The organism is Pseudomonadota bacterium, from assembly GCA_008501635.1.
GTDB lineage: Bacteria > Pseudomonadota > Gammaproteobacteria > QQUJ01 > QQUJ01 > QQUJ01.
This window is the reverse complement of record QQUJ01000018.1, coordinates 260,976-318,646: the sequence shown is the minus strand read 5'-3', so window position 1 is coordinate 318,646 and position 57,671 is coordinate 260,976. Positions and strand designations below refer to the sequence as shown.

Annotated in this window: 56 protein-coding genes (2 of these 56 cut by a window edge); 24 read left to right on the top strand and 32 right to left on the bottom strand. The window is 57.8% G+C overall.

The genetic code is table 11. From position 1 onward, the window contains the following. The 9 genes from DWQ09_11525 to DWQ09_11485 form a co-directional block, all read right to left on the bottom strand. Positions 1-506: the beginning of a peptide chain release factor 3 gene (locus tag DWQ09_11525; protein KAA3627784.1), read on the bottom strand. The gene continues 1,075 nt to the left of window position 1, outside the view; 506 of the gene's 1,581 nt are visible here — the first part of the coding sequence; it begins with the start codon at positions 504-506; its stop codon lies off the left edge, out of view. A 165-nt stretch (positions 507-671) separates the two neighbouring features. Then, complete coding sequence (rimI, locus tag DWQ09_11520; protein ID KAA3628017.1) at positions 672-1,094, bottom strand: ribosomal-protein-alanine N-acetyltransferase; 423 nt, start codon at positions 1,092-1,094, stop codon at positions 672-674. Positions 1,095-1,132: 38 nt separating this feature from the next. Beyond that, positions 1,133-1,876: a uracil-DNA glycosylase gene (locus tag DWQ09_11515; GenBank protein ID KAA3627783.1), complete on the bottom strand. Its 744-nt coding sequence runs from the start codon at positions 1,874-1,876 to the stop codon at positions 1,133-1,135. A 51-nt stretch (positions 1,877-1,927) separates the two neighbouring features. Further along, entirely contained in the window at positions 1,928-3,475 is a 1,548-nt protein-coding gene (locus DWQ09_11510) for a 2-isopropylmalate synthase (protein KAA3627782.1), read from the bottom strand. Positions 3,476-3,742: 267 nt separating this feature from the next. Further along, a complete protein-coding gene (gene pssA, locus DWQ09_11505) occupies positions 3,743-4,582 on the bottom strand; it encodes a CDP-diacylglycerol--serine O-phosphatidyltransferase (GenBank protein KAA3627781.1) in 840 nt (279 codons plus the stop codon). Between the two features lie 72 nt (positions 4,583-4,654). Next, positions 4,655-5,335 carry a phosphatidylserine decarboxylase gene (locus DWQ09_11500; GenBank protein ID KAA3627780.1) on the bottom strand — a complete coding sequence of 227 codons (681 nt, stop codon included), beginning with the start codon at positions 5,333-5,335 and terminating at the stop codon, positions 4,655-4,657. Positions 5,336-5,453: 118 nt separating this feature from the next. Then, positions 5,454-6,476 carry a ketol-acid reductoisomerase gene (locus tag DWQ09_11495; protein ID KAA3627779.1) on the bottom strand — a complete coding sequence of 341 codons (1,023 nt, stop codon included), beginning with the start codon at positions 6,474-6,476 and terminating at the stop codon, positions 5,454-5,456. A gap of 51 nt (positions 6,477-6,527) precedes the next feature. Further along, complete coding sequence (locus DWQ09_11490) at positions 6,528-7,019, bottom strand: acetolactate synthase small subunit (protein ID KAA3627778.1); 492 nt, start codon at positions 7,017-7,019, stop codon at positions 6,528-6,530. A gap of 3 nt (positions 7,020-7,022) precedes the next feature. Beyond that, entirely contained in the window at positions 7,023-8,723 is a 1,701-nt protein-coding gene (locus tag DWQ09_11485) for an acetolactate synthase 3 large subunit (GenBank protein ID KAA3627777.1), read from the bottom strand. A 286-nt stretch (positions 8,724-9,009) separates the two neighbouring features. Between DWQ09_11485 and DWQ09_11480 the strand changes: the two genes are divergently transcribed. Together DWQ09_11480 and DWQ09_11475 are read left to right on the top strand one after the other, a co-directional pair. Beyond that, positions 9,010-9,468 carry a DUF4124 domain-containing protein gene (locus DWQ09_11480; GenBank protein KAA3627776.1) on the top strand — a complete coding sequence of 153 codons (459 nt, stop codon included), beginning with the start codon at positions 9,010-9,012 and terminating at the stop codon, positions 9,466-9,468. Positions 9,469-9,642: 174 nt separating this feature from the next. After that, complete coding sequence (locus tag DWQ09_11475) at positions 9,643-11,361, top strand: proline--tRNA ligase (GenBank protein ID KAA3627775.1); 1,719 nt, start codon at positions 9,643-9,645, stop codon at positions 11,359-11,361. Between the two features lie 81 nt (positions 11,362-11,442). Here DWQ09_11475 and DWQ09_11470 read toward each other — a convergent pair whose 3' ends face one another. Then, a complete protein-coding gene (locus tag DWQ09_11470; GenBank protein ID KAA3628016.1) occupies positions 11,443-13,230 on the bottom strand; it encodes a type II/IV secretion system protein in 1,788 nt (595 codons plus the stop codon). A gap of 19 nt (positions 13,231-13,249) precedes the next feature. Next, the gene (locus tag DWQ09_11465) at positions 13,250-13,537 is read right to left on the bottom strand and encodes an acylphosphatase (protein KAA3627774.1); all 288 of its coding nucleotides are present in this window, start codon (positions 13,535-13,537) and stop codon (positions 13,250-13,252) included. Positions 13,538-13,758: 221 nt separating this feature from the next. Here DWQ09_11465 and DWQ09_11460 point away from each other — a divergent pair, with 221 nt between their 5' ends. Further along, positions 13,759-15,381, top strand: coding sequence for a hypothetical protein (locus DWQ09_11460; GenBank protein ID KAA3627773.1), 1,623 nt, complete (start codon positions 13,759-13,761; stop codon positions 15,379-15,381). Between the two features lie 100 nt (positions 15,382-15,481). Here DWQ09_11460 and DWQ09_11455 read toward each other — a convergent pair whose 3' ends face one another. After that, the gene (locus tag DWQ09_11455; protein ID KAA3628015.1) at positions 15,482-15,751 is read right to left on the bottom strand and encodes a LysM peptidoglycan-binding domain-containing protein; all 270 of its coding nucleotides are present in this window, start codon (positions 15,749-15,751) and stop codon (positions 15,482-15,484) included. Positions 15,752-16,495: 744 nt separating this feature from the next. Beyond that, positions 16,496-16,819 carry a DUF4398 domain-containing protein gene (locus DWQ09_11450; protein ID KAA3627772.1) on the bottom strand — a complete coding sequence of 108 codons (324 nt, stop codon included), beginning with the start codon at positions 16,817-16,819 and terminating at the stop codon, positions 16,496-16,498. Between the two features lie 107 nt (positions 16,820-16,926). On the opposite strand from DWQ09_11450, the gene arsC reads away from it, so the two are divergent. From arsC to hda, 3 genes are read left to right on the top strand one after another with little or no spacing between them, the layout of a single operon-like run. After that, positions 16,927-17,274 carry an arsenate reductase (glutaredoxin) gene (gene arsC / locus DWQ09_11445; GenBank protein ID KAA3627771.1) on the top strand — a complete coding sequence of 116 codons (348 nt, stop codon included), beginning with the start codon at positions 16,927-16,929 and terminating at the stop codon, positions 17,272-17,274. Positions 17,275-17,278: 4 nt separating this feature from the next. After that, a complete protein-coding gene (locus tag DWQ09_11440; GenBank protein KAA3627770.1) occupies positions 17,279-17,890 on the top strand; it encodes an NAD(P)H:quinone oxidoreductase in 612 nt (203 codons plus the stop codon). Positions 17,891-17,908: 18 nt separating this feature from the next. Next, entirely contained in the window at positions 17,909-18,604 is a 696-nt protein-coding gene (hda, locus tag DWQ09_11435; protein ID KAA3627769.1) for a DnaA regulatory inactivator Hda, read from the top strand. Here the strand turns inward: hda and DWQ09_11430 are convergent, their stop codons facing one another. Both DWQ09_11430 and DWQ09_11425 read right to left on the bottom strand, forming a co-directional pair. Further along, positions 18,605-19,168, bottom strand: coding sequence for a CDP-alcohol phosphatidyltransferase family protein (locus DWQ09_11430; protein ID KAA3628014.1), 564 nt, complete (start codon positions 19,166-19,168; stop codon positions 18,605-18,607). After that, positions 19,168-20,265, bottom strand: a complete 1,098-nt coding sequence (locus tag DWQ09_11425) for a DUF2066 domain-containing protein (GenBank protein KAA3627768.1) — start codon at positions 20,263-20,265, stop codon at positions 19,168-19,170. The genes DWQ09_11430 and DWQ09_11425 overlap by 1 nt, the downstream gene beginning before the upstream one ends. Before the next feature lie 295 nt (positions 20,266-20,560). Between DWQ09_11425 and DWQ09_11420 the strand changes: the two genes are divergently transcribed. From DWQ09_11420 to DWQ09_11410, 3 genes are read left to right on the top strand one after another with little or no spacing between them, the layout of a single operon-like run. Continuing rightward, the gene (locus DWQ09_11420; GenBank protein ID KAA3627767.1) at positions 20,561-21,634 is read left to right on the top strand and encodes a phosphoribosylformylglycinamidine cyclo-ligase; all 1,074 of its coding nucleotides are present in this window, start codon (positions 20,561-20,563) and stop codon (positions 21,632-21,634) included. After that, positions 21,631-22,287 (top strand): phosphoribosylglycinamide formyltransferase, encoded by a 657-nt coding sequence (locus DWQ09_11415; GenBank protein KAA3627766.1) that lies wholly within the window; start codon positions 21,631-21,633, stop codon positions 22,285-22,287. The genes DWQ09_11420 and DWQ09_11415 overlap by 4 nt, the downstream gene beginning before the upstream one ends. Next, positions 22,235-23,056 carry a DUF3108 domain-containing protein gene (locus DWQ09_11410; GenBank protein ID KAA3627765.1) on the top strand — a complete coding sequence of 274 codons (822 nt, stop codon included), beginning with the start codon at positions 22,235-22,237 and terminating at the stop codon, positions 23,054-23,056. The genes DWQ09_11415 and DWQ09_11410 overlap by 53 nt, the downstream gene beginning before the upstream one ends. Before the next feature lie 33 nt (positions 23,057-23,089). On the opposite strand, the gene DWQ09_11405 is transcribed toward DWQ09_11410, so the two are convergent. Together DWQ09_11405 and nifJ are read right to left on the bottom strand one after the other, a co-directional pair. After that, positions 23,090-24,100 (bottom strand): dihydroorotate dehydrogenase-like protein, encoded by a 1,011-nt coding sequence (locus DWQ09_11405; protein ID KAA3627764.1) that lies wholly within the window; start codon positions 24,098-24,100, stop codon positions 23,090-23,092. 112 nt (positions 24,101-24,212) lie between these two features. Continuing rightward, positions 24,213-27,806, bottom strand: a complete 3,594-nt coding sequence (nifJ, locus tag DWQ09_11400) for a pyruvate:ferredoxin (flavodoxin) oxidoreductase (GenBank protein KAA3627763.1) — start codon at positions 27,804-27,806, stop codon at positions 24,213-24,215. Positions 27,807-28,376: 570 nt separating this feature from the next. Between nifJ and phaR the strand changes: the two genes are divergently transcribed. The 4 genes from phaR to phbB all read left to right on the top strand — a co-directional run bounded on the left by phaR (position 28,377) and on the right by phbB (position 31,726). Beyond that, the gene (gene phaR / locus DWQ09_11395; protein ID KAA3628013.1) at positions 28,377-28,883 is read left to right on the top strand and encodes a polyhydroxyalkanoate synthesis repressor PhaR; all 507 of its coding nucleotides are present in this window, start codon (positions 28,377-28,379) and stop codon (positions 28,881-28,883) included. A 223-nt stretch (positions 28,884-29,106) separates the two neighbouring features. Next, entirely contained in the window at positions 29,107-29,544 is a 438-nt protein-coding gene (locus DWQ09_11390) for a phasin family protein (GenBank protein ID KAA3627762.1), read from the top strand. 213 nt (positions 29,545-29,757) lie between these two features. After that, positions 29,758-30,936: an acetyl-CoA C-acetyltransferase gene (locus DWQ09_11385; GenBank protein KAA3627761.1), complete on the top strand. Its 1,179-nt coding sequence runs from the start codon at positions 29,758-29,760 to the stop codon at positions 30,934-30,936. 46 nt (positions 30,937-30,982) lie between these two features. Continuing rightward, the gene (gene phbB / locus DWQ09_11380; GenBank protein ID KAA3627760.1) at positions 30,983-31,726 is read left to right on the top strand and encodes an acetoacetyl-CoA reductase; all 744 of its coding nucleotides are present in this window, start codon (positions 30,983-30,985) and stop codon (positions 31,724-31,726) included. Positions 31,727-31,784: 58 nt separating this feature from the next. Here the strand turns inward: phbB and DWQ09_11375 are convergent, their stop codons facing one another. From DWQ09_11375 to DWQ09_11335, 9 genes are all read right to left on the bottom strand, one after another. Continuing rightward, positions 31,785-32,747 (bottom strand): diguanylate cyclase, encoded by a 963-nt coding sequence (locus DWQ09_11375; GenBank protein ID KAA3627759.1) that lies wholly within the window; start codon positions 32,745-32,747, stop codon positions 31,785-31,787. Between the two features lie 6 nt (positions 32,748-32,753). Further along, on the bottom strand, positions 32,754-33,752 hold the full coding sequence (locus DWQ09_11370; protein ID KAA3627758.1) for a response regulator: 999 nt from the start codon (positions 33,750-33,752) through the stop codon (positions 32,754-32,756). A 122-nt stretch (positions 33,753-33,874) separates the two neighbouring features. After that, on the bottom strand, positions 33,875-34,054 hold the full coding sequence (locus DWQ09_11365) for a hypothetical protein (protein ID KAA3627757.1): 180 nt from the start codon (positions 34,052-34,054) through the stop codon (positions 33,875-33,877). Positions 34,055-34,131: 77 nt separating this feature from the next. After that, positions 34,132-34,752, bottom strand: coding sequence for a phenylacetic acid degradation protein PaaY (locus DWQ09_11360; protein KAA3627756.1), 621 nt, complete (start codon positions 34,750-34,752; stop codon positions 34,132-34,134). 6 nt (positions 34,753-34,758) lie between these two features. Continuing rightward, the gene (gene phaC, locus DWQ09_11355; protein KAA3627755.1) at positions 34,759-35,829 is read right to left on the bottom strand and encodes a class III poly(R)-hydroxyalkanoic acid synthase subunit PhaC; all 1,071 of its coding nucleotides are present in this window, start codon (positions 35,827-35,829) and stop codon (positions 34,759-34,761) included. Continuing rightward, a complete protein-coding gene (locus DWQ09_11350) occupies positions 35,826-36,857 on the bottom strand; it encodes a hypothetical protein (GenBank protein ID KAA3627754.1) in 1,032 nt (343 codons plus the stop codon). Before DWQ09_11350 ends, phaC begins: the two co-directional genes overlap by 4 nt. 81 nt (positions 36,858-36,938) lie before the next feature. After that, the gene (locus tag DWQ09_11345) at positions 36,939-37,505 is read right to left on the bottom strand and encodes a dCTP deaminase (GenBank protein ID KAA3627753.1); all 567 of its coding nucleotides are present in this window, start codon (positions 37,503-37,505) and stop codon (positions 36,939-36,941) included. 16 nt (positions 37,506-37,521) lie between these two features. Further along, positions 37,522-38,616: an iron-sulfur cluster carrier protein ApbC gene (locus DWQ09_11340; GenBank protein ID KAA3627752.1), complete on the bottom strand. Its 1,095-nt coding sequence runs from the start codon at positions 38,614-38,616 to the stop codon at positions 37,522-37,524. Positions 38,617-38,678: 62 nt separating this feature from the next. Beyond that, positions 38,679-39,203, bottom strand: a complete 525-nt coding sequence (locus tag DWQ09_11335) for a hypothetical protein (protein ID KAA3627751.1) — start codon at positions 39,201-39,203, stop codon at positions 38,679-38,681. A gap of 226 nt (positions 39,204-39,429) precedes the next feature. Between DWQ09_11335 and DWQ09_11330 the strand changes: the two genes are divergently transcribed. The 9 genes from DWQ09_11330 (at position 39,430) to DWQ09_11290 (ending at position 48,036) form a co-directional block, all read left to right on the top strand. Further along, positions 39,430-41,445 (top strand): methionine--tRNA ligase, encoded by a 2,016-nt coding sequence (locus tag DWQ09_11330; GenBank protein KAA3627750.1) that lies wholly within the window; start codon positions 39,430-39,432, stop codon positions 41,443-41,445. Between the two features lie 325 nt (positions 41,446-41,770). Then, positions 41,771-42,352 (top strand): electron transport complex subunit RsxA, encoded by a 582-nt coding sequence (locus DWQ09_11325; GenBank protein ID KAA3627749.1) that lies wholly within the window; start codon positions 41,771-41,773, stop codon positions 42,350-42,352. 2 nt (positions 42,353-42,354) lie between these two features. Further along, the gene (locus DWQ09_11320; GenBank protein ID KAA3627748.1) at positions 42,355-42,900 is read left to right on the top strand and encodes an electron transport complex subunit RsxB; all 546 of its coding nucleotides are present in this window, start codon (positions 42,355-42,357) and stop codon (positions 42,898-42,900) included. Beyond that, a complete protein-coding gene (locus DWQ09_11315) occupies positions 42,858-44,537 on the top strand; it encodes an electron transport complex subunit RsxC (protein ID KAA3627747.1) in 1,680 nt (559 codons plus the stop codon). Before DWQ09_11320 ends, DWQ09_11315 begins: the two co-directional genes overlap by 43 nt. Next, a complete protein-coding gene (locus tag DWQ09_11310) occupies positions 44,538-45,578 on the top strand; it encodes an electron transport complex subunit RsxD (GenBank protein ID KAA3627746.1) in 1,041 nt (346 codons plus the stop codon). A gap of 11 nt (positions 45,579-45,589) precedes the next feature. Then, a complete protein-coding gene (locus DWQ09_11305; GenBank protein KAA3628012.1) occupies positions 45,590-46,216 on the top strand; it encodes an electron transport complex subunit RsxG in 627 nt (208 codons plus the stop codon). Then, positions 46,209-46,901, top strand: coding sequence for an electron transport complex subunit E (locus DWQ09_11300; protein ID KAA3627745.1), 693 nt, complete (start codon positions 46,209-46,211; stop codon positions 46,899-46,901). The genes DWQ09_11305 and DWQ09_11300 overlap by 8 nt, the downstream gene beginning before the upstream one ends. Before the next feature lie 53 nt (positions 46,902-46,954). After that, positions 46,955-47,587 (top strand): endonuclease III, encoded by a 633-nt coding sequence (nth, locus tag DWQ09_11295; protein ID KAA3627744.1) that lies wholly within the window; start codon positions 46,955-46,957, stop codon positions 47,585-47,587. 14 nt (positions 47,588-47,601) lie between these two features. Beyond that, positions 47,602-48,036, top strand: coding sequence for a DUF1841 family protein (locus DWQ09_11290; GenBank protein KAA3628011.1), 435 nt, complete (start codon positions 47,602-47,604; stop codon positions 48,034-48,036). A 2-nt stretch (positions 48,037-48,038) separates the two neighbouring features. Here the strand turns inward: DWQ09_11290 and gloA are convergent, their stop codons facing one another. Continuing rightward, positions 48,039-48,425, bottom strand: coding sequence for a lactoylglutathione lyase (gene gloA, locus DWQ09_11285; GenBank protein ID KAA3627743.1), 387 nt, complete (start codon positions 48,423-48,425; stop codon positions 48,039-48,041). 509 nt (positions 48,426-48,934) lie between these two features. On the opposite strand from gloA, the gene DWQ09_11280 reads away from it, so the two are divergent. Together DWQ09_11280 and DWQ09_11275 are read left to right on the top strand one after the other, a co-directional pair. Beyond that, positions 48,935-49,327 (top strand): hypothetical protein, encoded by a 393-nt coding sequence (locus tag DWQ09_11280; GenBank protein KAA3627742.1) that lies wholly within the window; start codon positions 48,935-48,937, stop codon positions 49,325-49,327. A 103-nt stretch (positions 49,328-49,430) separates the two neighbouring features. Beyond that, entirely contained in the window at positions 49,431-50,042 is a 612-nt protein-coding gene (locus DWQ09_11275) for a lytic transglycosylase domain-containing protein (GenBank protein KAA3627741.1), read from the top strand. A 7-nt stretch (positions 50,043-50,049) separates the two neighbouring features. Here DWQ09_11275 and DWQ09_11270 read toward each other — a convergent pair whose 3' ends face one another. The 5 genes from DWQ09_11270 to DWQ09_11250 all read right to left on the bottom strand — a co-directional run. Then, the gene (locus tag DWQ09_11270) at positions 50,050-50,778 is read right to left on the bottom strand and encodes a transcriptional regulator FNR (protein KAA3627740.1); all 729 of its coding nucleotides are present in this window, start codon (positions 50,776-50,778) and stop codon (positions 50,050-50,052) included. Between the two features lie 235 nt (positions 50,779-51,013). Then, complete coding sequence (locus DWQ09_11265; GenBank protein KAA3627739.1) at positions 51,014-52,231, bottom strand: argininosuccinate synthase; 1,218 nt, start codon at positions 52,229-52,231, stop codon at positions 51,014-51,016. 142 nt (positions 52,232-52,373) lie between these two features. Then, the gene (locus tag DWQ09_11260; GenBank protein KAA3627738.1) at positions 52,374-53,201 is read right to left on the bottom strand and encodes an OmpA family protein; all 828 of its coding nucleotides are present in this window, start codon (positions 53,199-53,201) and stop codon (positions 52,374-52,376) included. Positions 53,202-53,368: 167 nt separating this feature from the next. Then, positions 53,369-54,160: an alpha/beta fold hydrolase gene (locus tag DWQ09_11255; protein ID KAA3627737.1), complete on the bottom strand. Its 792-nt coding sequence runs from the start codon at positions 54,158-54,160 to the stop codon at positions 53,369-53,371. 55 nt (positions 54,161-54,215) lie between these two features. Next, positions 54,216-57,671 carry the 3' portion of an NAD-glutamate dehydrogenase gene (locus DWQ09_11250; GenBank protein KAA3627736.1) on the bottom strand. 1,386 nt of this gene lie beyond the right edge of the window, so the window shows 3,456 of its 4,842 coding nt (coding positions 1,387-4,842); its start codon lies beyond the right edge, outside the window — the gene reads right to left on this strand; it ends in the stop codon at positions 54,216-54,218.

Here is a 57,671-nt window from a genome sequence, read left to right as displayed (position 1 = left end):
CAGGTCACCGGGGCACACTGGATATTCAGCACCGACTCAATCTCATCGAGCAGTTCCACCGGCTCACGCCCCTCCCGATCCAGCTTGTTGATGAAGGTAATGATGGGCGTGTCGCGCAGCCGACACACATCCATAAGTTTGATGGTGCGGTCCTCCACGCCTTTGGCGCTGTCAATGACCATCAGCGCCGAATCGACTGCGGTCAGCGTGCGGTAAGTGTCCTCAGAAAAATCTTCGTGGCCAGGCGTATCGAGGAGATTCACCACCCGGTCTCGGTAGTTGAACTGCATCACCGAAGTTGTCACCGAGATACCGCGCTGCTTCTCGAGCTCCATCCAGTCAGACGTCGCATGGCGTGCTGCTTTACGCCCTTTAACGGTACCGGCGAGCTGAATAGCGCCGCCAAAAAGCAGCAGCTTTTCGGTGAGCGTTGTTTTGCCGGCATCCGGGTGCGAGATAATGGCAAAAGTACGCCGGCGCTGGGCCTGGCGGGCAATTTCCGACATCTGAATTATGACTCGGTGACGGCTGTTCGGCGCACTGGGCCGAAACCCGTTGAGAGAATGACTCCAAACGCCCAGGCAGTCGCAATGACCACAATAAGGCGTGCCTTGAAAAGCGGCGAAGTATAGCAGATCAATCTTTGAGAATAGACAGACTATCCACGATGACTAAAGATCCAGCGCCATGATAATGGCATCCTCGCGCCCGCCATGGGTCGGGTAGTAGCGCTTGCGCACTCCGACTTCATTGAAGCCCATGCCCAAATAGAGGTTAATTGCCACCCGATTGGAGGGTCGCACCTCGAGGAACACTGCTTCGGAGCTTGTCTGCCGGGCACGCGCCAGAACATGGGTGAGCACCTTGCGACCAATCCCGCGCCCCTGCACTTCGGGGCGTACGCAGAGATTCAGGATGTGGCACTCACCCGCCACTACCGACACGATCCCGTAGGCATCGATCACGCCGCACTGTTCGAAAACCGTGCAGCCGTAACCGACCCGCAGGCAGTCCCGAAAGATGCCTTCCGTCCAGGGGTGCGTGTAGGCATCGCGCTCGATCGCCATCACCGCAGCGATGTCTTGTTCAGTCATCGGACGGGATTCGAGGGCGTAGGGTTTGGGGATCGCGCTCATGGCGTTTCAGCAACCCCGGATTGTTGGGCTGAGCGTTCACGCAGCACCTGTCTTGCAAAGCAGAGGTCTGCCCAGGCTTTGGGTTTGTCCGCGGGTGAACGCAAGAGATAGGCGGGATGATAGGTCACTATCAGGGGAGTGGCCCCTCCGGGCAATTGATGCACAGTTCCACGCAATCGGGACAGGCTGAGTTGAGTTCCCAACAGGTGTTGGGCTGCAACGCGCCCGACCGCTAACAGTACACCGGGCTGCACGAGCTCGATTTGGCGCTGCAAGTAAGGTTGGCAGTGGGCCACCTCATCCAGGTGCGGGTTCCGATTGTTGGGAGGACGGCACTTCAGCACGTTGGCGATAAATACCTCACTGCGCGCCAGACCCAGCGCTAACAGCATGCGATTCAGCAACTGCCCTGCCCGGCCAACGAACGGTTCGCCCTGCCGATCCTCATCGGCACCCGGCGCTTCGCCCACGATCATCCACTGTGCCTGCCGGTTACCCACTCCGAAAACGGCCTGGGAGCGCGTACGGTGCAGATCGCACGAGGTGCAACGCTCAACCCGTTCGCGCAGCGTCTCCCAATCGAGTGTCCCGATGCTGTCTCCTGGCCGCCCGGAATCCTCGTGTTCGATTCGGACAGCTGCAACATCAGGGCCTCGCGGCGCATGTTCGGCAGCACGCCGTACCCAGCAATCGATTCCCATTGCCTGAAGGTAGCGATACTGCAAAGGGCTAGTGCTCATATCACCAGTTTCCACCCCCTGTCATGTCTCGGCAAGCCCCGCCACACACCTCTACACATCACCCATCTGCGGATTGGCTTTCACCTCACCTTGCGTGATGCGGTTGAGCGCGTGGATGTATGACTTTGCCGACGCCACCACGATATCGGTATCCGCCCCCTGACCATTGACCACACGACCTTTGCAACTGAGCCGCACCGTCACTTCACCCTGCGAGTCGGTACCACTGGTAATCGCATTGACGGAATAGAGCAGCAGCTCGCTGCCGCTCGCGACCATTGACTCGATCGCCTTGAACGAGGCATCCACCGGCCCACTGCCCTCGGCCGTACCGCGCTGCTCCTCTCCATCAACCGAGATTGCGACCTCAGCCAGCGGTGTTTCGCCGGTTTCGGAACAGACTTTCAAATAGAGCAGCTTGAAACGTTCCTGCTCCGCCTCGAGGCTGGTCTCGGAGGCCAAAGCCTGCAGATCCTCGTCGTAGATCTCCTGCTTCTTGTCGGCGAGATCCTTGAAGCGGGCAAAGGTCGCGTTCAACTCTTCTTCCGATTCGAAATCCACACCCAACTCTTTCAATCGCGTACGGAAGGCATTGCGGCCCGAATGCTTACCCATGACCATGCGGTTGGTGCTCCAACCGACATCCTCGGCCCGCATAATCTCGTAGGTTTCGCGTTTTTTCAGCACGCCGTCCTGGTGTATTCCCGACTCGTGAGCAAACGCGTTAGCACCGACGATCGCCTTGTTGGGCTGCACCGGAAATCCGGTGATTCCGGAGACCAGGCGCGAACAGGTGACGATCTGCGTGGTATCCAGATCCACATCGCAAGTGAAGATATCCTGTCGCGTGCGGACCGCCATGACGATCTCCTCCAACGCGGCATTACCAGCACGCTCCCCCAAACCGTTGATGGTGCACTCCACCTGACGGGCGCCCTCCATGACGGCCGCGAGCGAATTTGCCACAGCCAGCCCCAAGTCATTGTGGCAATGCACGGACCACACCGCCTTATCGGCATTCGGCACGCGACTCATCAGATCGGCGATCAAGGCGCCAAAATAGGGGGGAAGGTTGTAGCCCACCGTATCCGGTATATTCACCGTCCTGGCGCCGGCATCGATCACCGCTTCCAGGATCCGGCACAGAAAATCGGGCTCCGAGCGTCCAGCGTCCTCGGGGGAGAACTCCACGTTGTCGGTATAGTGGCGTGCACGCTTGACGGCCTGAACCGCCTGTTCCACCACCTGATCTGGCTCCATGCGCAACTTCTCCTTCATATGGATCGGAGAAGTGGCGATAAAGGTGTGAATGCGCGCCGAATTGGCTTCCTTTAACGCTTCACCAGCCCGCTCAATATCCGCCCCTGTTGCTCGCGCCAAGCCGCAAACGGTGCTCTCCTTTACCGCACGCGCCACGGCCTGCACAGCCTCGAAGTCACCCGGACTGGCGATAGGAAAACCTGCCTCGATCACATCGACGCGCATCCTCTCCAGCGCCTTGGCAATGCGCACCTTCTCGTCACGATTCATCGACGCGCCGGGGCTTTGTTCGCCATCGCGAAGTGTCGTATCAAAAATTATCAACTTGTCCTTGCTCATATCCTGTTCCAATTCTGACATCGCAACCGCGATGGGCCACACGGCCAATGAACCACCCCTGCCGGGAAGGCAGGTGCAAACGATTAGCGAATTGAAAGAGAGGTTTAGTGGCTGCCGGCTACGGCAGCAGCAGTCGCAGGTCAAGTAGAGAGGCAAGCACCAACACCGAGCCGCCCGCAGGTACGGCTGCATGTTGCGAAATCGGCATTGTGTTTGTAAGTGACATAGTGCGTATCAAGCGTTGAGTGCCTTCCGACTATAACCCTACTATTCCTCTTTGCCAACCCCGGACACCTTCGTAATCTTCTCCCCTGACGCCGCTTTCTCAGCCTCCTTCGAATCGGCCACCGCAGGAGACTTATCAACGTGATAGCGCTCCTCACGACGACGGCGAAGCTGCACCAAGGTCAACACCGGCCCGGAAATGGCATACACCAGCGCGACGCTGAACAACACCTCGGGCGGCTGCATGAATATCACCGCGAACACCAGAATAATAACCACTGCGGCTACGAAAGGGACTTTGCCCTTGAGGTCGAGTTCCTTGAAGCTGTGGTAGCGGATATTGCTGACCATCAACAAACCAATCAGGATGGCGAGGACCAACACCCCGATGCCGATATCATGCCCCACGATCTCATATTCAGCGCCGACCCACACCAACCCCGCAAGCACAGCCGCAGCGGCGGGGCTCGCCAGTCCCTGAAAATAGCGCTTGTCGACAATGCCGACCTGGGTGTTGAAGCGGGCGAGACGTAGTGCGGTACACGCCGCATAGATGAAAGCTGCCAACCAACCCGGTTTGCCCAATCCCGAGAGCGCCCACTGATAAACCACCAGCGACGGCGCCAAACCAAAGGAAACAAGGTCTGCCAGGCTGTCGTACTGAACTCCGAACTCGCTCTGGGTATTGGTCAGTCGTGCCACCCGCCCGTCCAAGCCATCCATGATCATGGCGACAAAAATGGCAATGGCTGCAGGCTCAAAATGGCCCTTCATCGCGGCAACAATGGCGTAAAAGCCGGCGAACAAGCCCGCCGTCGTAAAGAGGTTGGGCAGTAGATAGATACCGCGGCTGCGTTTGGGTTTTTCCACCTGCTCCGGCATAGATGCGCTCAAGATCCAACCCCTCGTCTGCTCACGTCAGTCCGCCCGGAAATGTGTAATAGAACACCGGTGTTAGTTGGTTTGCGGCGAGGCCACATTCAGCTTTTCGTGGACCAAGTTGCCAAGTACCGATTCTCCTCCGCTAACCCGCTGACCCGCCTGCACAGCGATCTTCGATGTAACCGGCAATAACAGATCGACACGTGAGCCGAATCGGATAAAACCACAGCGTTGCCCTTGACCGATCCGGTCACCGGTGTTGGGGTAGAACCGCGGATGCCGAAAGGGTAGTCCTCCCGGTATCAACAATACAATGTCATCCTTCTCGTCGCTCTGAATCCAGATACCGTAATCATCGAATTCGTCGTTATTATCGCCGTCTTCACAGCGATTTGCGATCAGCTTGTCCTGCCAACGCTGCATCACCTTACCCTCGATCGGCGCACGCACGCTGTAGGTACCTGTACCAAACATGCAAAGTCGAATCCGCACAGCATTCCGATCAAGGCAGGGGTCGCGAATTTCGTCGACAGCTTCAACCCGCCCGTCCACCGGGCTCAGAACCCCTAGAGGCAGAGCTGGACGCGTGCGCGGGGGATCACGAAACAGATACAAGGCCATCACCGTCAGGGCCCAAAGCGGTAGTGCCACTAACCCGTCCACGTACCAGCCAAGCAGTCCGGCGATGACCACCAATCCACCGATCAATGGCCACCCTTCCTGCGCGATCATTCTTTGCCGTGGACCCTCCATGCCACTAGACAATGTAGCTTAAATAAGACGGGGTGAGCTGTGAAAGCTCACCCCGTGCCTGGTACGCCATGTCCATCTTTTCGCCAGTCACCCAACCCGTAATCGGGGCTGAACGACGTCAGTTGACGGTTTTGTCGACGATCTTGCCCGCCTTGATCCAGGGCATCATATCGCGCAACCGACCGCCCACTTCCTCGATCTGGTGTTCCATACCGATGCGGCGCTTGGCCTTGAGAGTTGCCGCACCCGCCTGATTCTCCAGAATGAACTCGCGGGCAAACTCACCGGTCTGTATCTCGGTGAGAATCCTGCGCATCTCGTTTTTTGTCTGCTCGGTAATGATGCGTGGACCGCGCGTCAGATCGCCGTACTCCGCCGTATTGGAGATGGAGTAGCGCATGTTGGCGATACCGCCCTCATACATCAAATCGACAATGAGCTTCAATTCATGCAGGCACTCGAAGTAGGCCATTTCCGGGGCATAGCCGGCCTCGACCAGGGTCTCGAATCCTGCCTGAACCAGTGCCGTCGCACCGCCGCAGAGCACAGCCTGTTCACCGAACAGATCGGTTTCGGTCTCTTCGCGAAAATTGGTTTCGATGACACCGGAACGACCGCCGCCATTCGCGCTCGCGTAAGAAAGCGCAATCTCCTTGGCCTGACCACTGGCGTTTTGCGCAACGGCGATCAGGCTCGGCACACCGCCGCCCTGCTTGTAGGTCGAACGCACCAGGTGTCCGGGACCTTTGGGAGCAACCATGATCACATCCAGATCGGCACGCGGCTCGATCTGGCCAAAGTGGATATTGAAGCCATGGGCGAACGCCAATGCCGCTCCCTGCTTGATATTCGGAGCGATATCTTCACGGTAAAGCCGCGCCTGGTGCTCATCGGGAACCAATACCATCACCACATCTGCTTCGGCGACGGCTTGCGCCACCGGTTTTACGGTGAGCCCGGCCTTCTCGGCCTTCGCCGCCGATGCGGACCCGGCACGCAAACCGACCGTTACCTGAACACCGGAGTCCTGCAGGTTGTTCGCATGGGCATGGCCTTGCGAACCGTAGCCAAGAATGGCCACTTTCTTTGATTGGATGATGGACAGATCAGCGTCCTTATCGTAGTAAACCTTCATCGCCATTGGTTGCTTTCCTCGGTTTGGCTGTGAACTGAAATCAGCGCCGCTACGCCACTAGGCATGCAGGCTCTTCTCACCCCGCGCGATTCCCATCACGCCGGAGCGGACCACTTCCAGGATCAACTCTTCCTGAAGACCGTTGAGAAAGGCATCCAATTTATCTCCGGCGCCGGTAAGTTCAACAGTGTACGTGGTGTCCGTTACATCGATGATGCGTCCGCGAAAAATATCGGAACGCCGCTTGAGTTCATCACGCATCTCGCCGTCGGCATGCAGCTTCACCAGCATCATTTCGCGTTCCATATGCACACCTTCGGTGAGGTCGGTGAGCTTGACCACGTCGATCAGCTTGTTCAACTGCTTGGTGATCTGCTCGATGATCGCATCGTCGCCACGCGTAACCAGGGTCATGCGCGATAGCGAGGCATCCTCGGTGGGCGCCACCGACAACGATTCGATATTGTATCCCCGTGCCGAGAACAGGCCCGCGACGCGGGACAGGGCACCAGATTCGTTTTCCAGAAGTATCGAGATGATATGCCGCATGATCTACACCAGAATCATTTCGTTAAGGCCTGCACCCGCCGGAATCATCGGGTAGACGTTCTCTTTCTGGTCGGTGATGAAATCCAGAAATACCGCCCGATCTTTTATCTTCATCGCCTCTTTCAAGGCCGGTTCAACATCGCCAGGTTTCTCAACCAGAATGCCGGCATGCCCATAGGCTTCCGCCAGCTTCACGAAATCCGGCAGGGCATCCATATACGACATGGCATAGCGTCCCTGGTAGAAGAACTCTTGCCACTGGCGCACCATGCCAAGATAGCGGTTATTCAGATTGACGATTTTGACCGGCAGACTGTACTGGCGCAGGGTCGACAGTTCCTGGATACACATCTGGATACTGCCTTCGCCCGTTATGCAGACCACGGTTTCCTTGGGATGTGCAAGCTGGACACCCATTGCCGCCGGCAAACCGAAACCCATGGTGCCGAGACCGCCGGAGTTGATCCAGCGGTTGGGTTCCTTGAACTTGTAGAACTGTGCGGCGAACATCTGGTGCTGCCCGACATCGGAGCAAACGAAGGCATCTCCCTTGGTTACCTTATAGAGTGTCTCGACCACAAACTGCGGCTTGATCGCGTCGCTGCCACGATCGAACTTCAAACAATCCTTTGACCGCCACTCCTCGATCTGCTCCCACCACTTTTTGATCGCCTTGGGATCGGGGCGCCGTTCGGTCTCTTTGATCATCTTGATCATCTGGCGCAGCACATTCTCCACCTCACCGACGATGGGCACCTGCACCTTTACGTTCTTGGAAATCGACGATGGGTCTACGTCGACGTGGATGATCTTTGCTTCGGGGCAGAATTTCTTGACGTTGCCGGTCACGCGGTCGTCAAATCGTGCACCCACCGCGATCAGCACATCGCAGTGGTGCATGCTCATATTCGCTTCGTAGGTACCGTGCATGCCCAGCATGCCCAGGAACTGCTTATCGTTGCCGGGGTAGCCGCCAAGACCCATCAGCGTATTGGTGACGGGGTAACTCAGCAGCCGGGCCAATTCGGTCAACGCCTTGGTGCCATTGCCCAACACCACACCGCCGCCCGTGTAGAATATCGGACGCTTGGCACCGAGCATCAAATCCACCGCCTTTTTTATCTGTCCCGAATGCCCCTTCACCACCGGGTTGTAGGAGCGCATCGTAATCTTCTTAGGGTAGTGGTAAGGGATTTTGATGTTGGGGTCGGTCACATCCTTGGGGATATCGACCACTACCGGGCCAGGGCGGCCCGTGCTGGCGATATAAAACGCCTTTTTGATGGTTTCCGCCAGATTCTTTACGTCCTTCACCAGGAAATTGTGCTTCACGCACGGGCGTGTGATGCCAACCGTATCCACCTCCTGGAAGGCATCATTGCCGATCAAACTCGTCGGCACCTGACCGGTAAACACGACCAGGGGAACCGAATCCATGTAGGCCGTGGCAATACCCGTCACGGCATTGGTCGCGCCCGGCCCAGAGGTAACCAACGCGACGCCGGCCCTGTTGGTCGAACGGGCATACCCGTCGGCCGCGTGCACCGCGCCCTGCTCGTGACGCACCAGAATGTGTTTGACATCTTCCTGGGCGTACAAGGCATCGTACAGATGCAGCACCGCTCCACCAGGATAGCCAAAGATATGCTCCACTCCTTCGTCTTTCAGGCACTGGACGAAGATATCGGCACCACTCAGTTCCACGAGAGTCAACTCCTCTACCGGGATTCCGGACGGTGGCCGGGTACCACCGCAAAAGAGACGCAGATCGGCTCATGTGCCCGGCGAGCCGGGGCAACCCCCACGCCCCACTGCCTCGCGCGATCTGTGAGATAAAGGAGTTACTTATATTGGCATCGCTGCAGCGCGTCAAGGCTGAAAGCCTTTATTTATCAACCGCTGACGCCATTCTGCGATCACGATCCTTCCCCCTCGAGCATCAATGCCGCTATAGTGCCAACAGCCGATAGGACGCAGCGGGGGAGGCATTATGCGTGTGGCAATAGGGGTACTACTGGCAGCCGGGATCGCCATTTCCACTGTGGCGCAGGCTGCGATTTACCGTTGGGTCGACGACCAGGGGGTCGTGCACTACACCGAGACACCGCCCCCGGCCAGCAACAAAGACCGCGGCAGCCGTATTCGCACGCTTAGTGCGCCTACCGGGGGTACCGAACAGGGTCGCCAGCGTTCGGAGGCGATCCAGAATCGGCTCAAAACCATTGAAGATCAGCGCAAGAAAAGTACTGAAGAACAGACCAGACTCGACGCTGAGACGGAGCGTCGAGAAACCGTATGCAAAGCGGCCCGACAGAACCTGGCCAACCTTGAGATCCGCACCAACCGCCGAGTCCGTGACAGCGAGGGCAATATTACGGTGATGACCGAAGAGGAGCGCAATGAAAAGATGGAGGAGGCTCGCGCGCAGATCGAGAAGAACTGCAACTGATCCGCAACACACGATTTTCGCTGCCCTGTTCCGCCCTCGGGCACAAATGCCGGCGTCGCCCAAGGTCTCTTTTCGTTCCTCGCCCACTCGCCACGGATGACCCCGCTAACGGCATGCCGTTACAATCCCTCACTTTGTTCATTCAGACAGCACCGCAAGGAAAGAGCAACGTTCATGCGAGTCTCCCAGTACCCACTCAATACCGTTAAAGAAACCCCCGCCGACGCTGAGATCGTCAGCCACAAACTGATGCTGCGTGCCGGCATGATCCGCAAGCTCGCCGCTGGCATCTACACCTGGCTTCCCCTGGGGTTGCGCGTGCTGCGCAAGGTAGAAACCATCGTCCGCGAAGAGATGGACCAAGCAGGGGCACTGGAGCTCTCCATGCCGGCTGTGCAGCCCTCCGAGCTGTGGGAAGAATCGGGCCGCTGGCAACAATATGGGCCCGAGCTTTTACGCATTCGCGATCGTCATAATCGCGACTTCTGCTTCGGCCCCACGCACGAAGAGGTCATCACCGATCTGGTGCGGCGGGAAATCAGCAGTTACAAGCAACTTCCTCTCAACTACTACCAGATCCAGACCAAGTTTCGCGACGAAATCCGACCCCGTTTCGGCGTGATGCGCGCCCGTGAATTCCTGATGAAGGACGCCTACTCCTTCCATCTCGACCAAGCCTCGCTGGAGGCGACCTATCGGGTGATGCACCAGGCCTACTCCAACATCTTCAACCGTTGCGGCCTGAGCTACCGGCCGGTGAGCGCCGATTCTGGTTCCATCGGTGGCGCTGTTTCCCACGAATTCATGGTACTGGCGGATTCCGGCGAAGATGCCATCGCATTCTCCGACAACAGCGATTACGCGGCGAATGTCGAGTTGGCCGAGGCTATCGCACCCCACGCGGAACGAGCGGCACCCTCGGAAACCATGCAACTGGTCGACACGCCAAACGCCAAAACCATTCAGCAGCTCGTGGAGCAATTCAGGATACCGATCGAGAAGACGGTCAAAACCCTGATCGTCGCGGCTGCGGAAGAGAGTGATCCACCGTTGGTGGCGCTCATGGTACGTGGCGATCACGAGCTGAACACAATCAAAGCGGAGAAACTATCCCAGGTGGCGATCCCTCTGCGTTTCGCTGACGAGCAGGAGATACGCGAAGCCATTGGCGCCGGACCCGGTTCCCTGGGCCCGGTAAACCTTCCTCTGCCGCTGATTGTTGACCGCGCGGTGGCGGTAATGAGCGACTTCGGCGCGGGTGCCAATATCGATGATAAACACCATTTCGGCATTAACTGGGAACGCGATGTCCCGCTACCCGAGGTGGCGGACCTGCGCAACGTGGTGGCCGGAGATCCGAGCGCTGACGGCAAAGGCCGGCTCTCCATCGCCCGCGGCATCGAGGTGGGTCATATCTTTCAGCTGGGCACCAAGTACAGCTCGGCGCTGGGGGCCACAGTGCTCGATGAAGAGGGACGTGACAGGACGCTCCTGATGGGTTGCTACGGTATTGGCGTAAGCCGGGTGGTCGCCGCAGCCATTGAGCAAAATCACGATGACAAAGGAATCTGCTGGCCAGCGCCTATTGCACCGTTTCAGGTCGCGCTGCTGCCGATGAACATGCACAAATCCGGGCGCCTGATGGCGGCGACCGACGCCCTCTATCAACGTCTACAGGAGGCCGGATTCGAAGTCCTCTTCGACGATCGCAAAGTGCGCCCCGGGTTTATGTTTGCCGACATGGAGTTGATTGGCATTCCCCACCGTGTAGTGCTGGGTGAGCGTGGATTGGATAATGGCCTTGTCGAATACAAGGGACGCCAGGACGATACCAGCACGGATGTGGCACTGGACGGCATCATCGACTTCATTCGCGAGCGATTGAACGCATGACAGGAATCGCCAGTGTTGCGTCGCGACCAGACAATGCTGGATGACCACCTTCGCGGGGCGCAATCAGGTCAACCTGCAGCCTCAGTCGTTCTCCGCGGGGGCCGCAACCTTGAATACCTCCTCAAGCGTCGTCAGCCCTTCGGCGACCTTCAGCGCACCGGCGATCCGTAACTCCCGCAGACCCTCCGTCAACGCCTGCTGCTTGACGGTTCGCAGACTGAAATCGTTCTGAATCATGCCTTTGAGCTTCGATGATATGGGCAGCATCTCGTAGATGCCGTGTCGCCCCAGATAGCCTGTATGGCGGCACTCATCGCATCCGACCGGTTGCATGATGGAGGTCGGATGTGACTGCATGCTGCCTGCGGTCAGTGCCTTCCAGGCTGCTGCATCCAACTCACCCGCCTGCTTGCAGTGCGGGCAGAGGGTACGGATGAGGCGCTGGGCCATTACCCCGAGCAACGTCGCGCGAATCAGGTAGGCCGGTACACCGATCTCCATTAATCGCGTTATCGCAGAAATCGAATCATTGGTGTGGAGCGTCGAGAGCACCAAGTGCCCCGTGAGTGCGGCTTGCGTGGCCATGCGCGCTGTTTCCAGATCACGTATTTCGCCCACCATGATCACGTCGGGATCCTGGCGCAGCAGGGTACGCACCCCGCTGGCAAAATCGAGACCGATATTGTGCTGGACCTGCATCTGATTGAAGCTGGGTTCTACCATCTCAATGGGATCTTCCACCGTGCAGACGTTGACCTCGGGTTTGGCCAGCTGCTTCAGTGTGGAATAGAGCGTAGTCGTCTTACCCGAACCGGTAGGGCCGGTAACCAAGACGATTCCGTGGCTATGACGGGTCATCGCATTCCAGGTGGCGACCGCGCTCTCGGTAAAACCGAGTTGCCGGAAGTCGCGCACCAAAACATCGGGATTAAATATCCGCATCACGAGTTTTTCACCGAATGCGGTCGGCATAGTGGAAAGCCGCAGTTCCACCTCGTTGCCTTTGGGCGTGCGGGTTTTAACCCGTCCATCCTGGGGGCGCCGCCGTTCCACCACATCCATACGACCCAGCGTTTTGATGCGACTGGTGACCGCCGCCATCACCGGGACCGGCATCTCGTAAACCAAATGGAGGACACCATCGATACGGAAACGAATGTTGCCGGCATCGCGGCGTGGCTCCACATGAATATCGCTGGCTCGCTGCTCGAATGCGTACTGCAACAGCCAATCCACGATACTGACGATGTGATGGTCATTGGCATCAAGCTTGCCGCTGCGCCCCAACTCCACCAATTGCTCCAGATTGGTGATACCGACCGGGCTCTCCGCGCCCTTCTCGGACACGGCCTCTTTGATCGAGCGGCTTAGCCCGTAAAACTCATCGAGATAGCGTGTGATCTCAGCGGGATTCGCTACCACCCGACGTACCTTGCAGCGCAGGACATGGGTAAGCTCTTTCACCCACTCACGAACCAGGGGTTCGGCGGTGGCAATCACGACCGCCTCGCGCTCCACCTCCACCGGCAGAATTCGAAACCGCGCAGCATAGGCATGCGACATCACCGCCGTGACCTTGGCAACGTCGATTTTCAGTGGATCGATACGGTAGTAGGGCAGGTGGCTATGCTGCGCAAGCCACTCCGTCAGATATTCCAAAGACAGTTTGCGTCCCGGATGACCAAGTAGCGTCCAGCCCTGATCGGCAATAACCACCAGGGGGTGAAGGTTCAAATGGCTGTTGGTTGTCCTGGCATACAGTTGCTGTGCCTGAGCATCGGCGACCAGACCCTCCTTTACCAGGGTCTCGACGATCTCGCCAAGCTTCAGCTTACGATCCGGCGTTTCTAACGCCTTTTTTCCATGCACCGCCAAACTGTTTCCTCCTCTACAGGACCGCGAAACGCCCGGGGATTACTTCCGCGCCATCTGCCGTTTCGGGCGTGACTTCCGCTACCACTGCTGCAGGCGACCCCCGCCATAGCCAAACTTCCAACTCCTGCAGCGCTTCCCGTGCGCCACATGCGAGCACTTCAACGCGACCATCTGCGAGATTACGGGCGTAGCCGGAAAGCCCCAATTCCAAAGCGATCTCGCGCGTCGCAGAACGAAACCAGACACCCTGTACCTTGCCGCCAACGAAGTAGCGCCGGCAAATCGATTCAGATGTGGCCATGGTTTTCTACACCCTAATGTCTAGGCAGAAATCCCGCTCATGAGTATCCTCAACTTCGACCTGCAGTGTCCAGGCTCCCAGCCTCCATCGCCACCGAGGTATGGCGCAGGCATTGGAAGCTGGCTAAAGTAGCCCCATGTGAGGGAAAATGCGGCGGAATCCACTCTAAATCCAGTACCATCCCCCGCAGTCACAGTTGCCATTGGGCCTATAGTCTTAGCATGACGCAAATAAAGTTAACGATACCGACGCGCAACGATCTGCCCGACCCGCGCATTGAGACCAGGCCCACAGAACTGCGCCGCTTTCTAGAACAGCTGCCGTACACCGATCCGATCAAAACCTGCGGTATAGTCAGCGAAGAGCTTGCCGCCCTCAATCGCCAACGCCTGACACCCCAGGTACGTCTTCCGCTGGTCGAACTTTATCGCCAGACCTTTCGCAAACTGATCCAACTTCAATCACGACTCCTACGTGCCGGAATCGCTGTACGTCAGAGCCGCAAGGCCAATGAATCATTGGCGGCGCTGAGCCGGTTAGCACGGGAACTCTCCTTTGCCTTCAAGATAGTGGTTACCGACAGGATGGCCGAAGGCGGTATCAGATCCGCCGACCGTATCCTCCAAGCCAGCATCCTGCGCGCAATCAAGTTTCTCGGTTTGGAGCAGTTATTCAGTTTTCACTCGTATGCACCCGCCTCAAGTCATGTTTGGGGCGAACTTAATCAATTGTATGCATTGGCATTAGAGCACGGGCTAGCCGACAACGCCTATATAGACGACGAAAACAGCAGCCTGCCCTCCTCCAGCATCACACACATCTATAAACAGATAGCCCTTACAGCGCGGAGTGACCCCTACCACCTTGGCAATGGTGAAGCCTGGAAGGTCTATGACTTTCTCGACCGTTGGGCCGAACTCGGAAAAATAACACGTCCCGCAAAGGGGCCGCGCAAGAACGGCCAGTTCTTAATCGATCTCGAAGGCACCAGCGCGCCCCAACCCCTCAATAGTGAGGCCGTGGAGATTGATTCCGATCGCCACCGGATTCTGGATACTCACGATCTCGCGCAGTGGATTGATGATCAGATCCGTGAACTTGAGGTAGGCAATCGCGCAGCAGAGGCGGGTATCCACCTGGAGTTGCCGACTCAGGAGATTGTGCGTGTACTGCGTTACCTGATGCTCAGCTGGTGGCACTGCCCGACCCGCCAACATGAAAGGCGCGAACGCCTCTCATGGGTCGAGGGCGTGTGCGGGCTAAACTCGGCCCATGAAGTGCTGAAAGAAGATGCGGAACTGGCGGCCGAATCACATCTGCACAAAGACGACTCCATCGAAATAAGCACCTCAGGCGCCATGCGTCGCCCAACCGGGATACGCGTACAACAGGAGCGGTGGCGACTGATCAATCACAGTACCGGCGGTGTTGCTCTGAGCGTGCGCCTACCATGCAACCCGGCGATGCGCGTCGGACAGCTGATCATTTTTCGTAATCCAGCAAGCAGCCAGGAAAATTGGCTGCTTGGCGTAATTCGATGGCTGAGCCAGGAGCAGGAAGACGAGATCAATGTGGGGGTGCAGTATCTCTCCGATCATGCGAAACCGGTTATCGTTCGCGACACCAGCGGCGATACGGTTCGCTCAATTGCCGCACTGGAAATCGAGATCCGCCAGGCAGACCGCCCTCTGCCGCCGCAACTGGTAACCCCGCATGGGATCTATCAGCCACAAAAGGAATCGGTTATCAAATCCGGCGATGGGCAGATCCGTATCCGCGCCAGCAAACTTATCGAGGCCACCAGCTCACTGGATCGCTTTTATTTCGAACGCATCAAGGGATAAGCCTCTCCCCCATAGAGGGCTTCAATATTTGCTACCACGCAGATAAAAAAAGGGGCCCTTTCGGACCCCTTTTCAATCAACTGACTTTAGAATCGCCGAATTAGCGGGCCAAATAGGCTCTGTCTGACTCTTCGACCTCACCGATGGACCAGGCCCCGCGGGTCTTGGCATGATTGACCGCCGCGTCCACTTCACTCTGCGATGGTACTTTATCGATGGCAAACTCCTGGCCGGGATAGATCAGATCTGCATCCTTGATCTGGTCCTGGTTCTTTTTGTAAATAATCGGCCACTGGTACGGATTTCCGTAAACCTCATCCTTACCGGAGATCTTCCACAGGCTGTCACCACGCTCGACGGTGTAGTTCATCATCGCCGAACGCAACTCGGCTAAAAGACCACTCAGTAGCGCATAGGCACGCTCACCTTCAAAACGGGCAATAGCCGCTTCGGCTTCGCGTAGCGTGTTGAGTTGATCGGCGTTCATCATGCTCTCATACTGCTTCGCTTCCTGGAGCAGTGCCTTAGCGCGCTCGAGCAATGCTTGATTGTAGCCCTGCTCAGCTTCGCTCCTGGCCCGGTTTGCCAATTGAACAGCACGCTCGAACTCGCCAGCGTCGTAGGCGACGACCGCCTGATTCAAGACGTCTTCTGTGCTGGGCCACAGGCCGTCAACCGAACGAGCCTTGTTAACGGCGGCACGCGCATCGGCAATCGCCTGGGCTGCAGCGGCCTTCAGATCCGCCATCTGGCTGGAAGTATCAGCCGGCGGTGGCGCCTCTTCCGGCGCCGTAGCACAACCCACCCCCATGGCAAGGACCAGGATACCCAGCCCAAGATACTTTGTTGCCGCGAAAATCTTCATGATGAATCGCTCCGAATTTAGAGATTGTTAGATTCTGAGTTGAATGTAAAAGTACTCAAACATTGGCAAATTTCCGAGTCGCCGTGCCCTGCATTTCTTGTCCTTGATTCTCGAAATACGCCGTAAACCGATGTTTGGTCCGGTTTTCCTCGCCAGACCGTAGCACCGCCCCTGCAATGAGTCAAGGATCCAGAGCACACCTGATATACCAAATTTCAACTTGATATATCGGTCGGCAATCCCAGCAGTTTAGCGGTCGGACTCCAACACTTTGCGTCTCGCCTCGAGCGCTAACTCCCTGGCGGTGCGTGCGCTCTGCCGAGCCTGGTCGAACAACCCTTTATCCAGAAGCTGTTTGGCCTGCTCCAAATACCGCTCTGCCTCACTCAAACTCTTCGGAGCCAATTGAGCTGCACCTGCGTCCCGCGCCGCCGCGATAGATTGGCGCGCATCGCTCATCTCCTGGACGGGTGCACTCGCGCAGCCGAACATTACGCTCAACCATAGGGCAGCGACTGCGACGCGTTTCACACTCAATGCGCGTTTGTTGAGACTGCCCTGTTTTCGTATCATGTTCGGGCTTGGTGACAGTATGGGTGAACGGACCCTATCACCCACCCTATACAGCGTCAAGATCAGGCACTTGCCTCTAAACTATCGAAATTTCCGCGGAGTTCACCATGGCGATCACCATCTATCACAATCCACGATGCAGCAAATCCCGCGAGGCGCTGGCGCTTCTCCGCGAGCATCAAACCGTCCCGCGGGTCGTCGCCTATCTCGATACCCCACCCAGCGTAGTCGAGCTGAAAAACCTGTTGCAGTTACTGGGAATATCCGCACGCGACCTGATTCGCACCGGCGAGCCAGAATACCGGGAATTGGGCCTTTCCGATCCCACGATGGATGACGATGCACTACTCGAGGCGATGGCGAAACACCCGCGCCTGATTCAACGTCCGATTATCGTACACGGCGATCGCGCAATCATTGGACGCCCGCCGCATAAGGTGTTGGACCTGCTCTGAGCCCATGAGCACAAGCGTTCTGGTTCTCTATTACAGTCGGAAGGGCGCCACGGCGGAACTGGCCCGCCAGATCGCGCGTGGGGTTGACGAGATCAAGGGAGTCCGCTCGAGGTTGCGCACCGTACCCGAGGTCTCGCAGGTCTGCGAAGCCAGCGAAGACACTATCCCTTTGCAGGGTCCTCCCTACGCCAATCTGGATGATCTCCGCGAGTGTCACGGCCTTGCACTCGGCAGTCCGACGCGCTTCGGCAATATGGCTGCGCCGTTGAAATACTTTATCGACAGCACGAGCACGCTTTGGCTCTCGGGTATCCTGGCAGGCAAACCAGCCGCTGTGTTCACCTCCTCCTCGAGTTTGCATGGCGGCCAGGAGAGCACGCTTTTGTCAATGATGTTGCCGCTACTCCATCAGGGTATGTTATTGCTTGGAATCCCCTATACAGAGCCGGCACTGCATCGAACCACCACCGGCGGTACGCCCTACGGTGCGAGTCATTTCGCACCAGAGGATGGACGGATCTCGCTCAGCACGGATGAGCGAGATCTGTGCCATGCACTGGGGAGGCGCCTGGCCCGTACCGCGCTGGCACTCAGTGCGGTCGACAGGACCGATTGAGCGGAATCCCTGCTTAACATGCGCCAGCTACCTCTAGGCATAGTGCTGCCTGACTCGACGACCTTTGACACCTTTTTTACTGGCCCTAATGAGGAGATCGTTGCCACTCTTAGGCAACATATTGGGCAGAACGACAGCGGATTGTTTGCTTTGTACGGCGGCACGGGCAGCGGCAAGACGCATCTGTTACAGGCCGCCTGCCATCTCGCCGCGGACCTGCAGCTCAGCCCCGTCTATCTCTCCTTCGCAACGACTGAATCTCTTCAACCGGAAGCATTGAATGGTCTTGAACACCTCGATCTCATCGCAATCGATGACCTGCACCGCGTTGCCGGATCAGATCAATGGGAGCACGCTTTGTTTCATCTTGTGAACGCGGCCCGCGAGCAATCGACGCAGATCGTGGTCGCCGCTTCCAATACGCCCGAAGCACTCGGAATCCGACTTCCCGATCTGCGCTCAAGACTCGACGCTGGCCTTGTGTATCGTCTGCGATTGTTGGACGACAGCGCCCGTTTGAGCGCGCTCCAATTACGCGCGCGCAATCGAGGTTTGGAACTGAGTGATGAGGTGGGGTGTTTCCTGTTATCGCGTTATCCGCGCGACCTGGGAGTTCTGTTCGACCTATTGAACCAACTGGACGAGGCATCGCTCGTCGAGCAACGCCGTCTCACGATTCCTTTTGTAAGGCAGGCGCTGAACCAGTTGCACTGATCAGCGAGTCCTGTCCTCCCTCGACACACGATGCGCACGCTGGCTCCATGCCCAGACATACCCCACGCCGCTGGCAATCGTCGTAACCACGACGCAGAAGGTCACCGCCTCGATAGCGGTCGTTGGAATCCCTGCGACGAGTTCTCCCGACACCACCAACAACACCAGCACGATCTGAGTGAAGGTGTTTATCTTGCTGATGGCCGTGGGCTCCGCTTCGAACCGCCCAACAAGTAAGTGGAATGCCAATGCCCCGCTGACGATCACCAAATCGCGCCCCAAAATCAGCAGAACCAGCCATACCGGCAACAGACCCGTCCAACCTAAAGCCACATAGCTGCCCACCAACAACATCTTGTCCGCCAAGGGATCGAGAAACGATCCGAGCCTGGTTATCCATCCGTTGCGTTTAGCCAAATAGCCATCCAGGCCATCAGAGACACCGGCTATGGCAAACACCAGCAACGCCTGACCATAGCGCTCTTCAGCGAGCAACCAGATGACAGGGCCGACGAGCAAGATGCGCAGGACCGTCAGCAGGTTGGGGATGTCACGTCGCGAAATCATTGCACCAAGCGATAGCGCAGGGTTGGCAGGATCGGCTGCTCCAAGGATGCCGAGCCACCAGCGGCAGCTATTGGTTGCAGCTGATTGGTCAATCCGATGACTTGCTGGAGGATTCGATAATCCCCTTCCAGGGTTACTCGAAACTGTACTTCACCCGCCGTAATCCTATCCGGAGTAAGAGATTTTATGGGTTGCAACGCACCCAAATACCGATGGAGTCGCGCATAATCCTCGAGTGAGTCGACAGCTTCCACGCGCAGTAGAAATTCGCCCCCTGAAAGCGACAAGCCGATAGGGGCGAATCGAGCCGCCAGCAGATCCGCAGTACCCTCCAATCCCTGAGCGAGCACTTGCGATGAAAGCGCTCCGCTTGAGATCCAGCTTGACGAGTTCCCGTCATGATAGAAAGCCCAGGCCGCCTCCCAAAGCCCGTCACTCTGGCGATAGATCCGCCCAACGAGAACCGCGTCGGGCTGATAACGCGCGGAAGCCTTGAGCACAGAGGCCCGAAAATTACCCCACACATCAGCGACGGAGAGCGCTGCCTGATCTTCCAGGTCGAGCAACGGCAAAAGAATGGGTATGCCTCTCCGGGCAGACGCCTCCCGCAGTTCGGTGACGATCCCAGGTTCCGAATCGGCGGCCACGAGATAACGCTGCGCGCCCTGTTCCACTGCCAACCAGATCAAGGTGCTCGGACGCACATCGCCCCAGACCGGCAACCCACGTTTGCGCAGAGCCTCGTTAATCGCATTGCTATCGAATTGAACGTGGAGGTATAGCGCATCCACTGGCGCCTGATCAGGCAAGGGTGAGGGGTGGGATCGTTTCTCGTACCGATACTGTTGGACAAACCCGGAGGCACCGCTTAGCAGCCCACGCGTTTCGGGTCGCTCCTCCAGGCGCGACTCCCCGGTCACCTTGATGAGCACTTGAGTCAACGCTGTCGCGATCGCCGCACTACGCTCATTGGTATCCTGCCCGGTAACAGGCACCGTGGACTGATAGAGATTCCCCACCTTCCCCGCCTGGAGCGATCCGCTAAACAGCAGCAGGCACATCCAGGTAAGCAGCAAACCCTTAGACCGACTCATGCATGCACTCACTAAACAAAGATCCGGTGTGGTTGAAGGCTACAATCATGACACAGTAATTACGGGCGAGTATGTGACTCAAACTAAGGTTATCGATCCACACCATCCGAGTTCAGTCAGCGCAACCCGATCGCCAAAACGCAACCGGCCAGATATGCCAGCAAACCGCCACTACGCCGCAACCCCGGCCGGTGAGAAATCCGGATAAAGATAGCATATAATCGTGCGCGGCCCGATTGTGTCACCAGGGCCGCACCCGTGTCCCATTCGACTGAACGAACAGCCAGGAGCCCTAGTGAGTTCTGAAGACAAATCAGGCAGCCCTCCCACCCGGAAGAAGCCCTCAATCAGCTATCGCGACGCTGGTGTCGATATTGATGCCGGAAACCGGTTTGTCGATCGCATCAAACCCATAGCCGCCCGCACAGCACGACCTGAGGTGCTGACGGGTCTCGGTGGTTTCGGTGCACTGTTCGCACTTCCCCTTGAGCGCTACCGTCACCCCGTCCTGGTCTCAAGTACGGATGGTGTGGGAACCAAGCTCGCCCTGGCCATTGAAACCGGCAAGCACGATACGGTGGGCATCGATCTGGTGGCCATGTGTGTCAACGACATCGTGGTGCAGGGCGCGGAACCGCTCTTTTTCCTCGACTATTACGCTTCGGGAAAACTTGATCTGGAGACGGCCACTCAGGTAATCAGCGGCATCGGCCGTGGGTGCGAATTGGCAGGAGCCGCCCTGATCGGGGGCGAAACCGCCGAGATGCCCGGCATGTACGCTAGCGGCGACTACGATCTGGCGGGTTTCGCAGTGGGGATAGTCGAACGCGACGCCATTATCGATGGCAGCCGGGTCGCACCGGGCGATGTCCTGATCGGGCTGGAGTCCTCAGGACCTCACTCCAACGGTTATTCGCTGATCCGTAAAATACTCGAAGTGTGTAGCGCCGACCTGAGCGCACCCTTTGCGGGGCGAACGCTCGGCGAAACACTACTGGAACCGACACGGATCTACGTCCGGTCACTGCTGGCGACCCTTGCCAAACATCCGATACATGCGCTTGCCCACATTACCGGGGGAGGTATCACAGAGAATTTACCGCGTGTATTGCCGGATCGCTGTAATGCCATCATCGAACGGCAGAAAATTCCGCGGCTTCCGATTTTCGAGTGGCTGCAAGCGCAGGGCGATATCAGCGACGAGGAGATGTTACGCACCTTCAATTGCGGATTAGGGATGATTGTTTGTGTAAGCGCCGCCGACTGCGAGGGCGTTCTCACGACTCTGCGCGAACTTGGCGAGACCCCGCACCTGATCGGCACGGTTGAGGCATCTGACAGCGAACACCCTAAAGTGGTCTATCGATGACCTCGGCAGAGGGGGCAACCCGCGTGGTCGCCCTTATCTCAGGACGGGGCAGCAATCTGCAGGCGTTGATCGACGCCGCCCGGCAAGGCAATCTTGCGGCTGATCTGGTGGCGGTCGTCAGCAATCGCCCTCATGCAACCGGATTAGACCGCGCAATAAAGGCCGGTATCGAAACCGTTATCATCGATCATGAGAACCACCCTGATCGCGACAGTTTCGACCGGGCACTGATGCAGGCGATTGACCGCTTCAGCCCCCGGTTGGTGGTCCTGGCAGGATTCATGCGCATTCTGGGCAAGGACATCATCGATCACTATGCGGATCGGATGCTCAACATCCACCCTTCGCTGTTGCCCAAGTATCGGGGCCTGCATACTCACCAGCGTGCATTGGAGGCGGGCGATACAGTGCACGGCTGCAGTGTGCACTTCGTCACCAACGAATTGGATGGAGGACCCGTGGTGGTGCAGGCCCAGGTACCGGTCCTGAACGGTGACGATGCGGATGCACTCGCAGCCCGAGTGCTCACACAGGAGCATCTTATATACCCCCTAGCAGTTCGCTGGTTTGCGGAAGGTCGCCTGCGCGTGACAGGAAACCGTGTGCTGCTGGACGGTCTGCCCCTGGCGACCCCCCCTGTCTTTGCCGGTTGATTTGGTCCGGTCACACTCGAGAGGGATTGCCGTGCCGCTAAACAGACGGCTTATTACGATAGCGACCACAGCGCTCGCGCTCGGAACGGGCCATCTCACTCTGGCCGCCAGCCTGATTCCTTTCGACGCCACTTACACATTGAGCAGCGGCACGACAATCGTGGGGGAGACGCGGTTAACTCTCGAACACTATGGCGAGCAGACCTACCGCTACACCTCCTCCAGCCGCGCCACAGGCTTTATCGGGCGACTGGTGGGTGGAAACATCGAAGAGCGTAGCGAAGGAAGTTTTTCCAGCGACCAGATCCGCCCCGCGCACTACATCTACCGGCGCACAGGGCGCAAGGAGCGTGAGGTGCTCCTCGAGTTCGACTGGCTTAAAGCGCAGGTCATCAATACGATCAACGAAGATCCGTGGGTGATGGCTATTCCCTCCGGCACTTTGGACAAACTGGCGGTTCAGCTGGCGTTGATGCTTGATCTCGATCAGGGCAGGCAAGCGATGAACTATCACATCGCCGATGGCGGGACACTCAAGGATTATCACTTCAAGGTTGCAGGCCGCGAGACCATCGAGACGCCCCTTGGACTCGTGGAAACGATCCGCATCAAACGTGATCGAGGCCACGCCGAACGCTACACCGAGTTCTGGTGCGCACCGCAGTGGGGCTATGCGCCGGTACGGATCGTGCAATATCGCAAAGGCGCGGAACACGCCCGCCTAAGCCTGCGCAAGATCACCGTGGGCGAAGTACCGTCCCGCAAATAAGAAACAGAGCCGTGTCGGCTCTGCCATATCAAATCAAGACCACACCCCGCGCGGCACCGTAAAGGTATCGAGTACCCGCATATAGTTTGACCGCTCAAAATCGGTAGGCTTGTCCGTGTGCTTTTGACTTACGCTGCCGATCAGCTGCGCCAGCGACTCATACTCCCGTTCCTGCAACCAGTTGCGCAATCCGTCGAGGATCTCGGTGATCTTACCGGGACCGTGCTTGAGCAGCACGCTGCAAAGCTGCGCCACGTTGGCGCCCGCGAGTAGTGCCTTCAACACATCCTCATGGCTATGCACCCCGCCGGTGACGGCAAATGAGAGATTGAGTCTTCCGTATAAAAGGGCTACCCAACGTATCGCCAACGGCAACTCCTCGGAGTTTGAAAGGCGCAAAACCGGCGTCACCGCCAGCGTCTCAAGGTCGATATCGGGTTGGTAAAACCGATTGAACATGACCAACCCATCCGCCCCGGCCTGTTCCAGGCGCCGCGCCATATTGGCGATGGAACTGAATTGCGGCGAAATTTTCATGGCTACCGGAATGGAAACTTCCTTGCGCAGCTCCTTGAGCAACTCGACGTACTGCATCTCCACCTCGACGCCGGTCTCCTCGGTATTGGCGGCGATGTAATAGGCATTCAGCTCAAGTGCATCGGCGCCCGCCTCCTGCAACTGCTTGCCATGCCGCACCCAGCCGGTCGTGGAAACACCATTGAGGCTGGCGATAACCGGAATGCTCAAGTTCTTTTTGAGCGCAGCCAGCTGCTCCAGATATTCGTCGAGGCCGGTGCGGTAACTGTCGGGGATGCCAAGCCGGGTACTCGATTCAGGATTGCCGAACTCTTGATGCGCAAGGAAAAAATCGATTCTCTCCTGCTCGTTGAGCAACTCCTCTTCAAAAAAGGAGTACATTACGACAGCGGCGGCCCCGGCCTCCTCCAGTTTCTTGGTGTCGTCGAGACTGCGCGACAAAGGAGAGGCCGAGACGACCAGTGGATTCTCTAGGGTTAGCCCCAAGTACTTGGTGCTCAGATTCATAAGTTATGCCCTCTCACGGATGGGTCTTTCGTTATACGCAGCAGAACCGGCACGCTTGGCGCGGGCGCCGCTCTACCTTAGTGCTGTGCACCAACCAGCTCGCGGGAATCGGCTAATTGGGCGCCTCTTCCTCCTCATTACCGTAGTCGAGTCCGGCCAGCTGCTCGTAGTAATGATAGCGGTCCTCGACCTTGCGTTGGCTGATACCCAGCAATCTATCCGCCTTTTCGGCATCGGTCCGCCACAACATGCTGAAGCGCGTCTCGGAACCCACAAACTCCTTGAGCGGTATGGAGGGTTTCTTGGAATCGAGTTGCAGGGGGTTCTTGCCCTCTTTGAGGCGCCGCGGATCGTAGCGCAACAGGTTCCAGTGTCCGGTGTTGACCGCCAGCTCCTGCTGTTGGTGATTCTGCGCCATCGGCACACCATGCTCGACACAGGGTGAATAGGCAATGATCAGCGACGGCCCATCATAGGCCTCCGCCTCGAGAAACGCCTTGAGCGTTTGCACATCTTTCGCGCCATAGGCCACCTGCGCCACGTAGACATGACCATAGCTCATGGCAATCTGGACGATATCTTTCTTGCCCAACTCCTTACCGCCCATGGCGAATTTTGCCACGGCCCCGATCGGCGTCGCCTTCGAGGCCTGACCACCGGTATTGGAATAGACCTCGGTGTCGAGCACCAGAATGTTGACATTGCGACCGGAGGCCATAGTGTGGTCGAGGCCGTTGAAACCGATGTCGTAGGCCCAGCCATCCCCGCCGATGATCCAGACGCTCTTCTTGACCAGCATGTCTGCAACGCTCTCCAGCTCGCGAGCCTCAGGCCGATCGATGCCCTGAATCTTCGACTTGAGCTCGGCCACCCGCTCGCGTTGCTCATGGATACCGGCTTCATCGGACTGATCCGCGTTGAGCAGCCCGTCGATCAGTTCCGCGCCGATCTGGTCTGCCAGTGTCTGTATCAGTTCGTTCGCATACTCGCGCTGCTTATCGATCGTCAATCGGAAGCCCAGTCCAAATTCCGCGTTGTCCTCAAAGAGTGAATTAGACCAAGCGACGCCGCGCCCATCGGCGTTTGCAGCCCACGGCGTGCTCGGCAGATTCCCACCATAGATGGAGGAGCAGCCGGTAGCGTTGGCGACAATAGCGCGGTCCCCGAACAACTGGCTGACCAGCTTCACATAGGGGGTTTCACCGCAGCCGACACAGGCGCCCGAGGTCTCAAAGAGCGTATCGAACAGCATTGCACTCTTCAGCGTATTGGGGCGCACCTGAGTGCGGTCGAAACTCGGCAGGGTGTAGAAAAACTCCAGATTCTCAGTCTCCTGCTCACGCAGCGGGGCTTGCGGTGCCATATTGAGCGCCTTGAACGAAGTGTTCTCTTTGCTCTTGGCAGGGCAGATATCCACGCATAAGGTGCAACCGGTGCAATCCTCCGGAAACACCTGATAGGTAATCAGCGTACCCTCGTCGAACTCCTTGCCCTTTACCTCGGTGTACTTGAAGGTCTGCGGGGCATTCGCCACGTCGTCCGCCTGAAAGACCTTGCAACGAATGGCCGAGTGCGGGCAGACCATGGCACATTTGCCGCAAAAGATGCACAGATCCTCCTCCCAGACCGGAATTTCCAATGCCAGGTTGCGCTTGTCCCAGCGTGCTGTCCCGACAGGGAACGTCCCATCGATCGGGATCAGACTCACCGGCAAGGCATCACCGCGACCGGCAATCAGCTCGCCCGTCACCTTCTTGACGAAATCCGGCGCCTTGTCAGAAACCGGTGGCGTCAGTTCCATGGTGCTGGTGACGGCATCCGGAACCTCAACCTGGAACATGCGGGCCAATGTCGTGTCGATAGCTGCAAAGTTGCGCTCAACGATCGCCTTGCCCTTGGTGCCATAAGTCTTCTCGACCGCGTGCTTGATTGAAGCGATGGCCTGATCTTTGGGCAGAATGCCCGAGATGGCGAAAAAGCACGTCTGCATCACAGTGTTGATGCGTGCCCCCATACCGGTTTCACGAGCCACGGCAATCGCATCGATCGTATAGAAGCTGATCTGCTTGTCGATAATCTGTTGCTGCATGCGGCGCGGCAAGGTATTCCATACCGCCTCAGGGCCGACAGGGGAGTTAAGCAAAAACACCGCGCCTTGAGCCGCTTTGTCGAGCATCGGATACCGCTCCAGGAAGCCTGGTTGATGGCACGCAACAAAGTTGGCTTCGTTGTCGCTGATCAGGTAGCTGGAACGAATCTTCCTGGGACTGAAACGCAGGTGCGACACCGTTACGGCGCCCGCCTTTTTCGAGTCGTAGACAAAGTACCCCTGGGCGTACAGATCGGTCTCTTCGCCGATGATCTTGATGGTGTTCTTGTTGGCGCTCACCGTGCCGTCCGATCCCAGACCGTAAAAGACAGCACGGGTCAGGCCTTCGACGTTATCGACCTGGAAATCGGCATCTATTTCGAGGCTGGTGTAGCAAACATCATCGATGATACCCACGGTGAAGTCGTTCTTGGGCGCCTCTTTGGCCAATTCATCGTAGATGCCCTTGATCATCTGGGGATTGAACTCTTTTGATGCCAATCCATAACGGCCACCCACTATGCGCGGTAGAGTGCTGAATCGAGGTGCGGCGCCGGTAAGGTCGGTGGCCAACGCCGTTACCACATCCTTGTATAGCGGTTCACCATCAGCACCCGGCTCTTTATTGCGATCGAGCACAGCGATCCGCTTGACCGTTGCGGGCAGTGCGGCAAGAAATGCCTGCGTTGCAAAAGGCCGATAGAGCCGCACCTTGAGCAGACCCACCTTTGCGCCCTGATCGTTGAGCGTCTCGACTACCTCCTCGACCGCCTCAGCGCCCGAGCCCATCATGACGATCACCCGCTCGGCATCAGCTGCACCGAAATAATCGAACAGGTGATACTGGCGGCCTGTCAACTCGGCAAATCTGTCCATCGTCTTCTGGACGATGGCCGGCATCTTCGCGTAATAGGGATTGGATGCCTCACGGGCCTGGAAATAGACATCAGGGTTTTGCGCCGTACCGCGGATAACCGGGCGCTCGGGAGACAAACCGCGTGCGCGATGGGCTTGGACAAGGTCGTCACGAATCATTGCACGCACCACGTCTCTGCCGACCTCATCGATCTTGCTCACCTCATGCGAAGTGCGGAAGCCATCAAAAAAATGGAGAATCGGCATGCGGGCTTCCAGTGTGGCCGCATGAGCAACCAGGGCAAGGTCCATCACCTCCTGCACGGAGTTGGAAGCCAACAGCGCCCAGCCGGTCGAGCGCACTGACATCACGTCGCTATGATCACCAAAAATGGAGAGGGCGTGCGCCGCCAGCGCGCGCGCGGAGACGTGCATCACCGCCGATGTCAGTTCACCCGAGATCTTGTACATATTCGGGATCATCAGCAGCAACCCCTGCGAGGCGGTGAAGGTGGTCGCCAGTGCACCAGTTTGCAGCGCGCCATGAATGGCACCTGCCGCACCCGCTTCGCTCTGCATCTCGATCACCTCAGGAACGCTGCCCCACAGGTTGCCCCGGCCTTCGGCCGACCATGCGTCGCAGAACTCCCCCATTGCCGAGGACGGAGTTATGGGATAGATAGCGATGACATCACTGCAAAGGTGTGCAATGGCGGCTGCCGCCTCATTACCCTCCAACGTGATCTTGTTAACGGTGGCCATAGAAATCCCCTCGCGGCGGTTTTACCGAGTTATGTGTTGATTGTGTTACACGGGGATATGGCATACAACGGAAAACGCCGGACTGCCATTGTGCAGCGCGCTTCTCTTGCCCATGTGACAGCGCGAAGCAGCAGTACTCCGGGTAAAACCTTCGACTTAACCCTCCCCCGAGGACGGTGAGATCCGGCAAGACCGGAATCCACCTTCGAGTAAGTCTAGCATGCCCTATTATTGCGTCGCAACAAGCTATTATCCTATTGATTAATCTATTAAATAAGCAATTTATTGACCCTACGGAATAGCTCGACTGCCCCACCAATCGGAGCATTTTCAAACCTTGAACAAACCGCGTTCACACCCCTATTGCGACTGACGCTCCAGCCAAAGCGCCTGACCGGTTCCCGCTCCCCTCCCGCCTCCAAACTACTGTCGCAACGCACAATTTTTTGCCGCCTGTGCCGACGTTCTGATAACATTCCACTTACTGGGGGTAACTTCGATCAGAAGTCGCGCATCGTCAGTCAGCAGCGTCACTTGCAGGATATGTATCCCTATTCTATGAGCGAATCCATGAGCGAAATCCGGACTATCAAGAAGTATCCCAATCGCCGTCTTTACGACACTGCGATCAGTAGCTACATCACCCTGGCCGACGTGAAACAGTTGGTCATGGACAACGTCGAGTTTCAGGTTGTCGATGCCAAGAGCGGCGAGGCGATCACCCGCAATATCCTCCTGCAGATCATTTCCGAGCAGGAAGATGAAGGTTCTCCCATTTTTTCCACCGATATGTTGACCAAAATCATCCGTTTCTATGGAGACAATCTGCAGAGTGTGATGAGCAGTTACCTGGAGAAAAGCATGGAGATGTTCATGGAGCAACAACACATTCTCCGTGACCAGATGACCGATCTTATGAGCCGAACCCCCATGGCGGTCATGAGCGAAATGGCTGACCGCAACCTGGCGCTTTGGCAGAAGATGCAGGAGAATTTCTTCGCCTCAGCGACAGGTAAGAACGACCCCTCTCACAACGAAACACCGAACGACAAGGTCTCTGGTAAAAAAGACCGTTGAGTTGATCCCTTCCGCACCACCCCATCCATAGGTCCTCCCGATCAGTATTCTGCACTGCACCAAGTTTCCCTGATACTTTCGCCATCCTCACAAAAAATTCATACACACAAGGTGGCTAGACGCTTGACATGGAGACCCTCTCTGCCTATGCTGCATAGCACCATTTGTGCAGCGCACAAACGTAATCCCCTAACGGGTGGGTTGTTAATTCGAGGAGCATGTCATGCAGAACGAAATGTTTGAGAATTGGAAAGAAGTGAACCAGGCCGCCCTGGCGCCGGTGGTGAGAATGAATCAGATCACCTCGCGTGCGATGGAGCGCTTGACCAAACAGCAACTGACCCTGGTTAGCGAAAGCATCCAGGAGGGGGTCAAGCAGAGTCAGTCTTTTGGTGAAATCAAGTCCTTGCAGGATCTGCTGCAAAAACAGTCCGCTTTGGCTGCCGATTACACCAGCAAGCTTCAGGGTCAGGCACAGGCCGCCCTGGAGATCATGCTGGAGGCGCAAGCCGAACTGAACGCTCTGGCTGAGGAGAACTTCAAGTCTGCCAGCACCAGGATCGAAGAGGGTTTCAAGGCAGTTGCAGTGAAGGTGGAAGAGGGTGTCAAGACCGCCACCGGCAGCACTAAGAAGGGCGCTACGCCAAAGAAAGCCGCCTGAGCGGCAAGTAGCGATCGCGTGACATGGAAAACCCCCTCAATGAGGGGGTTTTCTTTATGCGATTCGATGGGCCCAGAGGTGGCGATACCACCATACTTCGACGTATAGTGGCCGCCTCGTTTTTCGGCCGATGTTCTTCGCCCACCCAACATGGGAGGCGGTGGGTGGTCGGTGTCACATCCTCTCGGTGCCAACAACTTTTGGAGGCAGTTCATGCAAGATGTAGTAATTGTCGCGGCCACGCGAACCGCTATTGGCAGTTTCGGCGGCACACTCGCGAGTCTCAGCGCCAGCGCCCTCGGCGCCCATGTTATCAGCGGCTTGATGCGCAAGACCGGTCTCAGCCCTGAACAGGTGGATGAGATTATCCTCGGACAGGTACTTGCCGCAGGCAGTGGGCAGAACCCGGCACGTCAGGCGGCGATTCATGGTGGACTCCCCCATGGTGTGCCTGCCCTGACGATCAACAAGGTATGTGGCAGCGGCCTGAAAGCGATTCACCTGGCTGCACAGGCTATTCGCTGTGGCGACGCTGATGTGATCATCGCCGGCGGACAGGAAAACATGAGCGCCTCGGCACATGTTCTACCCAACTCACGCAATGGGGCGCGGATGGGGGATTGGTCGTTGATCGATACCATGATCGTAGACGGCCTCCAGGATGCCTTTCATGCTTACCATATGGGCATCACGGCGGAGAACGTCGCCGAAAAATTTGCCATCGGGCGCGAAGAACAGGATGTCTTCGCCGCGGCTTCACAGCAGAAAGCTGAGGCCGCGATCAAAGCCGGCCGCTTTACCGATGAGATCTTGCCGATCGAAATTCCGCAGCGTAAAGGCGACCCCATCATCTTCGGAACCGACGAATTCCCACGCTTCGGAGCCACGGTAGAGAGCCTCGGCAAACTGCGGCCGGCATTCAAAAAAGACGGCACCGTAACGGCGGGCAACGCTTCCGGGCTGAACGATGGGGCCGCGGCGGTTGTGGTAATGGGCGCCGAGCGGGCGCGCCAACTGGGTCTGGAGCCTCTGGCACGCGTCGCCGCGTACAGCAGCGCTGGTGTTGATCCGGCCATTATGGGTACCGGCCCGATTCCCGCTTCACAGTTGTGCCTGAAAAAGGCGGGCTGGAACGTATCGGATCTGGATCTTGTCGAGGCCAATGAAGCCTTCGCAGCACAGGCCATAGCCGTCAATCGCGGTATGGAGTGGGATCCCGATAAAGTCAACGTCAACGGAGGCGCTATTGCGCTGGGCCATCCCATCGGCGCCTCGGGCTGTCGCGTCTTTGTGACACTGCTCCACGAGATGATCAAACGCGATGCCAAGAAGGGTCTGGCAACGCTGTGCATCGGCGGTGGACAGGGTGTCGCCATTGCCGTCGAGCGTTAATCCCCCAACATCAAGCTAACAAGCAACACAGACGAGGAGTAGCGATATGCAAGGCAAAGTAGCACTGGTTACTGGTGGTATCGGCGGTATAGGCACCGCGGTCTGCATCGAGCTGGCAAAAGGCGGCGCCAAGGTGGCTGCCAACTATTTCCCGGCCGAAGCCGAGAAAGCCCAGGCCTGGCAGGCAAAGATGAAGGCCGATGGCTTTGACATGATGATCGTGCCAGGCGATGTGACGGACGTCGCATCCTGCAAGGCCATGGCCGAGCAGGTCGAAAAACAACTCGGGCCGGTCGACATTCTGGTCAATAATGCGGGTATCACTCGCGACGGCACCTTCAAGAAGATGAGCCCCGAGCAGTGGCACGCTGTCATCGACACCAATCTGAACAGTGTTTACAACGTCACCGCTCAGGTTTGGAATGGAATGCTGGAACGCGGATACGGCCGCATCGTTAACATCTCATCGGTCAACGGTCAGAAAGGTCAATTCGGTCAGGCCAACTACTCGGCGGCGAAGGCCGGTATATACGGCATAACGAAGGCATTGGCTCAGGAGGGTGCCGCCAAAGGCATCACCGTCAACTCCATTTCGCCCGGCTATATCGGTACCGAGATGGTAATGGCGATTCCCGAGAAGGTACGCGAACAGATTGTCGCCCAGATCCCGGTTGGCCGTTTGGGCAAACCGGAAGAAATTGGCCGCGCTGTCGTGTTCCTGGCCGAGGAGAACGGTGGATTTATCACAGGTTCCAATCTCGCCATCAATGGTGGCCAGCACATGTTCTGATTGGAGCGCCGGCCAAAAAAAGGCGCACGCTGGTGCGCCTTTTTTCTCTGCCGGTCCGTTACGTTTGGCCGGCTATGGTAAGTCGATTACGCCCCCCATGTTTTGATGCGTAAAGGGCCTGATCCGAACACTCCAACCATTGCTTGTAATCCTTCATCTCTTCGTCTGCCGGAGCGATACCCAGACTAATCGTAAAGCGGATCTCCTGCCCCTCGTAGGTCACCACCAATTTCTCAACGTTTTTTCGCAATCGTTCTGCGAAAAACACTCCGCCTTCGACATCGGTTGCCGCGAGAATGACACCGAACTCCTCGCCGCCGTAGCGGCCGGCGATGTCGGTAGTACGTATATTTTTGCGCAAAGTATCGGCCATCACCTTCAACACCTCATCACCTGCCTGATGACCGCAGGTGTCATTTATCTTTTTGAAGAAATCGATGTCGAACATAACCAGGGTGCTTTTTGTTCCGTAGCGTTTGAAGCGTTGGAACTCAGCTACCAAGTTCTCTTCCCAGTGCCCGCGATTGTTGAGCCGGGTCAGGCGGTCGGTGCGACTAAGATTGGCCAGTTCCGCATTGGCGAGCTCCAGATCCCTTTTGTGTGAGGCGATATCGGTAACGTCGTAAAGAATTATGCAGATGTGATCGACCTCACCGGTCGCAGATCCCAGCGGATTGAGGGTCACGTTCTGATACATGAACTCCTCGGCGCCTGTAATAGGCCGATAGCTTTTGAAGCGAAACAGAAAGGGGCGCTGCTCCCAAGTGGTAAAAGCCTTCGTTTTAAGAAGAAACACAGACTCCGCCTTGCGCTGAAACCACTCTCTGGACAACTCTGGGAATACCTCGAACAACGTCCGCTCCTGAACGGATTCAGCGCTCTTGCCACTGTGATTCTGCATGAAGCTGTTCCACACGGAAATCCGATACTCGCGATCAATGACGATGAGTCCGACATCGATACTCTGCACCATATCCATCATCCAGTGCAGTTCTCGAATGTCTATTTTATCGCTTTCCATCCCCCATCACTCCAACATAAAAGCGAGTTTTCCATCGACGGTCGGTAGCGAATCCTCGGCGATCAGCAGCAATAGATCGAAACTGATATCGACGTCCTCCAGGGTGTAGCTGATTTCAATCGCCAAAGTCTTGCTCCAACTGCACGCTTTGCCGTCGACCAGGTGGGCCATGTTGACATGCTGCCCGAGGATGACCGGGTGCCCTTGACTGAAACTGACATCCAGCTGCGCGGCTAGACCCTTAACGCAGGCTCCGATCAGGATACTGGCAACGTCCATAACCAATTCCCGTTCCATGGCATCGTCGACTTCGCCTTCGTAATGCATCAAACGCGCAATCTGTTCGAAGTTGGAATCATGGAAGAGCAACAACGCCTCACCCGCAATACCGCCGCCAATAAATCCTTGTGACACCGCAGACACCGAAGCCTCCTCCGTCGTCTGTGCCAGCGCCATTTGCAGCTCGCTCGGCTCAAGCAAATTGACGTTTGGCACTGGAAGAACCACGAATACGCCGAGCAGACGTGCCAGCAGATCGGCGGCTTGCCCCATCGCGACGTTGGCCACCTCTTGATAACAATCCATGATGCCGACAGAGCCGCTGGCCTCGGGGGCCGCGATCGCCACAGCACCTGCTTCGCTGACGATGCCATATTGGGAGAGAATTTCGAATACTTCTTCCTTGACTACCGGTTTCCTGATAAACGCCAACGCCCCCAATTTGCTCGCCCGTTGTTGCGCATCGGGCTGGATATCACCGGAGACCACGATCACCATCGTTGGAAGATCTTCACGGTTGATGGCTTGTAGCGTTTCATACCCATCCATCACGGGCATATTCAGATCGAGAAAGAGCACGTCGCCCTTCCCCTCTTTGATGGCCGCCAACGCCTCCACCCCATTGCTGGCGAAAGAGAGCGCCACGTCCCAACCGTCTGCGAGTGTGCGCGCCATCTGTTTGCGCGCCATGCTGGAGTCGTCGCAAATAAGTACCGCGGTGGTCATGGTTGCCTGAGCTTTGCTTTGTTCGGTGTCAGTTCAAGAGCACGCCGAACCTCGGCCGTCTACCGAGATCCGTTTCGGCGTATTGCCGCCCTTGGAGAAAATTATCCTACCGAGGGATACGATCAGATATCGCGGCGATCCCAAATATCAGCGCCATCGTCCTTGCGTCGCCCCTTCTTCTTGCGCCGAGGTTCTTTCTCCGGTTCGAAACGAACCAGTTCCCGCCGGTCTTCTTGCTTGCGGCGCTGCTCCTTACGACGTTCTTTCCCCTCATAGGGCGCATCGTTATCAGCCACACCAATATCCCCTCTCGAGGTAGCGTTATTGGGTAGTCTAGCATCCTAAACGCGAAAGCGAAGAATCGGTGCGGCGGATCAAACTATTTCCTGGTCAGGTGCAGGGGAGCCACACCCCGAGGGTGGAGTTGGGGACGATCAGGCTCCTCCTCCGTGAGCGGCATCACCCGGGCGAGTGTCTGCAGGCAGCGCGTCGTCAAATGCTGATACTCGGCAGTAGCCTCGACTTTCCATGCCAGCTCGGCGTCGGAGAGCTCGCGCACTATACGACCAGGGACTCCCGCCAAAAGATGCCTGGAGGGTACCTGCGTGCCCGCAGTGACGAGCGCCATGGCCGCAACGATAGCCGATTCACCAACCTGGGCACCATCCATTACGACGGCATTCATACCCACCAGGGCATTGCGCAGCACCGCACACCCATGAAGCACCGAGCCATGGGCAATATGTCCGTTCTCCTCAACCACGGTTTCACCCCCGGGGAAGCCATGAACAATGCAGTTGTCCTGGATATTGCATCCTCTGCCGATTCGAATACGGCCCAGATCCCCCCGCAACGATGCGCCCGGCCCTACATAGGTTCCTGCATCGATGATCACATCACCGATCAAAACGGCGGTAGGATGGACGTAGGCTTGTGGATGCACCACGGGTATGACACCGTCGATGGCGTAGACCTGCAGGATTCCTCCACAATTATCCATCGCCCGCTATCTCCGCTGACGCAGCCAATCCGCAATAGCGGCAGGGATCTCTTTCTGCGCCCGACTACTGACATAGATCCCTATATGCCCGCCATGAAAGGCTGCTACCGTATAGTCATCATTCTCCACACAGTCGCCCAGCGCCAACGAAGCGGCCGGCGGCACCAAGTGATCCTGGGTTGCGTAGATATTGAGTATCGGCATCTTCAAGGCATGGAGATCAATCCGCTTCCCGCCAATCTCCGCCTCGCCTGTCATCAGGCGGTTCTCCTGAAAGAACTGCCTGACGAACTCACGGAATACCTCGCCCGGTTGATCCGGGCTGTCGAAAATCCATTTTTCCATGCGCAGAAAGTTGAGTGCTTTCTCGCGGCTATCGAGAATCTCGACCAGATTCACGTACTTCTGACTGACAAGTCGGAATGGCTTCAGCGCCAGAAAAGCCCAATTGAGCAACTCCCCAGGCACGTTACCGTAGGCTTCGATCAGTTGATCGACGTCGATCGAGCGCATGAAATGCGCCAGCAGGTTTCCTTCGGTACTGAAATCCACCGGAGTCACCATAGTGATCAGGTTGCGCACCCGCTGTGGGTGCATCGCGCTGAAACAAAGGCTGAAAGTACCCCCCTGGCAGATCCCGAGCAGATTGATCGCCTCCAGACTGTGACGTCGACCTATCTGCTCCACACAACGCAACAGATAACCATTGAGGTAATCGTGCAGCGTAAGCAATCGGTCCTCCCGATCAGGGTAACCCCAGTCGACCAAATAGACATCGATACCCGACTCGAGCAGACGCCTGACCAGCGATCGATCCGGCTGCAAGTCCACCATGTAGGGTCGGTTCACCAGCGCGTAAACAATAAGCAACGGCACCGGATGCGGATTGTTCACCAACGGACGATATCGGAATAGTCGCAGTTTGTTCTCGCGATAAACTTCTTCGCGCGGGCTTGTCCCCACATCGATAGTTTCAATCTCTGCAAGATTGTTAAAACCGCGGGTCAGTTGTTGCTGGAAATCACCCAACTCCTTAAGCAATGCCTCATGATCGAAATCGAAGGGTGTGCTGCTCACTTTCCCGCGCCTTTGCGGCTTCGTTTCCGCGTTGAATCAGGTTTCGTGGATTCGGCGAGTTGAGCGCGCACGTCCGCCAGTTCGGCACGCAGCTCCTTGATAGCGCGTTGAGCGCTATCGAGCTCGGCGCGGGTCGGGAGGTTGTTGATCCGGGCGACGGTTTCGAGGGACTCATGCAGGCAGAGCTTGAGCGCAACCGCCGCGTTGACGACCTCGGCCTGCTGTTTGGCAAACTCCGGCGTGCTCACCACCTCTGCATAAGCCTGCTCGGCAGCATCGATCCAGAGATCGTATAGAGTATGCAGATCACGGATCCGTCCACCCATTTCACCCATCTGAATCAGACGCTCGTACAGATAATCAAGCGCCAACACACCCACATCGAGCAATTGCGCGGCATAACAACGCCATGCTTCCTGATACCGTTCCGCGCGCTGCCCCCCCGCCCTGGCACGCAGCTGCCACTCACGGCTGAGCCCCGGCCAATACTCCAACCAATCCTGGTAACTCTGGGCCGCTTCTTGCGGTTTGCCTGCAACAGCCCTCAGGTGTGCCGACCAGTCACCAGGCGCCAGCGTTAGAGCCGATGAGAGTCGCTCCCACATTTCCGCCGGCAATCCCCAAAGCGCGGTCTGCCCGACAGAGACCCCCGACCACTGCCGCAGTTGCTCCTGAATCCTGTCAACAGCGTTGCGCAGCGCCAGTTTCCAATCAGCGCCCTGCTCCTCTTGTTTCTGTATCGTTTCGACAGCACGCAGCAGCTCATGGCTGAGAAAAAGAAAACCCTTGCCCTGATCGATCACGCGGCTGAAAACCTCTTGCGACGTACCCGTTAGCTGCGCACTTCGTCCTTGCCACAGACGTTCCAGGCCATCGGCGCAAAGCTTCCATAGCTGATCGGGTTGCGGTTTCGGTTGCGGCAGCGCCTGACGTGCCATCTGGCTCCAGGCATCCCATGCCTGCTGCTGTGCATGGTCCCAGAAGCGTGCCCAATCTGCAGAACTGCCCTTGTCATCACGGCGGTTCATTTCCGACCTCAATGCGGGGTTTCGGGCGATTTTAGCAGGTTACAGCGAACGCCAGACGGCCATCACCGCCTTGAGCGGCGATCAGGCCTTGGGCAGGGTAACGCCGGTCTGCCCCTGGTATTTGCCACCGCGATCACGGTAGGAGGTCTCGCACACTTCATCGGATTCGAAGAAGAGCACCTGCGCGACTCCCTCATTGGCGTAGATCTTGGCGGGCAGCGGGGTGGTGTTGGAAAACTCCAGGGTAACGTGCCCCTCCCACTCCGGCTCCAGCGGGGTTACGTTGACGATGATGCCACAACGGGCATAGGTCGATTTACCGAGGCATACCGTCAAAACGCTGCGCGGGATGCGAAAGTACTCCACCGTGCGTGCCAGGGCAAAGGAATTGGGTGGAATGATACAGACATCGGACTGCAGATCGACAAAGCTACTCTCATCGAAATTCTTGGGATCGACAATCGCCGAATTGATGTTGGTGAATATTTTGAACTCCCGCGAACAGCGGATATCGTAGCCGTAGCTCGAGGTCCCGTAGGAGATGATCCGGCCAGATCCGTTTTCGCGAATCTGGCCGGGCTCGAAGGGCTCGATCATCCCGTGTTCTTCGGCCATGCGCCGAATCCATCTGTCCGATTTGATACTCATCGCGCCTGCCTGTCCTTTAGTCGTTGGAGACGACGATGCTCGGGAACTTGTGGGTGTAATCACGTGCCTTGAGCGAGAGCTTGGCGGCTGTCTTGCGCGCGATATCACGATAGTACCCGGCAATGACGCTGTCCGGCTCCGCAACCACCGAAGGCTTGCCACTGTCGACCAACTCACGAATAGAGATATCCAACGGTAGTGCACCGAGGAAATCGACGCCGTATTGCTCAGCCATACGCCGCCCACCACCTTCGCCGAAGATGTGCTCTTCGTGACCGCACTTGCTGCACACATGAATACTCATGTTCTCCACGATACCAAGTACCGGCACCTCCACTTTTTCGAACATTTTGAGACCCTTGCGCGCATCAAGCAGGGCGATGTCCTGCGGTGTGGTGACGATCACGGCCCCGCTGACAGGCACTTTCTGCGCCAACGTCAACTGGGTATCACCGGTACCGGGCGGCAGATCGATGACAAGATAATCCAGCGCCTGCCAACTGGTGTCGTTGAGCAACTGTTCCAGCGCCTGAGTCACCATGGGACCGCGCCAGATCATCGGTGTCTCTTCCTCGATCAGGAAACCGATGGACATCGCCTGAATACCGTAACTAACCATCGGCTCGAGGCTTTTGCCATCTTTACTGGTCGGCTGGCCTTTGATCCCCAGCATACGCGGCTGGCTGGGCCCGTAGATATCAGCGTCGAGAATACCCACCTTGGCGCCCTCAGCTTTAAGAGCCAACGCAAGATTGACCGCCACCGTCGATTTTCCAACGCCTCCTTTTCCGGAGGCGACGGCGATGATGTTCTTCACGTTACTGATGGGTGTAACGCCCTTCTGAACCGCGTGGGCGATGATCTTGTGGGCGATCTTGACGTCGACACCACCCACACCCGGCACGCCTTTCTGTACATACTGCGTGACCGTCTTGGACATTTCACTCTTGAAGCCCTCGGCGGGATAGCCCAGCTCGAGCGCAATCGATACCTTGTCGCCATCGATCTGGATATCTTTGACCGACTTTGTCGTAAACAGATCCTTTTCGGTGTTGGGATCGGTGTAGTTCTTGAGCGCTGTTTCAATCTGCTCGCGGGTGATTGCCGCCATCTTCAACCTCCTGGCATGTAAAAAACCCGGCAGGGCCGGGTCAGAATCGAGGGCCGAAGATTCTACAACAGAAAGGCGCCGGACGTCTTCGGATCAAAAGGGGCCGACGGATCTGCACCCCCGTATCGGGCTGCTTCGGCATGAAAGAGGTCCCAGCGTGTCGCATCAGAGGCGCTAACCACTGCATCACGCAGGGTTTTTTCACAACTCGCAAAATGGTGCGTCTGCCAGCAGACCAGAAGATCCTGCAATGCGGCATGATCCACCTTGCGCGAAAGACACGCTTGACGCTGGAAGTCCTGGAGTCGCTTTAAAAACCGCTCACCATCCCCGATCTGCGCCTCACCGACCCCGGCTCCCCCCAATGCTCGACGCTGACGCGCGAAATGGGAGCGACACAAATTCCGCAACTCCTCCAGCATGCGATGTACGACAAAGGACATCGGTTCCCGGTTGAGTACAGAGTGAATATCCGCCAACAGCCCGCGAATACGCTCGTGGTCTTGGTGCACCCACGGCAGATCGTGGGCTTTTTGCTCACTATCAGTCACTGCCTGTTCCCTGCCATCCTTAGTGTGATCATTCATTCCAGGATCCGTGCCCGCCATGGTACAGGAAGCGACATAATAATTAAATTATTTGATATTATAGTTGTGATTTTTCTATGCAAACCATGCCGTGCATGCCCACGCGTGCGCGAATGGTCGTGCCACTGGCTGCGAATGCAGCTTTTATGGTCCGTTGCGGCCTTTGTTGATACTGTATGCACCCGCTTCAACCGCACCCAACTGTAGTAAATACAAAGAGGTAGTCATGCCGCGCCGAATTCTGGTCACCAGCGCCCTCCCCTATGCCAACGGCCCGATCCATATCGGACATCTGGTGGAGTACATTCAGACGGATATCTGGGTGCGGTTCCAGAAAATGCGCGGCCACGAGTGCATTTACGTCTGCGCCGACGATGCCCATGGCACACCCATCATGCTGCGCGCCGAACAAGAGGGAATCACCCCGGAAGCTCTGATCGAACGTATCGGCGCAGAACATCGCCGCGATTTCGCCGACTTCGCGATCGCCTTCGACAATTACCATACTACCCATTCGGAGGAAAACCGTGTCTGCGCGGAGACCATCTACCTGCGCAATCGCGCCGCAGGTCATATCAACACGCGCGTCATCACCCAATTCTACGATCCGGACCGCGCCATGTTCCTGCCCGACCGTTACATCAAGGGCGAGTGCCCGCGCTGCGGAGCAGCCGATCAGTACGGTGACTCCTGCGAAGTATGTGGCGCCACTTATTCGCCGGGCGAACTTAAAAATCCGCGCTCGGTCATCTCGGGTGCGACCCCCATTGAGAAGGAGTCGTTGCACTACTTCTTCAAGCTGGGGGATTTCGAGCAAATGCTCAAAGGCTGGACCCGTTCCGGTCATGTCCAGGAGCAGGTCGCCAACAAGCTGGATGAATGGTTCGAAGCGGGCCTCCGGGAGTGGGACATATCCCGCGACGCGCCTTATTTCGGGTTTCGCATTCCCGATACGGAAGATAAATATTTCTACGTATGGCTCGACGCACCGATTGGGTACATGGCCAGCTTCCGAAACTGGTGCGATCGCCACAGTGTGGATTTCGAGGAGTGGTGGAAACCGGGCAGCGATACCGAGCTTTACCACTTCATTGGTAAAGACATCATCTACTTCCACACCTTGTTCTGGCCCGCCATGCTCCACGGAGCGGGTTTCCGCACCCCATCGGCGGTCTTTGCCCACGGCTTTCTCACCGTTGACGGGGAGAAGATGTCCAAATCCCGCGGCACCTTTATCAAAGCGCGCACCTATCTGGATCATCTCGATCCGGAGTATCTGCGCTACTACTTCGCCGCCAAGCTCAACAGCCGTATCGACGACCTGGATCTGAATCTTCACGACTTCGCACAACGCGTCAACGCCGATCTGGTGGGGAAGGTCGTCAACATCGCCAGCCGCACCGCCGGCTTCATCGCCAAGCGCTTCGCCAACCGCCTCTCACCACGTTGTGCCGAACCCGCCCTGTATGACGAATTCGCACGGGCCGGCGATGCCATCGGCGAATGCTACGAGGCGCGCGAGTACAGCCGGGCGATTCGCGAGATCATGGCGCTCGCCGACCGCGCCAACCAGTACGTTGCGGAGAAAGAACCCTGGGTGCTGGCGAAACAAGGAGACAGCGGCGAGGCGCTGCACGATATCTGCAGCCTGTCGCTGAATCTTTTCCGGGTACTAATGATCTATCTCAAACCGGTTCTGCCCGTGATGGCCGACAAGGTCGAAACTTTCCTCAATATCCCGCCATTGCAGTGGGACGATCGCCACGCACCGTTGCTTGATCACACCATAAACACCTTCAAACCGCTGATGCAGCGGGTCGAGACTGAAAAGGTCGAGGCCATGGTTGCCGCCTCCAAGGAGACCCTGAACCCCAAAGCAGAGGCCGACCCCAAGCAACCTGCCGAACCTGTCGCCGAGATCGTTTCCTTTGACGATTTCGCCAAAGTGGATCTGCGCGTCGCCCGCATCATCAAGGCCGAGGCCGTGGCGGGGGCCGACAAACTGCTGGAATTGACCCTCGATCTGGGCGGCGAGACACGCTGCGTATTCGCGGGCATCAAGGCCGCGTATACCCCGGCAGACCTGGAAGGCAGGCTGACCGTCATGGTCGCCAATCTAGCGCCCCGCAAGATGCGTTTCGGGATTTCGCAGGGCATGGTGTTGGCCGCCGGACCCGGTGGTAAGGAGATCTTCCTGCTCAACCCCGATTCCGGTGCCCAGCCAGGTATGCGAATCAAGTAAGCTGGCTATCCTTCCAGACTACAGCGGTTCCGTCCCGCGTGGGGACGCGGGCAGATCATCCCTTGGGGACATCCAGATTCTGACTCCCCTTCGCCTGAACGAACTTCGTCGCCGTGGGGCTTCATAATTGTTTGATATCAAACTAATATTGTGCTGAACGGGATTCGGATCGCCAGCTGCGAGTGCTGCAATATTTTCCCAGGGTAATCCCCCCATAAATTTTTGTTGCAGCAAAACAAAAGGTTACATTCTTGTTGCAATGCAAAAACGCATGCTAGTATCGAGTCCCACCCGCACCCCGAAGGGCGTGGAAAACAGGTAGATAATGACAGAGTACGCACTCATCCTCGTCAGCACGGTCCTGGTCAATAACTTCGTTTTAGTGAAGTTTTTAGGCCTGTGCCCGTTCATGGGTGTCTCGCGCAAACTGGAGACCGCGACCGGGATGGGCCTGGCCACGACGTTCGTCCTCACGCTCTCTTCTATCTGCAGTTACCTGGTCAACGAATACCTCCTGGTGCCGCTCGATCTGGAGTTCCTGCGCACCATCAGCTTCATCCTGGTAATCGCCGTAGTGGTTCAATTCACCGAGATGGTGGTGCACAAGACCAGCCCCATTCTCTACCAGCTGCTTGGCATTTTCCTGCCGTTGATTACCACCAACTGCGCCGTGCTGGGCGTGGCGCTGTTGAACGTGCAGAAACAACATGATCTGCTGCAATCGGCGATCTACGGTTTTGGTGCCGCAGCCGGTTTTTCGATGGTCCTGGTGCTGTTCGCCGCCATGCGCGAGCGCATCGACGTCGCCGACGTGCCCGTTGCGTTCCAGGGTGCGGCGATCGCCATGGTCACGGCAGGATTGATGTCGCTCGCCTTCATGGGCTTCACCGGGTTGGTGAAAGGGTAACCATGCTGGAGGCCATTATTGCATTGAGTGCTCTCGCCGCCGTGTTCGGCTTGCTGCTCGGTTATGCCGACCTGCGCTTCAAGGTCGAAAGCGACCCGGTGGTGGATCAGATCGACGCGTTGCTTCCTCAGACCCAATGCGGGCAGTGCGGCTTCCCGGGCTGCCGACCCTACGCCGAAGCTATCGCCGGTGAAGAAGCCGCGATCAATCTCTGCCCGCCTGGGGGGGACGCGGCCATGATCGGATTGGCCGACCTGTTGGGCCGCGAACCCGTGGCGCTCGATGAGGCGACCGCGAACCGGGTACCGTCGGTGGCGCGGATCGACGAAGCGCTTTGCGTGGGGTGTACCGCCTGTATCCGCGCCTGCCCGGTGGACGCCATTCTCGGCGCCGCAAAGCAGATGCACACCGTCCTCCCGGACTACTGCACGGGCTGCAAGCTGTGTGTCGAGCCCTGTCCGGTGGACTGCATCTCTATGGAGCCGGTCAATCCAGGCATCGGCGAATGGAAGTGGCCCATGCCTGCCCAACTCGAATCGGCCGGCTAATGTTGCAGCGTCTGTGGAAATTCCGCGGGGGTATCCACCCGCCGGGGCGCAAAGAGCTGAGCCTGAGCCGCCCGCTGGAAACAGCGCGCCTGCCTGCGCGGCTCATTCTGCCGGTCGCGCAGCACATTGGCGCTCCCGCCGAACCCACGGTGCAACCCGGGGACAGTGTACTCAAGGGGCAGATAATCGCTCGCGCCAGCGGCAGTATCAGCGCCCCGATCCACGCACCGACCTCAGGCCGCGTTGTGGAGATTGCACTGCATCCGGTACCGCACCCATCGGGGCTCAACGCCACCTGTATCGTCATCGAACCCGACGGCGCAGAGACCTGGATCAGCCCGCGGCATCCGATTGACGACTTCACCCGACTTACGCCCAAGGAACTACGCCAGCATATCCGCGATGCGGGCATCGTCGGCCTGGGCGGTGCCGCCTTTCCCACCTTCATCAAACTCAATCCCGGTGAGGGCAAGGTGGTTGAAACGCTGATCATCAACGGCGCGGAGTGTGAACCCTACATCACTTCCGACGACATGCTGATGCGTCACTACGCCAGCCAGGTGCTGCAGGGTCTGCTCATCATGCGCCACGCCCTCCAGGCGGGGCGGTGCGTAATCGGCATCGAGGACAATAAACCCGAGGCGTTCCACAGCATGAAAGCGGCTGTTGAAGCGGCGGGCGATCCCCAGATCAGCGTTGTCCGGCTGCCCACTCGCTATCCCACAGGAGGCGAGCGCCAACTTATCAAGGTGCTGACCGGCAAAGAGGTCCCCAGCGGCAAACGTCCGCTGGAGATCGGAGTGGTCTGCCACAACCTTTCCACAGCACGGGCAGTCTACAACGCTATCGCATTGGCTGAGCCGCTGATCTCGCGCATCATCACTGTGACCGGTGAAGGCGTGGCTGAACCGCGGAATCTGGAGGTGCTGTTCGGCACCCCGGTCAGTGATCTCATCGCCCAATGCGGTGGCTACCGTGAAGACGTGACCCGCCTGATACTGGGTGGCCCGATGATGGGCTTTGCGCTCCATAGCGATGCGATCCCGGTGGTGAAGGCGGCCAACTGCGTCCTGGCGGCACGCCGCGACGAACTCGCTTCCGGCAACCCCGTCTTACCCTGCATACGGTGTGGTCGCTGCAGCAAAGCCTGTCCCGCCCATTTACTGCCCCAACAGATGTACTGGCACTCGCGCGCCAAAGATTTCGATCGCGTTCAGGATCACAACCTCTTCGAATGCATCGAATGCGGCTGCTGTTCCTACGTTTGTCCCAGCAACATTCCGCTGGTGCAGTACTTCCGCTTCGCCAAGAACGAGATCTGGGCACAGGAGCGCGAGCAACACTTCATGGAGGAGTCGCGGCGTCGCCACGACGCCAAGCAGGAGCGCATCGACCGCGATAAACGCGAAAAAGAGGAGCGCATGCGCATCATCAAAGAGGCTGCGCTGGCCAAGAAACGCGAAGAAGCGCAGAAGGCCCCCGCCGGTGTGCATAGCGCTGCGCCCCAGGGCAATGTCGCTCAGGGTGCACCGAGCGCCGAGTCGCGCCTGCGCATCACCGAGCTGGAGAAACGTCGCTCCGGCACCGCGCCACCCGATCACGAAGCGCCAGCGCCGCCCGATGAGGAGTCGTCGTAGATGGAGTTCGAAACCGCCACCTCGCCCCATCTGCATTCGCCCAACTCGGTCACTCGCGCCATGGGTGTCGTACTCCTCGCGTTGGTGCCTGGCATCGCCGCGTACTACCTGATCTTCGGGTGGGCCATCCTCATCAAGCTTGCACTCGGGATTACTACCGCTGTGGTTTGCGAGGCAGCTCTGCTCGCTATCCGCCGGCGTCCGCTGTGGCCCTTCCTGAGCGATCTCAGCGCGTTGCTGACTGCGGTTCTGCTGGTGCTGTCGCTCCCGCCGCTGAGCCCCTGGTGGCTCACCGTAGTGGGCATCGCTTTTGCGATTGTCGTCGCCAAGCACCTGTACGGTGGCCTGGGTTATAACCCGTTCAACCCGGCCATGGTCGGTTTCGTGGTGCTGATCATCTCGTTTCCGGTTGAAATGACCCGCTGGATGCCGCCGCAGCTGCTGCTCGAGGTGACCCTCGATTTCCACGACACCCTGGGCATCGTCTTTCTCGGTCTCATGCCTGATGGCATAGCCGTCGACGCCCTGACCATGGCCACACCCCTGGATACGCTCAAGACGCAGCTCGACATGAACCGCAGCGTTGGGGAGATTCTCCAACAACCGGTCTTTGGCAACCTGGGGGGCAAAGGTTGGGAATGGGTCTACGCAGCCTACGCAGCGGGTGGACTCTTCCTGCTGTGGCGCAAGGCAATCGCCTGGCAGATCCCTGCAGGATTGCTGGTCGGGCTGTTGGGGCCAGCGGCCATCCTCCATCTCCTGTATCCCGAGTCCAGTATCTCGCCGCTGGTGCACCTCCTCTCCGGCGCTACTGTACTGGGCGCCTTTTTTATCGCCACCGATCCGGTAACCGCCAGTACTACACCCCGCGGGCGCCTGCTGTTCGGCTTCGGCGTCGGGCTGATCACTTTCCTGATCCGTACCTGGGGCGGTTTCCCGGACGGCATCGCTTTCGGCGTACTGTTGATGAATATGGCCGCGCCGACCATCGACTACTACACCCAACCACGGGTCTTCGGCACCGGGAGGAAGGTGCAATGACGATCCGGCACATGCTCGGCTCATCGTTGGTGCTGACCCTGTTCGCCATAATCGGTACGACACTGGTCGCCGTAACCTACGACACCACCCGCGAGCAGATCATCGAAAATGAACGCATGGCGCTGCTGCGCAGTCTGCAGGCGCTGGTGCCCGCCACTCGCTATGACAACGATCCGCTGGCGGATACTCTGAGCATCGCGGCACCCGAGCAATTGGGAACTGCAGAAACCGTGACGGTCTATCGAGCACGCAACGCCGACACGCCTGTCGCTGTCATCTTCACTGCCGTGGCGCCCAATGGTTATGCCGGTCCAATTCGAATACTGATTGCCGTCAACTTCGACGGTGCACTGGCGGGCATTCGCATCATCAGCCACAAAGAGACACCGGGTCTGGGCGACCAGATCGAAGTGGAACGTTCAGATTGGGTACACAGTTTTATCGGGCGTTCGTTGGGCAATCCGCCCATGATGCAATGGAAAGTGAAAAAAGACGGCGGTGTCTTCGATCAGTTCACCGGCGCAACGATCACACCGCGGATCGTGGTCGATGCCGTGCGCAAGGCGCTGATCTACTTCAATGCGCATCGCGACGAGCTCTTCGCACCGGTCAAACCTCAGGAGGCGAAACATGGCTAACAGCGACTATGGCACGCTGGTTCGTGACGGCTTATGGCGCAACAACCCGGCCGTCGTTCAACTGCTGGGGCTCTGCCCACTGCTGGCGGTCAGCGGCACCATCGTCAACGGACTGGGACTGGGGATGGCCACAATGCTGGTGCTGATCGGTTCCAACGTTACTGTATCGTTGATCCGCAACCTGGTGCGCCCCGAGGTCCGCATTCCCGTGTTCGTAATGGTGATCGCCTCGTTCGTCACCGCTATCGAATTGGCGATGAACGCCTTCTTCTATGATCTCTACAAGATCCTTGGCATCTTCATCCCGCTGATCGTAACCAACTGCGTCATTATCGGTCGTGCCGAGGCCTTTGCTTCGAAAAATAACGTAGTTCGCTCCTTTGTCGATGCCTTTACCATGGGATTGGGTTTTACCCTCGGTTTGGTGCTGCTGGGCGGCATGCGTGAGCTTTTGGGCCAGGGCACGCTGCTGGCACAGGCGGCTCTCATGTTCGGGGAGCCTTTCAGGGGTGTTACGGTTACGGTGTTTGAGAACTACAAGGGCTTTCTGTTGGCCATGCTGCCACCCGGCGCCTTCATCGGTCTCGGATTTCTCATTGCGCTCAAGAACCTGATCGACCGGCGGCAAAAACGTCGTGTCGCGCAGCGTCCCGCGGCCGCAGTGGCAGCTGAACCCGTAACTTGAAGTGCCGGGTATCGAGTGGCTGGCTTGCGGCCCAGACCTGAACACCGCATCTGATGTCGCCCAAAAAACGCAAGGAACTTTTTTCCCGCCTGCGCGCTGCCAATCCAGCGCCACGCAGTGAACTGGAGTACTCCACACCCTTTGAGCTGCTGGTGGCTGTCATTCTCTCGGCGCAGGCGACAGACAAGAGCGTCAATCTCGCCACCCGCAGGCTGTTCGCCGCAGCGCGAACGCCGCAGGCAATCTACGCGCTGGGCGCGGATGAACTCAAAAAATACATCAGGACCATTGGTCTCTATAACAGCAAAGCGGCCAACATCATCACCATGTGCGGCCAGTTGCTGGAACGTCACAGCGGTCATGTACCCCACGACCGCAATGCGCTCGAACAGCTTGCGGGCGTTGGCCGTAAAACCGCCAACGTGATTCTCAATACCGCCTTCGGCGACCCCACCATTGCCGTCGACACCCACGTGTTCCGGGTAGCCAACCGTACGGGACTCGCCCCGGGAAAAACGGTGCTCGCGGTGGAGAAAAAGCTCCTCAAAGCGGTGCCGGCCGAATATCGGGTCGACGCGCACCATTGGCTGATCCTGCATGGACGCTACACTTGTATTGCACGCAAGCCCAGGTGCGCGCAGTGCATCATTGCGGATCTGTGTAGTTACAAGGACAAGACGATCTAGGAAACTGACGCATGTTGTTTGGCAACGATCGCGACCAATTGCGGGGGCTTTACTTCGAGGCCTGGCGCAAGTATGAATCAGGGCTCCCGCTGGAACCCCTGGAAAAACAGATCGCCGCCGTCATCCTGCAACACCCGGAGTACCAAATCTACCTTGAGGATTACGAAGGCGCTCTGGCGAAAGACTTCTTCCCCGAAATGGGCGAGACCAACCCGTTCCTGCACATGGGTTTGCATATCGCCATCCACGAACAACTCAGTACCAATCGGCCACTGGGTGTGATTGGGATACACCGGCAATTGCAGCTTCGCTACGGCAGCGCCCATGAGGCCGAACATCGGATGATCGAATGCCTCGCTGAGAGCCTGTGGGAAGCACAGCGCGACGGCAAGTCACCCGACGAGAACAGCTATATAGAACGGTTGAAAAAACTGGTTGAGTTACGCTGAGGCTACTTCTTCTTGCCGATCAGTTCGATGGGATAACCGTCGGGATCTTCGACGAATGCAATAACCGTAGTACCCGCATTCATGGGCCCTGCATCGCGAGTGATCTTACCGCCCTTGGCACGGATGGCCGCGCAAGCATCGTAGACATCATCCACCTCTAATGCGATATGCCCGTAACCGGTACCAAGCTCGTAGTGATCGACCCCCCAATTGAACGTCAGCTCGATTACCGCCTCGTCGCGTTCAGCGCCGTAGCCGACGAAAGCCAGGGTGAACTTGCCCTCCGGATAATCGTTACGTCGCAGCAGCTGCATCCCCAGCACCTCCGTGTAAAATCCGATTGATCGGTCGAGATCCCCTACTCGAAGCATGGTATGAAGAACACGCATGTCGTTTGCCTCCGTCGGGCGATTAAGTAATGAGACGGTATACATCGTTACTGTTTTTATCAAACCTTATCGCGGCGTCCACCTGAAATTCTCTGGCAGTTGCCGAACCAGTCTCTGCGCTGTTCCACCCAAAGAATCGAAGTGAATTTAGAACCTACCTCAAAATCCTCCGCGTGCTGTATTGAGCCCCAGGGGCGCACTGGGCAGGCCGTATGTGGTTCTGGCTGCAACACTACTAAGGTTTGGCCCTGTTCTGCCGATACCAGGTTCCACTGCTGACAGGGTGAAGTCAGTAATGCACAAGGGCGTTCCAGGCTCGGACGCTCAGTCCATCTCAATTCACAGACCAGCGCCATTGGACTAGAGACCATGCGTAACCTCGCCCAAGCCTGGAAAATCAATCCTCGCACCTGGCCAATCCTCCTGATTGCCGGGGCCGGGCTTGCAGGCTCCTGCGGGTTTGCTCTCGCAAACGGGCACGACAAGTTCTTGAGGATCGTCAAACCGCGGTGCGTCATGCGGTCGAGACGGCGCACGGTGTGATCGCTTATTTCCACCAGCAACAGGAGTCCGATCGAGTCGCCACCGCGGTCCACGAGATATCGGCATCGGTTCAGGTGGTGGCGCACAACGCTTCCAGCGCCGCAGAATCTGCTCAACACACCAATCTGCAGGAGCAGAACATTCAGCAAGTAGTGTCGAGCAATGCGGAGGTGATCCGCACGTTGGCTGGTAGAGTCAGTCAGGCCGCCGAGATGATCAACCAGCTACAGGCGGAGACTGAGGGCGCTGGCACGATTCTCGATGTAATCCACGGGACTGTAGTGATTACCGATGAAGTTCGCACCCTGGCACAGCACACGCAAGAGTCAACGGCAGAGATCCAGGAACTGATTGGGTGACGAATGGTGGGATCGCAGGTGTTGTCAATACTGGAGACTTTCTGCAAACTGATAGGCGTTAACTGACGGGGGCTACGTGCTAAGTACGACAGGTCGCTTCAATATGCGCTGGGCCCGGGCAGGGCTGATGGTTACCCTGTTGTCTGCACTGTTGCCGATATCCGCGGTTGCGGGCGACAAGCGCCCCTATATGTACCTGGATAAAAACGGTACGCACTGGTTCACCGACCGCCCGTTGCGCAAAGAATCCCTGGTTTATCTCGGCCGCTACGGGAGACCGACCGCTGAACGCTCCTGCCGCGGCGTCAACAATCGCATCCTGCGCGAACGCGCAGCCCGTCATCATGCGCTGATTCAGACACACTCCACTGCTGAGCGTGTCGACCCGGCGCTGGTCAAAGCTGTCATCGCGGTTGAGAGCTGCTTCGATCCCGATGCGATATCGCGTGTCGGGGCCAGCGGGTTGATGCAGCTCATGCCCACCACCGCCTCGGAATTGGGCGTGCGCAATATTTTCAATCCCGATGAGAATATTCGCGGCGGCGTGCAGTATCTGCGTAAAATGCTGGAGCGCTTCGACCACAATACCCGCCTCGCGTTGGCTGCCTACAATGCCGGCCCCTCCGCCGTGGAACGCTATCGCGGCATTCCACCCTACCGGGAGACGCGCAACTATGTGCGTAAGGTCCTGGCAGTCCTAAACGACTATCACTGATAGTCGTTCAACACTGCACAAGGCGATGCATCGCCGCGCGGTCCAACACTTCGATGCTCCTTGACTTCACCCTTATCAAGCCATCATCGCGCAATTTCGCCAACGCCCGGCTCAGTGTCTCGGGTGCCAGGCCCAGGTAGTTGGCGATATCCTCGCGCGTCATTACCAATGGAATCTCGTTGATATCGCCCAAGCGCTGGCGCATGCGTTCAAAGAGACTATTGATAAAGCGCATGACGCGCTGCTCGGCACGTAAACCTCGCACCAACATCAGGGCATGCTCCTCATTGCGAATCTCCTGCGCCATGATGCTCATCAATTCACGTTGCAGGCTCGGCAAGCGTATGCCCAACTCCGCGAGCTGTGCGTAGGGCAGCTCGCAGATCCAGGTATCCTCAAGCATCTCAGCGGCGCAGGGATGGAGGGTGCTGCCGATGGCGTCCATCCCGACCACCTCGCCCGTCAGATGAAACCCGGTAATCTGCGCTTCGCCCTCTTCTGTCAGCCCGTAAGTCTTGACCGATCCTGAGCGAATGGCGTATAGCGAACGAAACGCCTCGCCCTGGCGGTAGAGCATCGTGCCCTTGCGCTTGCGTTCGTGTCGTACTGCGATATCACTCAAGGCGCGAAGATCATCCGATTCCAACCTCGCAGGGAGACAGCGGCGGCGCACAGCGCAGTGATCGCAATCCAGCGTTGCAGCCACCGGACGCAGATGCAGATCCTCTCGACTCATACCGGTTTCGACCCCACGTGGTTTGTTGAACTACCGCTGCAACGCAATGTGCAGTTCCATCGCTTTCCGTGCGATCAAAATCGAATGCTGGTCAGCGCAGAGGACGGGGAAGGGATTCTACAGCCACTAAGGTAGCAGCCTTGAGGCAACTCAAAAACGGGTGGATTGTGGGGTTGGCCACTGGCATGGGGGATTGGACTCCCCCCGCCGTTGACCTTGCCCGCCAACGCGAGAACTATCGTGGTCGTTTCTTTGCGGCGATACGCATGCGCAGTGCGTTAAGTTTGATGAAACCTTCCGCGTCACCTTGGTGATAGGCGCCCGCGTCGTCCTCGAAGGTGGCGATGCTCTCATCGAAGAGGCTGTCTGATTCGGATTTGCGACCGACGACGCCGACATTGCCCTTATAGAGTTTGATGCGCACCACACCGTTCACACTCGCCTGTGAAGCGTCGATCATCTTTTGCATCATCTCGCGTTCAGGACTGAACCAGTAGCCGTTGTATATCAGACTTGCATAACGCGGCATCAACTCATCCTTGAGGTGGGCAACCTCACGATCCAGTGTCAACGATTCGATGGCGCGATGGGCACGCAGCATGATGGTGCCGCCGGGTGTTTCGTAGCAGCCGCGCGACTTCATGCCCACATAGCGATTCTCGACAATGTCGAGTCGACCGATGCCATTTTCCCCACCGATCTGGTTGAGCTTTGTAAGGACCTGAGCCGGGCTCATCGCCGCACCATCGATGGCCACTATGTCGCCCTGACGATAGGTGAGTTCGAGATAGATCGGCTTGTCCGGTGCCGCTTCGGGTGCGCGGGTCCAGCGCCACATCTCCTCTTCGGGTTCAGCCCAGGGATCCTCCAGCACGCCGCCTTCGTAGGAGATGTGCAGCAGATTGGCATCCATCGAGTAGGGTGACTTTTTACCCTTCTTGGCGTAATCGACCGCGATTCCGTGCTGTTCCGCGTACGCCATCAGCTTCTCGCGCGAAAGCAAATCCCATTCGCGCCAGGGCGCAATGATCCTGACATCGGGCTTGAGGGCGTAGGCCCCGAGTTCAAAACGAACCTGATCATTGCCTTTGCCCGTCGCACCATGGCTGATGGCATCGGCGCCGGTCTCGTTGGCAATCTCCACCAGGCGTTTGGCAATCAGCGGCCGGGCTATCGAGGTGCCGAGCAGGTACTCGCCCTCGTAGATCGCGTTGGCACGGAACATGGGATACACAAAATCGCCAACAAACTCCTCGCGCAGATCATCGATATAGATCTCCTTGACGCCCATGGCCTTGGCCTTGACACGTGCGGGTTCGAGCTCTTCGCCCTGGCCGATGTCGGCGGTAAAAGTCACCACCTCGCAACCGTAGACATCTTGCAGCCACTTGAGGATTACCGAGGTATCCAGACCCCCGGAATAGGCCAAAACCACCTTTTTAACGCCAGACATGGAAGTTGCTCCAAAACCGCGATGGGATTCAAAGTCGGACACCGCACAGCGATGACGCGCGCGCCAACAGGCGGGGAATTATACCCGAAATTTCTGACGAAAATGGGATCGCTGCAGCGCGCGGGGGATTTTGAGATGGGTTCTAGTTGATAACGCGCACACTGGCGCGTCGATTCAGTGTCCGCCCCGCGGAAGACCGATTGTCGGCCAGCGGTTTACGCTCTCCAAGGGCGCTGATCTGGATCTGGTCGCGCATCACGCCCTGGGCGATCAGGAAGTCGCGCACCGCCTCGGCGCGCCGCAGGGACAGCTTCTCGTTGTAGCGGGTGCTGCCCCGGGCATCGGCATGGGCTTCGATAATCACTTTTCGGCGTCTGACGTCACCACTACTCGCAAAACGGGCCAGCTCACGCAGAGCCTCGCGATCACTGTCGCCGATTCTGCTCTTGTTGGTGTCAAATCGCAGCGTACGGTTGCGAAGTGCGGCCACATCCACATTCAACAATTTCGACCGGCACTCCAGGAAGGTGTCGAGGGCATCACGAAAGCGGACACCGGAAAGCACCACCGAAACCCCACCACGCCCCGCGCCGGATTCGGCAAAGAAGATCGCCGGGTAAACCCCCTCTTCAAGTTCGGCAAGCAGCCATTCGGCACGGTGATCGTCGATCCGCAGGGTGCGCTGCCCCTGCGTCAACCTCGTCTCGCCCAATTCAACGATCGGAAAGCCCGGACGCCATTCGGGAGGAATCGCCCGCAACGCCACCGGGCCGGCCTGCTGAGGACGCAGGCTGCCCAGTTCGAAACGCAGCGGTGCATCGAGCGCCTGAACGAAACTCGCCTGACCGAACTGGGGGATGGGGTGCTCCATGCGGCACTGTATGCTGTCGGAACTGACCTGCCACTGCGATTCGATGGGCTCTGCACCATAGACCCGCTCACCCGCATTCACGGTGGTGGCAATCGCCATCCACAGTACCGGCAACAACAGTCCTCTGCGTATCCAGTGCTTCACCAAGTGATCCGTCCACCCTGATTCAGTCTGACCATTACATCGGCAGGGTGCAGGCGAATCTTAATAGTTTCCCGCTGGTGAGGATAAGGGGTGACCGAACACCCAGCAGTGGATTCAGCGTATTAGCTGCAAGCCTCTCCTGCAAAAAAGCGCTGTGCGATCCGCAGGAACTCCTGCGGTCGCTCGGCATGCACCCAATGTCCGGTTGCGGGCAGATGCACGATTTCGGCATTGGGGAAGAGACGAAAGATGCGCGGCTCGTGTTCACTGCGCAGATACGGCGAGTTGGCTCCGCCGAGCAAGAGCGTCGGCCCGTCATAGCAAATCCCAGCGTTGACGTCCGGAAAAGCGGTCAGTGCGGGCAGGGCCGCCCCGATGGCCGCGAGGTTGACGCGCCACTGGAACTGTCCTTCTCGATTTACCAGGTTGGTCAGCAAAAACTGCCGAACACCGGGCTCCGCCACCACGGCGCGCAGTGCCGCATCGACCTGGTCCCGGCGCCCGAGGAGGGAGAAATCGATCCCCCTCATAGCCGCAACCATGCCTTCGTAATCGTGGCGATAGCTGACCGGTGCGATGTCGACCACCATTAACCGTTTCACCCGTCGCGGATGGTGCAATGCGAACCACATGGCGGTCTTGCCGCCCATGCTGTGGCCGATGAGATGGACCCGCTCCAAACCTTCGCGATCCAACAGCGCCAGCAGATCGGCTGCCATCTCCGGATAGCCCATCGTCTCAGCGTGCGGGGACTCGCCATGATTGCGCTGGTCGACACACCACACCTGGTAGTTCTCGCTCAGCGATTGGGCGAGCGCTGACCAGTTGCGGCTGGAACCAAAAAGCCCGTGCGCAATGACGAGGGGCTCGCCGCTACCCGATACTCGTGTCGACAGTTCGACAGTTTCAATCATGCCCGTTGACCGAATCCAACGCTATGCAAGGGTTAGCGCCTGCCACGGGGTCGCCTCACTTCGTCGTCACCTGAGCACTGGCTTGGGCGAGATCGCGCACTTCACGTACCGCAACCGAGAGCATTGCAAGATCGGGACTGCCAGCGGTGTGCAAATCGGCCAGGATGCGCTGCCAGCGTCGCGTCGCCGCCTCGTTGTCCACCAGCCAGTTCTCGATCAGCAGATCGATCTTTTTGCTGCGCTTGGCTTGGCGCAGGATGCTCGCGACCAGTGCCCCCTGCTTGGTGGTGACATCATCGTGCAGCGCAGAGCAGGCCATTGCCTGCCAGTGGTTCGCGGTGCTGAGCGAGGCAATCTGATCGCGCAGCCAATGCAGACCCAGACGATCACCGAGATGGAAGTAAACATAGGCCACATCCTGGATGGAATATCCGCTCGTCTCGCTCACTTCCACGACATCGAGCGCGGCATAGAGCATGCGCAGCGACGCCAGTTGCCTGGCCAGCGACTCATCCGCACCCCCGGTCGTGTATTCAAGCGCCGCTTGCTCCAACTCCTCGCGATCGACGTCCACGACCACTCCCGGGAGCACCTGAGCAAGCGCCTGGGCACCGGCGGAAAAACGCGCCACCGTTTCATCGATCGCCAACGGCTGCCGCAAACGGCGCAGGAACCAGCGTGTCGCCTGCTCCACCAATTGACCGCACTCCAGAAACATCTGTATCACCAATGGTGCGGCAACACCACTTTGCTGAGCCTCGATCTGATTCCAAAGGTTTCGTACCGCGAACACCTCGCGCGCGGCCGTGTAGGAACGCGCAATATCGCCCGGCTCGGCACCCGTCTCCTCGCGCAGGCGGTGGATAAAGGTAATGCCGACGCGGTTGACCATACTGTTGGTCACCTGGGTGGTTATGATTTCGCGATGCAGCCGATGACTCATCATCTCCTCGGCGAACCGTTCACGCAGCGGTTGTGGAAAATAGTCGCGCAGCTCATGGACAAAGAAAGGATCATCGGCGATGTCGCTGGCCAACAGTTGCTGATAGAGCACGATAGCCGAGTAGGCAAGCAGTACCGAAATTTCCGGTCGCAACAGGCCCCGACCTTCCGTTTGCCGTTCCGCCAGGACCTCATCGTTGGGCAGGAACTCCAGGGCGCGATCGAGCAGTCCTTCGCGTTCGAGGGCATGCATGAAACGGCTCTGCTCGTCGAGCAACTGAAACGCCTGCACCTCGATCATGCTGATCGCCTGCGCGCGGTGGCGGTTATGTTCCAGTACATGATCGGACACCTCGTCGGCCATCCTGGCCATCAGCTGGTTGCGCTGTTTGAGGGTCATATCGCCGTTGGCCACCACGTTGTCGAGCAGGATCTTGATGTTGACCTCGTGGTCGGAACAGTCCACACCACCCGAATTGTCGACGAAATCGGTGTTGACCCGTCCCCCACGGGCAGCGTATTCGATGCGCCCCAGCTGCGTCAGACCCAGGTTGCCGCCTTCGCCGACGGCCGCACAACCCAGTTCACGTCCATCGACACGTATCGCATCATTGGCGCGATCGCCGACATCGGCATGGCTCTCATGGCTGGCCTTGACGAAGGTGCCGATGCCACCACTCCACAACAGATCCGAGGACATGCGCAGAATGGCGCGGATCAATTCGTTGGGTGCCAGCCGCGCCTCGCTGACATTGATCAAACGCTGTACTTCCGGACTGAGCAGGATGCTCTTGTCGCGCCTCGAGAAAATCCCACCACCTGGTGAGAGCACCGTACGGTCATAGTCCTCCCAGGTCGAGTGCGGCAGTTGGAACAGGCGCTCGCGCTCTTTGAAACTCGTCTCCGGATCGGGATCAGGATCGATAAAGATATGCAGATGATTGAAGGCAGCAACCAACTTGGTGTTGCGCGAGTAGAGCAGACCGTTGCCGAACACATCTCCAGCCATATCGCCGATGCCGACGACCGTGAAGGTTTGGTTGACCATATCGAGACCCATTTCGGCAAACTGGAGTTTCACCGATTCCCACGCGCCACGCGCCGTAATGCCCAGTTTTTTGTGGTCGTAGCCGGCCGAACCGCCCGAGGCAAACGCATCACCCAGCCAGAACCCGTACTCGCCCGCTACCTCATTGGCAAGATCGGAGAAGGTAGCCGTGCCCTTGTCCGCCGCCACCACCAGATAGGGATCATCATCATCGTGACGTACGACATCCTGCGGCGCTACCACCTTTCCGCCCACCAGGTTGTCGGTAACGTCGAGCAGGCCGCGGATGAAACTGCGGTAGCAGAACTTCACCTCCTCCTGCAGCGCCTCGCGCCCACCTTCCACCGGCGGCTGTTTGACCACAAAACCGCCCTTGGCCCCAACCGGAACGATCACCGCATTCTTCACCAATTGGCTTTTTAGCAAACCGAGGACCTCGGTGCGGAAATCTTCGCGTCGGTCCGACCAGCGCAAGCCGCCGCGCGCCACCTTGCCGCCGCGCAGATGCACACCTTCGGTTCGCGGTGAGTAGACAAAGATCTCGTAAGCCGGCTTGGGCGCCGGCATGTCGGGTATTTCTTTGGGACTGAATTTGAACGAGATATAGGACTTGGGAACGCCCTTGCGCAGATGTTGGTAGTAGTTGGTGCGCAGGGTCGCCTGCATTGCCGCGAGCACGCGTCGTAGAATGCGATCCTCATCGAGACTGCTCACCGAATCAATCGCGGTGTTGATCTGCTCGATCAGCTTATTGGCACGCTCCTCCGCCCCCTTGCGCTTGTGCGGATCGAAGCGCACATGAAACAACTGTACCAGCCGCCGCGCGATACCGGCATTCGCTTCGAGGGTTGCCGCGATATAGCTCTCACTGAAATTCGCGCTGACCTGCCGCAGGTAGCGCGTGTAGGCACGCAGCAGCGTGGATTCGCGCCAGTCGAGTTGGGCGCTCAGCACCAGGCGATTGAAAGCATCGTTCTCCACATCTCCCAGCCACACCCGAGCGAAGGCATCCTGGAAAATGCCTTTGATCTCCTCGGCGGCAAACTCCAGCTCGGCGGCATGCTGGAGGCCGAAGTTGTGTATCCATACCGCACCCTCGCCTTCCGGCTGTACCTGGTAGGGGTGCTCGAACACAACCTCAACCCCCATGTTTTCCAGCATCGGAAGCGTCTTGGAGAGGAAGATCGGCTCACCGCGTCGATAGAGCTTGAAGCGCAACGCTCCACTGGGAGCTTCCAGCGGTCGATAGAGCAACATCTCCAGGCTCTTCTCGTCATCGAGTCGTTCGATATGCTCGATATCGTAGACTGCGGTTCGCGACGTGAAGTACTCGCGATACCCCGCCGGAAAGGCCATGCGATACTTCTGATGCAGTCGATTCCCTTTTTCCTCGCCGTAATGCTCGATGAGTGTGCGAAATAGCATATCCTGCCAACTGCGGGTGGCTTCGACGAGATCGGCTTCCAGCTCTGCCACATCGAATTCGGGGATCTGCCCCGGCGCGGTGCGCACGATAAAGTG

Bases quoted from the DNA above. Each gene is read 5' to 3' on its own strand.
- DWQ09_11515 (KAA3627783.1), bottom strand. From the start codon at position 1,876: ATGAGCACTAGCCCTTTGCAGTATCGCTACCTTCAGGCAATGGGAATC.
- DWQ09_11500 (KAA3627780.1), bottom strand. From the start codon at position 5,335: ATGGAGGGTCCACGGCAAAGAATGATCGCGCAGGAAGGGTGGCCATTG.
- DWQ09_11315 (KAA3627747.1), top strand. From the start codon at position 42,858: ATGGAAGTGGCCCATGCCTGCCCAACTCGAATCGGCCGGCTAATGTTG.
- DWQ09_11370 (KAA3627758.1), bottom strand. From the start codon at position 33,752: ATGACCACCGCGGTACTTATTTGCGACGACTCCAGCATGGCGCGCAAA.
- DWQ09_11405 (KAA3627764.1), bottom strand. From the start codon at position 24,100: ATGAATCTGAGCACCAAGTACTTGGGGCTAACCCTAGAGAATCCACTG.
- DWQ09_11335 (KAA3627751.1), bottom strand. From the start codon at position 39,203: ATGAATGATCACACTAAGGATGGCAGGGAACAGGCAGTGACTGATAGT.
- nifJ (KAA3627763.1), bottom strand. From the start codon at position 27,806: ATGGCCACCGTTAACAAGATCACGTTGGAGGGTAATGAGGCGGCAGCC.
- DWQ09_11340 (KAA3627752.1), bottom strand. From the start codon at position 38,616: ATGGCGGCAATCACCCGCGAGCAGATTGAAACAGCGCTCAAGAACTAC.
- DWQ09_11425 (KAA3627768.1), bottom strand. From the start codon at position 20,265: ATGAGTCGGTCTAAGGGTTTGCTGCTTACCTGGATGTGCCTGCTGCTG.
- DWQ09_11480 (KAA3627776.1), top strand. From the start codon at position 9,010: ATGCGTGTGGCAATAGGGGTACTACTGGCAGCCGGGATCGCCATTTCC.
- nth (KAA3627744.1), top strand. From the start codon at position 46,955: ATGTCGCCCAAAAAACGCAAGGAACTTTTTTCCCGCCTGCGCGCTGCC.
- phbB (KAA3627760.1), top strand. From the start codon at position 30,983: ATGCAAGGCAAAGTAGCACTGGTTACTGGTGGTATCGGCGGTATAGGC.
- DWQ09_11385 (KAA3627761.1), top strand. From the start codon at position 29,758: ATGCAAGATGTAGTAATTGTCGCGGCCACGCGAACCGCTATTGGCAGT.
- hda (KAA3627769.1), top strand. From the start codon at position 17,909: ATGCGCCAGCTACCTCTAGGCATAGTGCTGCCTGACTCGACGACCTTT.
- DWQ09_11475 (KAA3627775.1), top strand. From the start codon at position 9,643: ATGCGAGTCTCCCAGTACCCACTCAATACCGTTAAAGAAACCCCCGCC.
- DWQ09_11255 (KAA3627737.1), bottom strand. From the start codon at position 54,160: ATGATTGAAACTGTCGAACTGTCGACACGAGTATCGGGTAGCGGCGAG.
- arsC (KAA3627771.1), top strand. From the start codon at position 16,927: ATGGCGATCACCATCTATCACAATCCACGATGCAGCAAATCCCGCGAG.
- DWQ09_11450 (KAA3627772.1), bottom strand. From the start codon at position 16,819: ATGATACGAAAACAGGGCAGTCTCAACAAACGCGCATTGAGTGTGAAA.
- DWQ09_11460 (KAA3627773.1), top strand. From the start codon at position 13,759: ATGACGCAAATAAAGTTAACGATACCGACGCGCAACGATCTGCCCGAC.
- DWQ09_11305 (KAA3628012.1), top strand. From the start codon at position 45,590: ATGCTCGGCTCATCGTTGGTGCTGACCCTGTTCGCCATAATCGGTACG.
- DWQ09_11300 (KAA3627745.1), top strand. From the start codon at position 46,209: ATGGCTAACAGCGACTATGGCACGCTGGTTCGTGACGGCTTATGGCGC.
- DWQ09_11455 (KAA3628015.1), bottom strand. From the start codon at position 15,751: ATGAACTACACCGTCGAGCGTGGTGACAGCCTGTGGAAGATCTCCGGT.
- pssA (KAA3627781.1), bottom strand. From the start codon at position 4,582: ATGCCGGAGCAGGTGGAAAAACCCAAACGCAGCCGCGGTATCTATCTA.
- DWQ09_11465 (KAA3627774.1), bottom strand. From the start codon at position 13,537: ATGGCCACATCTGAATCGATTTGCCGGCGCTACTTCGTTGGCGGCAAG.
- DWQ09_11440 (KAA3627770.1), top strand. From the start codon at position 17,279: ATGAGCACAAGCGTTCTGGTTCTCTATTACAGTCGGAAGGGCGCCACG.
- DWQ09_11320 (KAA3627748.1), top strand. From the start codon at position 42,355: ATGCTGGAGGCCATTATTGCATTGAGTGCTCTCGCCGCCGTGTTCGGC.
- DWQ09_11495 (KAA3627779.1), bottom strand. From the start codon at position 6,476: ATGGCGATGAAGGTTTACTACGATAAGGACGCTGATCTGTCCATCATC.
- rimI (KAA3628017.1), bottom strand. From the start codon at position 1,094: ATGACTGAACAAGACATCGCTGCGGTGATGGCGATCGAGCGCGATGCC.
- DWQ09_11330 (KAA3627750.1), top strand. From the start codon at position 39,430: ATGCCGCGCCGAATTCTGGTCACCAGCGCCCTCCCCTATGCCAACGGC.
- DWQ09_11325 (KAA3627749.1), top strand. From the start codon at position 41,771: ATGACAGAGTACGCACTCATCCTCGTCAGCACGGTCCTGGTCAATAAC.
- DWQ09_11510 (KAA3627782.1), bottom strand. From the start codon at position 3,475: ATGAGCAAGGACAAGTTGATAATTTTTGATACGACACTTCGCGATGGC.
- DWQ09_11375 (KAA3627759.1), bottom strand. From the start codon at position 32,747: ATGGAAAGCGATAAAATAGACATTCGAGAACTGCACTGGATGATGGAT.
- DWQ09_11260 (KAA3627738.1), bottom strand. From the start codon at position 53,201: ATGGCGATTGCCACCACCGTGAATGCGGGTGAGCGGGTCTATGGTGCA.
- DWQ09_11310 (KAA3627746.1), top strand. From the start codon at position 44,538: ATGGAGTTCGAAACCGCCACCTCGCCCCATCTGCATTCGCCCAACTCG.
- DWQ09_11360 (KAA3627756.1), bottom strand. From the start codon at position 34,752: ATGGATAATTGTGGAGGAATCCTGCAGGTCTACGCCATCGACGGTGTC.
- DWQ09_11415 (KAA3627766.1), top strand. From the start codon at position 21,631: ATGACCTCGGCAGAGGGGGCAACCCGCGTGGTCGCCCTTATCTCAGGA.
- DWQ09_11345 (KAA3627753.1), bottom strand. From the start codon at position 37,505: ATGAGTATCAAATCGGACAGATGGATTCGGCGCATGGCCGAAGAACAC.
- DWQ09_11490 (KAA3627778.1), bottom strand. From the start codon at position 7,019: ATGCGGCATATCATCTCGATACTTCTGGAAAACGAATCTGGTGCCCTG.
- DWQ09_11265 (KAA3627739.1), bottom strand. From the start codon at position 52,231: ATGTCTGGCGTTAAAAAGGTGGTTTTGGCCTATTCCGGGGGTCTGGAT.
- DWQ09_11350 (KAA3627754.1), bottom strand. From the start codon at position 36,857: ATGAACCGCCGTGATGACAAGGGCAGTTCTGCAGATTGGGCACGCTTC.
- DWQ09_11275 (KAA3627741.1), top strand. From the start codon at position 49,431: ATGCGCTGGGCCCGGGCAGGGCTGATGGTTACCCTGTTGTCTGCACTG.
- phaR (KAA3628013.1), top strand. From the start codon at position 28,377: ATGAGCGAAATCCGGACTATCAAGAAGTATCCCAATCGCCGTCTTTAC.
- DWQ09_11390 (KAA3627762.1), top strand. From the start codon at position 29,107: ATGCAGAACGAAATGTTTGAGAATTGGAAAGAAGTGAACCAGGCCGCC.
- DWQ09_11270 (KAA3627740.1), bottom strand. From the start codon at position 50,778: ATGAGTCGAGAGGATCTGCATCTGCGTCCGGTGGCTGCAACGCTGGAT.
- gloA (KAA3627743.1), bottom strand. From the start codon at position 48,425: ATGCGTGTTCTTCATACCATGCTTCGAGTAGGGGATCTCGACCGATCA.